Source organism: Streptomyces sp. NPDC007917 (assembly GCF_042959105.1).
In the GTDB taxonomy this organism is placed as follows: Bacteria; Actinomycetota; Actinomycetes; order Streptomycetales; family Streptomycetaceae; genus Streptomyces.
The window spans coordinates 53,888-111,558 of the sequence record NZ_JBIBKK010000033.1; the positions used below are offsets into that span (position 1 = coordinate 53,888).

The following is a 57,671-nucleotide window of genomic DNA, read 5'->3' on the forward strand; positions in this document are numbered from 1 at the left end:
GGCGAGAGACCGGGCCGGCGGGAGCGCGAACAGCTTCGGCACCACCGACCACAGCTTGGCCAGCAGGACGGGGATGAGCGTGATGCCGAGCGTGACATGGACGCCCTGGGTGAGCCGGTACAGCCAGGGCGGATCGGTCGGCCAGGCGAACAAATAGAAGCCGAGCAGTCCCTTGTCCGGGGTCTTGTCGTTGACCGGTGACAGGTCTGGGTTGTAGGCGGCGTACGACAGCAATCCCGTCACGAAGAGCACGGTGATCCCGCCGAGCAGCAGGACGCCGAGGACCGAGGTGAACCACGGACCGCGCAGCGGACTGCGCCAGAAACCGGGGGAGGTGGGCGAGGCGGGCGAGGTGGGTGGGGCGGGCAACCGTGACATGCGCCGACCGTAGGCCGGAACAACAGGGGAGAGGGGCCTTGGACACATGACGAAACGCTGACGTCCGCACGCGCAGCGGCATCGGCACGGTCCCCGCGGCCTAGCGTTTCCCCGTGACCCGTGATCTTCTCCGAGACCTTTACGCGGCCGTGGCCGCCGCGCTGTTCGTCGCGGCGGCCGCACTGGTCGGCACCGCGATCGAGCGGGAGCACGGCACCCTGCACGTGGGCTGGCCTCCGCTGTATGCCAACTGGGGGCCTCATGTCGGCCCCGGCACCCCTGCGGCGCTCGTCGTCGCGGTCGCCGTCGTGGCGTACGGCCCGCGAGTGGCCTCCCGGCTGCCGTGGCGGATGCTGCTCGCCACCGCCTGGGGCACGGCGATGGCGTGGACGTGGTCACTGGCGCTGATCGACGGCTGGCGGCGCGGGATCGCGGTGCGGCTCACGACCAGATACGAGTACCTACAGGTCATCGACCGCTTCCAGGACATCCCCGCGACGCTGCGGGACTTCACCCACCACATCCTGCTCCACTCCCCCGACCACTGGCCCGCACATGTGGCGGGCCACCCACCGGCGGCGACGGTCACATTCGTCCTGCTCGACCGGGCCGGGCTCGGCGGCGGGGGCTGGGCCGGAATCTGGTGCATCACCGTCGGCGCGGCGGCGTGCGTGGCCGTACTGGTCACCGTGCGGGCGCTCGCGGACGAGGCCCTCGCGCGCCGGGCGGCCCCGTTCCTGGTGCTGACGCCGGCCGCGGTATGGATGGGGACGTCCGCGGACGGCTACTTCGCGGCGGTCGCCGCCTGGGCCATCGCGTTCCTCGCCCTCGCGGTGACCGGACACCGGCCGCGGCTCACCGGTTTCGCCTCGGGGCTCCTCCTCGGCCTCACCTGCTACCTCTCCTACGGACTCACCCTCTTCGCCGTGATCGCGGGCGCCGTCCTGCTGCTCGGCCCCGGACGAACCCGTTCCCTGCCCTACGTCCTCGCCGGAGCCACCGTCGTGCCGCTCGTGTTCACCCTTATGGGCTTCAACTGGTGGGAGGCGTACCGACTGCTCGTCGACCGCTACTACCAAGGGGCCGGCGGTATCCGGCCCTACGGCTACTGGGTGTGGGCCAACCTCGCCTGCACGGTCCTGATCGTGGGCCCGGCAACGGTGGCGGCTCTGCGGCGCGCCGGCGCCACTCTCCTCCGTCCTCTCCTCGACACTCCCCTGCGTGTCCCGACACCCGACCGTCACGGCGCTTCCGTAAACGTCGGCTCCTCCCACCGCCGGCGTGTCCTGCCCCGGAAGGGCACTCTCAGCGCCTCCCCCGAACTGCGCCTCGCGCTGCTCGTCGCCGCCGCGTTCGCCGCTCTGCTCATCGCCGACCTGTCCGGGATGAGCAAAGCGGAGACCGAGCGCATCTGGCTCCCGTTCGCGATGTGGCTACCGGCCGCGTGCGCGTTCCTGACCCGCCCCCGTACCTGGCTCGCCACGCAGGCCGCGCTCGCCCTGCTTCTCAATCACTTGCTGCTGACCGGCTGGTGACGCGGCCGCACAGCGGGAGGGCCTCCGGGGGACGGTGGTCTGCGCGTCATGGCGCCACAGGGGCGGGATGAAGCATCACCGCCACGGCACACTGTCCCCATCTTTCTACGGCGGACACGGTGGCCCTCGAACATGTCGGTGCGGCCTGCCCCGGTGGCGGCCATCCGCGCACCCGGCCGGGCCGCCAGCACCCACGACGAGCTCACAAGGCTGGTGACCAGCACGGCTCCGGGATGGTCCTGAGTAGGATCCTGCGGAGCAACCTGGCAGCCTCGATGGTGGTCGTCCTCGCCTCCTGCAGCCGCTAGCTGTGCGATGCCGCCGCCTCCGACGGCGCGCAGAAGACCGGCGACCTCATCCTCGACGCCCGGCTCCTCACCTCAGCCGCGGCCCAGCTGGCCGCCACCGCGACAGTCGTCATCACCCTGCACCCGGTGTTGCCGCCCCTGCTGATCGCCTCGATCATCCCGTGCGCATGGGGCGCCCTGCGCGGGGCCCGGATCGAGCACACCGCCCACCACCGCAACCTCGCCGGCTCCCGGCTGCGCAGCATCTTCCGCGCCTACACCACCGAACGCGACACCGCCGACGAGGTCCGCGCCGGCACCATGGCCGACCGCACTTGCACTCCTCGTGGCCACCGGGCAGATGGAGCTCGCCGCCGCAGAGACCGCCGCCCTGGCCGTACGGACCTCCGGCACGGCGCTGGCCACCACAGTGCGAGCCGGGGCCCGCCTGTTCCGCACCTCGCTGTCCCTGGACGACTGGGCCCGCTTCCTCCCTCTGGCCAAGCGGTGAACCTGCCGCCGGGGCACCGCCCAGATCCCCGAGGGCGGGCCGCAGGTGATCAGGGCGGAAAACATCTCCTTCACCTGCCCCGGCGCACATGCACCCGCGCTGGCTCGGCCGGCTCCACTCCGACCGCGTCATGCGTCGGCCGACACCGCCGCAGGGGCTAACGGCACCGACACCCAGGCGAGGCCCTCGCGCACCTCGTCCTCGGCAAGCCGAACACACACCTCTACATCCACCATCCGCCCCCGGTGCCCGTGTAACCGACCTTGATCGCAGGACAGTTACACGGGCACTGGAGTACGAACGGACACGCACGGCGAGGTCGAGATCAGGCGGCTTGTCCGAGTCGGCCGAGTACACCACGCTGAACCCCGAGCACGAGGGCTACCGGCGAGCCCAGATCACGCACCGATGAGTTTCCCGCGCCGCGCTGGTCTATACGCCGGACACCCACGGACGGAAGGCTGAGCCATGCGGAAACTGATCTACGGCATGAACCTGACCCTGGACGGCTACATCGCCGCGGCCGGCGACGACATCGGCTGGAGCGGACCGCCGAGCGACGAGCTGTTCCAGTGGTGGCTCGACCACGAGCAGGCGAGTGGCCTGTCGCTGTACGGGCGCAAGCTGTGGGAGACGATGAGCTCCTACTGGCCGACCGGCGACCAGCAGCCCAACGCCACCCCGGCGGAGATCGAGTTCGCGCGGAACTGGCGGGACACGCCGAAGGTGGTCTTCTCCTCGACGATCGACAAGGTCGACTGGAACACCCACCTGGTCACCGGCGACGCGATCGCCGAGATCACCCGGCTCAAGGCCGAGGACGGCGGCCCCATGAACATCGGCGGCGCAACGCTCGCCGGGGCGGCCATGCGCGCCGGGCTGATCGACGAGTACGCGATCGCCGCCCACCCGGTCCTGGTGGGCAGCGGCACGCCGTTCTTCACCGCGCTGGACAGCTGGGTGAACCTGAACCTGGTGGAGACGCGGACGTTTCCCGGCGGCGTGGTCCTGACCAGGTACGAGACGAGGCGCTGAGCAACCACGCACCCCAAACCCCACAGGCGACCGCTGTGGAGCCAAGGTGCCAGGCACCCGCCCTGGGTGACCCGGACTACCGCCTGAGCCACCCAACCGAGTGAAGCCCCTGAACTGCTGTCCTGTCGCGGTGCTGCTGCTCCATAGGGGCTCGTTGACCTGCATGAATGCCAGGTAGTTCGAGACTGCCGATGGCTGCCGATCTCAAACAGCCTGGCTTCGCGGAAGTCCCGCTCGCCGTGGAGACAGAGGTCCTGGCGATCGTCGGCCCCGTGACGACATTTGTACAAGACCGAGGGCCGGCAGCCCAGGCATCCTCCCGGGTATGGGTATCTACGACGGTAAGCATGTACACGGGATGCACGTGGTCCACGACGGCCCGCGGGAGGCGCCGCCGCTGGTGCTCATCCACGGATCGGGGGCCTCGGGCAGCTCCTGGGGCCCGGTAGTGCCGGCACTGGCCAGCCGGTACCACGTCATCCGGATCGACCTCCCGGGCCACGGTCAGTCCCCGCCCGCGCCGTCGTACGACGTCCCTGAACAGGCAGCAAGCCTGGCCGAGGCGCTCGATAAGCTCGGCCTTCGTCCGGTCACCGTGGCCGGGCACTCCAGCGGCGGATACATCGCCACCGCCCTCGCCGAACAGCGCCCGGACCTGGTGGGTTCGCTCGCACTGATCAGCAGTGGCCCGAGTCCCGACGCGCTCCTTCCGCAGCCCGTCCTCCTTCGGGTCCTGATCAACCCGCCGCTCGGCCCGCTTCTATGGAGAGTCCGTTCCGACGCGATGCTCCGCCGGGGGGTGACCGCGGTGTGCAACCGCCCGGTGGACGTCCCGGACGACCTGGTGGCCGAGGTACGGGGCATTGGCTACCGCACGTTCAGGACGGTGCTGCGCCAAAACGGCGCGTACATCGCCGAGAGGAGCGTACCCGCGCGCCTGACCGCACTCGACGTCCCGGTTCTGGTGATCTTCGGCGCTGCCGACCCCCGCTGGGATCCGTCTTCGGCGCACCACTACGACACGGTGCCGAACGCGCGAGTCGAGCAGCTGCCCGACGTCGGGCACTTCCCCATGCTCGAAGCGCCGGAGGCAACGGGGCAGTTGCTGCTGCGCTTCGCAGCGAGGGGCCGCTGACACCCATCGCCTAGCCTGGTGCTGTGAAGTGCACCGAATCACCACCTGACTGGGCGTCGGTGGAGGTCGCCGTGCCCCGGCAGCCGGGCCGGCTGCCGGGAGTCAGCATGGCCGGGTTCCGCCAACCTGCTCCGGCGCGCATGGATATCGCCATGGTCGCGCACCCCTCGGTCACTCTGTTCGTGGACCTGAGCGACGGAGACGGCCTTGTCTACGACGCTAACGGCCGGCGCGAATGCGGCAGCACGGTCGTTGGACTGGTACCGGGCGACCTTCGGCTCGGAGGCCGGGCGGCCGGGGGGATCGAGTGCCTCCAGATCCGGTTGTCACCGGTCCTTTCGGTTGCGGTGCTCGGCGCATCGACCGACATCAGCGGGACCGTGGTCTCCCTGGAGGATGTCTGGGGCCGCGACGCCGGGCGAGCCGAGGAAAGGCTGCGGGCCGCCGCGTCGTGGGACGAGCGGTTCACGATCGCAGCGGATGCCCTTGGCCGACGGATGAGCGCCCGCCCGTCGCTTGATCCAGAGGTGGCCGCTGCCTGGTGGCTGATGCTCACCAGCAGGGGACGGGTGCGCGTCGACAGCCTGGCGCACGAGGTGGGATGGAGCCGTAAGCGCCTGTGGTCCCGCTTCCGGTCCCAGATTGGCCTCACCCCCAAGCACGCCGCCCGGCTGGTGCGTTTTGACCACGCCGCCCATTTCCTCGCGGCGGGTAACGCCGCCGCCCAGGTGGCGGCCACAAGCGGCTACGTCGACCAGGCCCACCTCCACCGCGAGGTCAAAGCGTTCACCGGGGTGACACCCACCGCCGTAGCCACTGCGCCCTGGCTCGCCATCGATGACATCGCGTGGCCGACCTCGTTCGCGGACCTGACACCGTCGACGTCTCCGATGCGTCAGGTTCCGGCGAAGTGAGCTGAGGTCCCACGAGAGACGAGGCAGCGTCTCTCAGCACGTGCCCGGATGAGAAGCGGACAGCACGAACGAGAATGGATGGGAATCCGACAGGTTCAACGCGACAGGACAACTGCGAGTCTCATGGCAGTGGCATTACTGTCATCCATCTGCCAACTGCCGTGAGATTCTGCCAAGGCTTTTGAGACCCTACAACGCTGGTAGACCCCGGGGGGGCTGGGAGGTAGCCATGCGCCCCCTATGGAGCGGAGCCGTCTTCGGTCCGACGCCGACGCCGAACACGCCCGGCAGCTGCAGAACGAGCAGCACCGCCAGCATCCGGGCCGCGTTCGCCTTGCCCCCGGTCGCCGAAAAAGCATCCGAGGAGACCCTGGTCACCGCGGCGTCATCGGTGGAGGTCGTGCCGTTCATCCCGCCCGATGGCACGCTCGACGTCACGGGAAACCGCGGCGGCTGGTCGCCCCTACGACCGAGCGGTACGAGGCGGTCCAGCAGAGGCTGTCCGCAGGGATGTCGCTGGCCGCGATCCGCGGCGAGCTACCGCTGGGCCACTCGACCGTGCGGCGCTTCGCCCGCGCCCGAATCGTGCGCTGGATCATGACGCCCCCTGGGCACCTCGTCGACACCAACATGCCTGGCGATCTCGCACGCACGCTCCAGCATGGCTGGTGCCCAGTCCAGGTCGAGGCAGTCAACCGTCGGTGGGTCCCACTGGTGATCACCGTCGAAGGACCCCTCGGCGCGTGTCCGGCAGGCGGCGAGATACTCCGCAGAGAGTCGGGCCAGCTGCTGGGTGACGGCCATGACAACCAGTATCCCGGGGGCGTCCATCCCTCTTTCGAGCACCCAGTCCGTCACAACATCTTCGACAGAGCCGAATTACGTGCCCGCCGACAGCTGCCACGTCCGTGAGGGTGACTGCGGATGTCCCTCGCTGCGTGAAGAATCGAGCCGCTGCGTCGCGGATCTCTCGTCTCATCAACTCTTGCCGGGTCGCCACAGGCGGGAGGTCGCAGGCTGTTCATCAGGGGGGCCTCACTCACCCGAGGCCCCACGACAGGATCAGACGGTGAGGACGAGCTTGCCCTGGAGGTGACCGCCCTCGAGCAGCCGGTGCGCGTCGGCGACGCGCTCAAACGGGAACGTCTCCTGCACGTGGACCCGGAGCCTGCCCTGTTCGACGAGTTCGACGAGACCTCGCAGGCCGACCGGATCGGGATCGACCGCGATGCCGCTGAAGCGCATGCCGGCCGCCTCGTACTTGGCGATGAGCTCCGAATCCTCCTCGGCGACCGCCGTCACCAGGTGACCGCCCGGGCGGAGCACTTCGAGCGACCGCTCGACGGTGTCGCCGCCGATCGTGTCGAGCACGACGTCGACATCGCGGACCACCTCGGTGAAGTCCACCGCCGTGTAGTCGATCACCTCGTCGGCGCCGAACCCCTCGACGAACTTCCGCTTGCTCTCGCCGGCGGTCGTGATCACGTGTGCGCCGAACGCTTTCGCGATCTGGATCGCGACGTGGCCGACCCCGCCACCACCGCCGTGGACCAGGACGCGGTCGCCCTCAGTCACGCCGCCGAGATCGACGAGGCCCTGCCATGCCGTCAGCCCGACGAGCGGCAGCGCCGCCGCCTCAACGTGCGAGAGTGACGCCGGCTTGCGTACCAGGTGCACCGCCGGCGCCGACACTACCTCGGCGTACGCGCTCGCCGCCCGCGGGAACAGCGGCATCCCAAACACCTCATCGCCGGGCCTCAACCGCCACGTCTGCGGCCCCTCCTCGACCACGCCGCTGATGTCCCAGCCGAGGACGAACGGCGGCCGGCCGATCAGCGGGAACTCGCCGGCGCGTAGGCGTGCCTCCAGCGGGTTCAGCCCGATCGCCTTGACTCGGACGAGAACCTCGGTCGGGAGGGGCTGGGGCTCGGGTGCGTCCACGATGGTGAGCACCTCGGGACCGCCGAGCGTCTCCTGGGTAATGACTCGCATGACTCTCCTGGCTTTTTGGGAGGGGAGAAGAGAACCCAGGCTATGAATTTGATAGGAACCAGCAGGTACCTTTGGCGCCATGAGCGGTTTCGGTCCCGGTGATCCCTTCCTCGCCGACTGTCCGGGGCGTCTGGCGGTCGAACTCATCGCCGACAAGTGGACGGTGGTCGTGCTCTACGGCCTCAGTAAGGGCCCGGTACGCCATGGCGAGCTGATCGAACTGATCGGCGGCATCTCCCGCAAGATGCTCACCCAGACGCTTCGACGGCTCCAGGCGCACGGACTCGTCCGCCGCCACGCCTACGCCGAGGTGCCGCCCCGCGTCGAGTACGAACTCACCCCGCTCGGGTCGACGCTGATCGATCCGATCCACATGCTGACCGAGTGGGCGAGGGCAAACGGCGACGCGGTGCTCGATGCGCTCGACGCCGACCCCGAGCCGGTCCCCCATAGCGACTGAGGCCCTGCTAGGGCACTGAGTGCCCTCTCCGCCGCTACTCGGTAGCCGACGAGGTCTTCGTACTCCTGGAACCGCCCCTCACCGGTTACGCCGTGCGCGAGGCCGCATAAGCCCCCATGCTCCACGGCCGACCATCCCACGCTCCCGGCGCGATGCGCGGCGACCAGGGCAGGCGATACCCGCGGACGTTTCATAGGTGACCGCTCGTGAAACAGGCGATCACCCGGCTGTCTACCTGCGGCGATCATGTTTCATGAGTTGTTGCGAACGGCTGGACGCCTGAAACACCCTCATGAAACGCCCTGGGATCGTGAGCGACGACTTCAAGCGTGTGGAATCGCACGACTGCCCGATGTTCACCTGCCGCCGCCCCGGCGGGCTCCCCGCCTTCCGCTGGCGCACCGCAGGCATCTGCCGGCGTGGGCGACCCGCGGGTCGCCCACGGTGTCCTGCTGCTGAAGGCCGCCGGCGTGGCCTCCGCGGAACTGGTCGCGCACCGGGATACCTGGGAGTGACTCGCTACCCCTGGCCGTCGACCACAGCCACTTCCGCACCCCGCCTGCTGTCGAGGACATCAAGGTGAGCCGCGTCCAGACCGTCCTGACCGGACGCTCCCTCATCGCCCTGCTGATCGAGCTGTGGCACACCCGCTCCACCGCCACCCCACTAGAGGGTGGCTGGGCACTGGCCATGACCTCCTACAACCGCATCGCGGCCGAACTCGCCAACGTCGCCAGGCAAGGTGAAACCATCCACATCGTCCTGGACGACGGCCTCCCTCACAGGGCCGGCAACTGACGAGCAGTGCACGCCGATGAACGGACGACGGCCGCCCCGGATCGATCCGGGGCGGCCGTTCCCTGAGCGCCGGAAGGTCGCAAGGGATGCGGTCGCTGGGCATCGTGCGCGGCGGTCAGTTCACCTTCTCTCAAGGACCCTGAGGAAGGGGGCAAGGATACGCTCACAGTCATGGTGTTCCTTTGCGGGGTCCTCGAAATGCATGGGGTCTTTCGACTCCGCGTACTCCCCGCCCCAGCGGAGACGTGCGGTGACGAATGCGGCTACCAGCGGGAGAGGCAAGGTGAAGAGGCCTCTGGTGCACCATGTGAAGAGGATTTTGCTCCCATGGGCCTGCGCGTTCGCAGCGCCTTTACTGCCCTGCTCGGAGCCCACTGCGAGGGCAAGTCGGTCCCAGAGCAGGAACCCCTCTCCCCGGAGCTGCTCCGTCGCCTCGTTTCTGACGTCCGGGTCGAGGGCGGGATTGCCGATGATCGATTCAAGGCGTCGCCGTTCATCGATGGTGTCGCAGAGAAATTGCCGCAGCACTTCGGTCATCTTCACGATGCGGGAGTAGGAGAGCGAGGTTTCCTCGGGTGTACTGTCCTGAAGATGCTTGACGTCCACGGTCAGGGCCGACCCAGTAAATCGTAGCTGTCCGGAGGGGACCTGGGGGTCAATGAGTTCCGGGTCGTTCAAGAAGTCCAAAATAGCGTCCGCTGCTCGCGCAGTGGCGCCTTTAATGATCGGGTTGGTGGCACTTCGGATGTCGACGGCACGCCCAAGCATATGATTTGTGAACTTGTCGGGCCTGCCGACTCTCCCGGCCCGAGCACGCCACTCGAAGCTGCCGACGGTAACCGCTGTTAGCTGTTTATACTGACCTTCCTGGCGAAGCGTCCGCAGCTCGGCCCGGAAGTTTCTATCGACTTCTTTGAGTCGATCGCAAAACTCCCGAGCGACGAGAACCGGACTCCCCAGGAAAGTCCACTGCTGCAGGTTGAGCAGTGTGATCAGAGGTTCGGTGACTGCTTGCAGCATGAGCGGTCGGAACTTCTGGTACCGGTCGACGTCCCGGATCTCGTCCTTGACCGGCTGGGGCAGCTGTGAGAATTCCAGCTCGCAACCTCGTCTGTAAAGGGTGTACAGCTCTGAGACCTCCGCGTCCCAGAACTTCGGGTCATTCAGCAGTTGCAGGTATTTGTTCCGCACATAAGTGCGTGCCTGTTCCACGGTAAGACCGCACTGGATCGCCTGCCAGAGACTGTCTCTGTCCGACCAACCGAGGAAACGCACGACGCGGGTCAGCAGATCCTGGTTGTACAAATCCTGGCAGGTGGTCGGGGCCATGTCGGTGGCCTATGGCTGGTCGCGTAGCTCGATGCGGGCCGGCGGCGTCGCCGAGGTCTCGACTTCCACGTTCACGGAGCCTCGCTCGGTGCGGTTGTCCACCGTGATGGTCGGAACCGCCTGCCCATTGGCGATCAGTTGGTTCTCCAGGCGGAGCCGCTCATTTTCCAGTTGCCGTCGCTCCAGGTCCAGTTGGCGCTGAACCTCGATGTAGTCCTCCGCTCCCGAGCAGGCGCCGAGGGCGAGATCGGCGTAGAGCCCGTGGGTCGGGACAATGGTGGGCCACGGGTCTCCCTTCTGCCCGATGTTATCGCGAACCGCGGCGAGGTTGTTCGTGATGTCCTGCACGAGAGCGGAAGCGGCATCCTGGAGGCTGCCTGAGCCCTGACCATGGATGGTTTTGTTCAGGAAAGGGCCAGGAATGAGAATCGCGGTGTTCTGTGCGACTGACGGAGGTGCGCTGTCTCCGGTGCTCAGCGCAGCCGCACGCAGTTGGTGCGGCGGAATTCGGACGTAGCTCGGCTGGACTGCTTGGGCATAGCGGTAGGCTACTGCGGTGTACGCGCTGGAGCGGTCAGTACCGTTCGCTTCGGCGAGCGCGACAAGTTGCTGGGCGCTGTTCGGCAGGAAACTGTAGAGGAACTCCAGCGCCTCACTCTCGCGCTCGGGGTAGATCTCGTACCCCCAGCGGAGGGCGCCGGCCTCATCTGGTTCGATCCATCCCGGGGAGGGGCGAACGAAACGCAGTAAGGTGGAACGGAACTGCTCCCGTTGTTCCGACGTGATACGGGTCCCCGGGTTCAGGAAGTCGCCGTCGACCAGCGCCCCGTCGTACAGCGGTTTGGCCCAGGCCTGCCGTAGAACCTTGATGGGACTGAAACCGTTGAGGTCGATGAAACTGCTGATCCAGTCCTCGGAGCGGGAGTAGCGGATCAGGTAGCCGAGTGTGAGAGTCTTTCCGGGGTCGACGTTGGCGTACGGCAGCACGGTGGACAGCTCCACCTCGGCACCCAGCAGTAGGAGCGAGGCGTCGTAAAGGTTGAGCGTGTGTTTGAACTGCTGGATGATCTCGTAGTAGCTAGCCGTCAGTGTGTGCGCTTGGTTGACGTTCCGGATGCGTCGGGTCGTCTTGGACTCTCTGCCCTCCTCACGTGAGACGGACACACGCACTTTATGCGATGACCGATGCTCTTGTGCCGTCTGCTGCGAGCGGTCCTGCGTCTGCTTGGCGATAGCGTTCTGCATCGTGTCGACATCTTGCGACCAATTGGTCTCGACCGAGGCGGAGAACCCGAACCCCCCGTAACCCGCCTTCGCGTCGACCGATTCGTGTTCCTTGGACTCGGAGCGGTTCGTCACCTCGCTCGAGATGGAGCTGGTGTTCTTGATGTCGGATGAATTCCGCTGCTCTGTCTGGTCTTCCTGGTCCTGCTGCACTCGCGAGGTCTCCCAGGTTTTCACCTCAAGGGTGAGTTCCTCATTCGGCATCAGAGAGACGGACAAGGCCAAGTCACCCACACCGTAGCCATCAAGAACAATGTCCTGGCGGTACCTCAGCATGAGGAAGAGGTCCCAGGTGAACACCTTCGGAGGCGGCGGTGGAGGGAATCCGGGGGCCGGCGGTGCGCCCGGGGGACGCGGCGGGTTCGGCGCGGGACCTGGTCCCGGCGAGATCGGTCCGGGTTCCGGGACGCCCCCGCCTGTGGTTGGCGGCAGCCGTACCAGGGCCGTCCCCTCGCCCGGGATGGCGGCTGCGCGCGTCCAGTCCGACCCGCCGGCCAGACTTGGGCCGGGGTGATCCGGCTCGGACGAGAACGTGACGGAGGCGGGCAGCGAAGCGTCGGGAAACTTGACAAGCTGCCTACTGTAGACGCTTTCGTTAGCCTGCAGGGTTGCCAGCTGGAAGACCGACACGTCCAGCCGCGGTACGCACTTGCCACGATCGATGCTCCACGGAGTGAAGACCCCGCCATTCGCGCCATCCGGTTCCGCTGTCCCGGTGGACTCCTCCACTGCATCAGTCATGCCACTCCGCCACTCTAAGTTCCGCGCGCTGGTCCCTGTAGCGGCGTGGCATCCACCGCCAGCCGTGCGTCCAGCCTGCTGCCAGGAGTTCGGCGGCGCACGCCGAGCGGGCTGAGATTGCGCCTTTCCGGTTAGTGGGCAAGCCAGGGCTGATGCGTTCGCAGGTGCCGAGGTGGGCGCCCTGTCCTGAGTTGGTGGGTCTTGGGCGGGTGATCCGATTGGAAACGAGGGGCACGACCCAGATGATCAAGGTAGCTGAGAAGTCGCGTCGATGAGTGAAGAGAAGATGGGCCACACCCACGGCGCGAGGTGGGCCAGCCCGTGCCGGGCGGCGGGGAGGGCCGGGCGGCGCAGTGCGTACAACGACATGGCCACTCATCCCGATCCCTGCCGACCCCGGAGACCGTGAGCGGCGAATCCCTGGCGGACCGCCAGAGTTGCAGCGAGCAATGGCTCTGCCCCTGTGGGATGGGTCCGCCGAAGTGTCGATCGCGGACGCCGACTACACACGCCGCTGCCTCATGCGGTGAAGTGAACTGTGAGCGGGAGCCGCGGCGGCCAGGAGGAGCACGGTCAGCGCAGCGGCCGCCAGGCCGCGCGAGAGAGGGTTCACTCCCACATTGAAAAGCCACCGCACCGTTCACAGGGGCGCTGAGGGACAGAACTACACGATCGGGGTGCTGTACAGCCTCATCCCCAGGTAGTACCGGTCATGCGGTGCGCTCAACCGCAGGCCTGACGACTGAGCCACTCAGTCGCACACAGGTGTCCACATGGCAGTCAGCGGCCTCATCGACCTGTCGGGATGGCATAGGCGTGGGCGATGAGCAGGCCGCCGATCGCCGCGCCCGCCACACCCCTACCCCGGTTCCTCGTATCTCCTGACGATCCCCCCACCATCGGGGGTGGGGACGACATACCAGCCCAGCGGCGGGAAGTCCTCCATGGCCTCCAGGTCTCTCACCCGTACTCCGTCGAAGGAGGTGTTGCCTGTGAACGTAGTGCCATCGAAGTAGACGCCGCCGGCGAAGGTCGCGCCATCGAAGTCGACGCCGGCGGCGAAGGTCGTGGGGCCGAAGAAGGGGTGGCCGCCGAAGTTGGCGTCGCCGGTGAAAGTCGCGTCGCCGAAGAAGGCGTAGTTCGTGAAGACGGCGCCGAGGAAGGAGGCTTTGCCGTTGAAGGTCGCGTCGCCGAAGAAGGCGTAGTCCGTGAAGGTCGCGCCATCGAAGGTTGCCTCGGCGACGTGCCAGTTGCGGAAGTCCGAGTCGGAGAGGGTGGCGTTGGAGAGGTCGATCCGGATGCCCTCCCAGAATCGGGGGTCCGGTGCGGTAGTCTCCCGCTGATCTGCATGGCGGGAGACCGCGAGGTGGGCAGTGAGAATGCGTTGGGCGGTCAGACGTACCTGGAGTTCCTGGCGCCGCTGGTTGTCCGTCTCATCCGCATGGGCTACTGCCTGCGGCGGTAGCTCGGTTGCTGGAGCGGTCCTCTCGGGCGGGGCGTAGGGCATGCGCAAGTATGCGCAGATGACGTCCACGATGGTCTGGCGGTGGCCGGGAGCGGTCTGTCCCAGCCGCTCCAGCGCGTACAGCCCGCCCAGACGCACCGGGGCCTGCTCGCCGCCGAGCTGCTCGACGGCCTTGGTGTACAGCTCGGTGATACGCCGCTCGGCTGCGTCGTGTTCAGTCTCCTCAGTGGCCTTCTCGTGGTGGAACTGCCGACGAAAGGCCAGCAGCACCGTGAGCGCGGCACCCGCGCCGGCACCCGCGGCCAAACCGGTACGCACGACCTCGATCCGTAGTTTCGTCCGTTCGCCGACCGACTGCGTATGGGTGGTCTGGGACAGCAGCAAGGCGGTGGTGGCCCACACCGCAACCAGTACGGCGGCGGACGCCAGCAGAACCCACCACCAGCGGATGGGCGGGACAAAGCGCCCCGAGTGCAGCCGCGTTCGCCGGTACAGCTCGCCGGCTGCCACGGCACAGGCCAGAGAAGCAAGCACGAGGACAAGCGGGACCGGCGGGATGCGGCCGGCCAGGTCGACCAGCCGGTCCCAGGAAAATACGGCCACAACCAGCAGAACGCCCGAGACCACGGCCAAGCCATACGCGGCCACCCGCGCGACCCACACCGCCATTGCACATCCTCCGGCTGACCCAGCGCCTTCGGTCTCGAAGGACACCGTCCGTGACATCGCCCGCCTCGGACCGCACCGACTCGCCGTCACCCAGTGCGACCACCCGAGCAGGTCAGTGCTGAGACAGGAGCGCGGGAAGCCCGCCGGGCAGAAGAGAACTTCGAGGAGAGCACCCGGCACTGGCCCGCTCCCGCCACGCCTCCACACGATCCCTGGAGAGGTACGTGCGTCCCGGACTCGACGCCATCGCTCAGCATTCGACATCATCTCATAGCCCCTTTTGCCCTACTTCGGCGATCTCCCAGGAGAGGTTCGAGCGGGTCACACAGGCCAACACGGCCTCCGACATGACCGCGATCGACGCACAAACCCTGCCGTCGCCGGGCGTACGGAGCAGTGCATTCACTCTAAAGAGGGCATGTCATCGGATCCCGAGGCCAGCTACGACCGCTCAAGCCGGAACGAGTCACAGCCGTTCGGGCAGCGCCCGTCTCAGCCTGCCGCCTCTCATTCGAGGGCGTGTGCTGCGGCCTGAACGGCTTGGGCCGCCGAGGCGGCGGCCGTGACCTGGGGCCGTCAGGGCATCCGAGTGAACGGCATCACCCCCGGCGGCACCGCCACGGAGATGATCGACGCGTGGGAGGCGGTGTCCCCGGGCATCATCGAGCGCAATAAGGCGGCGACCCCACTCGGCCGCATGGCCGAGCCCCGCGAGGTGGCCGAGGTGGCCGCGTGGCTGCTCCTGGTCTGGTTGAGCAGATCCGTGCTGTCTGCCCACTGGTCCACGCTTCCCACGAGCGCCAACGTCTGAAGGTCTGGGTCCGTGACCGTCTCCGCAAGCGCCTGCGAGAAACGCTCGGCGCGCAGAACCTGGAACGGGCGCGAGTGGTAGGGCCGCCATGCGATCCACCCCCTAGTTGGGGGGTGACTCGTCGGCGAGTTGGTTGCTGCGGTCGATCTCCGGCATGTGCGTCTCGGCCCAGACCCGCAGGGCGGAGAGCGGTATTTCGAGGGACAGGCCGAGCTCGGTGAGCCGGTAGTGGACGGCGGGCGGCACGGTGGGTTCGACGCGGCGCGCGACCAGGCCATCGCGGACCAGACTCTGCAGGGTGACGGACAGCATCTTCTGTGAGATGCCCGGGATACGGCGCCGCAGTTCCGCGAAACGGAGCTCGTCCGGAGCCTCCTCGGCCAGCACCTTGACCGCCATCGACGTCCACTTGGTGCCGATACGGTCGAGCAACTGGCGGGTCGGGCAGCGCGGATCCAGCAGGTCACCGCGCTCACCGGGCCGCCGGCTGGGTTCGCCGGGCCTCGATGTGGTCACCCGGGGCTCACCACCTGAGGGGAAAGTGCCGTCTTGGACGGACCAGGTTAGTTCCCTAGCGTGACCTTGTCACTATTCCTCACCATTCCTGGAGTCCCTCCATGCCCGAGCTGCGACGCGTCCTCGCCAACGGTGTCGAACTGAACGTCGCCCTCTCCGGATCGGGCCCGGCCGTCCTGCTGCTGCACGGCTTCCCGCACACCTGGGAGCTGTGGACGGACGTCATGGCCGACCTGTCCACCCGCTACCGCGTCATCGCGCCGGACCTGCGCGGATTCGGCGCGAGCAGCCGGACTGCCTCCGGATACGACGCGGGCACCCTGGCCGAGGACGCCGCGGCGCTTCTCACCACGCTCGGCGTGTCCTCAGCCGCGGTCGTGGGCATCGACGCCGGCACGGCGCCGGCCTTCCTCCTCGCCCTGCGCCGCCCCGGTCTCGTCCGGCGCCTGGTCGTCATGGAGTCCCTGCTGGGCAGGCTGCCCGGCGCCGAGGACTTCCTCGCCGACGGGCCGCCGTGGTGGTTCGGCTTCCATTCCGCCGCGCCCAGCCTCGCCGAGACCGTGCTGGAGGGCCACGAGGCCGCCTACGTCGACTGGTTTCTGAACGCCGGCACGCTCGGCGACGGGGTGCGCCCCGCCCTCCGGGACGCCTTCGCCCGCGCATACACCGGCCGCCAGGCATTGAGCTGCGCGTTCTCGTACTACCGGGCCCTGCCCGAGAGCGCGGTACAGATCGAGCAGGCGGTCGCCACTGCCCGCCTGACGGTGCCCACGATGGCGCTGGGCTCCCGGCCCGTCGGTGCTGCCCTGGAACGCCAGCTCCGCCCGGTCACCGACGATCTCACCGGCCACGTCATCGAAGACTGCGGCCACATCATCCCGCTGCACCGGCCGCGCGCCCTGCTCACGCTGCTGCATCCATTCCTGGCCGATGAGGACGCGAAAGCAGCGTGACCGGGGTGGGGGCTGACACTCGATACACGCCCTAGTACTGCAACGGTGTCTATCGTGACTGCTGGCCAGGTGCGTCGTTGGTGTGGTTACGGGTGGGGATCTTGCTGATGTGCGTGTGTGGACATGTGAGTTGGAAGCGGTGCACGGGCGGTTCGTGCACCGGTTCAGCCGGTCGGAGCCGCGGGAGTCGGCGTTGGCCTATATGCGGGGCCCGATCGCTCCGTTGCAGCGCAAGAACGGCTGGACGCTGGCCGAGGAGGCGGGCCATGGCGGGCCGGACCGTATCCAGCGGATGCTGAACCGGATCGAGTGGGACGCCGACGAGGCCCTCGACGACGTGCGCCGCTACGTGGTCGACAACCTTGGTGACCGGGAGGCGGTGCTCATCGTCGACGACAAAACGGATCCTCCCAGCTCATCCAGCTGAGCCTCGCCGAGATCCGACGCCTGATCACCCGCCTCACCGGCCGCCGCCCCACCTCGATCGACCACATCCTGCACTGGTCGACATGGCGCCGACGACGCCGGCACCAAGCCCGAGTCAGTCACTGCAAGCGACGCGGACACAGCCCCTGAAAACTGCCCAGCACTCAGAACGGACACCGTTGCAGTACTGAGCCAGTTGAGACGATCTCTTAAGGGTCAGTGGTCGTAGGCGGTCAGCCCGCCCACGCGACCCGCCCTCTTGCGCGCCTTGCTTTTCCTGACCAACCTCGAAATCCACCGCTGACAGACGACCTACTCCGCGGACTGCCACCGACCACCAGCGCGTACACCCCGAGAACCGGTCACACCAGCCCCTTGACCTGCGACTTCAAGTCAGCGGAGACTCAGTGACCGTCGCGTCTCTGTCTATGCTGTCGACGATGTCAAGGATGAAGGCCGAAACGACGGTTGAACCAGAGGGTATGAAAGCACTGCTGGAATTGCGTGAGGTGGCACGGTCCTACAGCGGGTTCCGGGTGTTGCGGGGGGTGAGCCTGACAGTGGCACCGGGGCAGTGTGTCGCTCTCACCGGCAGTAACGGATCGGGCAAGTCGACCCTTCTCCGTCTGGCTGCGGGGCGCGAGCGGCCCACCTCCGGTACCGTCCTCTTCGATGGCGCTGTGATGAACGGCGACGAGCCGGCCGTACGGGCGGCGGTCGCCACGGTGATGGATGTCGACGCCTTCTATCCCGATCTGACGGTCCGCGAACACCTCATGCTCGTAGCGCTGGCGCATGGCCTGGGTGCGATGGCGCGCGACGCCGTGGCCGAGGTCCTGGCCGGTCACCACCTGGCGGACCACGCGGATCTGCTGCCGTCCGCACTGTCTTCCGGGCTGAGGCAGCAGATGCTGCTGGCCACGGCCTTCGTTCGCCCGCACGACCTGCTCATCGTCGACGAGCCGGAACAGCGGCTGGACGCCAGTGCGCGGCGGGAACTCGCAGACCGGTTGGCCCGGCACAAGGCACAGGGGGTGGCCATCCTCATGGCCACCCATCACGACCGACTCGTCGAGGCGGTCGCAGACCGTGTGATGAGATTGGCGGACGGGCAGCAGATTGAATCGGCGGGAGACGGGCGTGAGCGCGGAAACGCCTTCTGACGTGCGGTCGCCTCTCGCGCGGCCCGACGGCACCGCCGAGGTACTGCGATTCCTGCGGGCCGCGCGCAGTGAGCACCGGACGCAGCGGCGCAAGAGCGCTCTCTTCCTGGCTTATGTGCTCGTGCTGTTCGGCGGGGTGTGGGTCGTGCCCGCCTTGCTGACCGTGGCACGGGTCGGGCAGTCGAGTCGGCTCGAGGGCTCGGAACCGCTCCTGCAGGCTCTGCCCCTGTGGCTGCCGACCGTCCTCGCCTTGGCGTCGCTGCTCGTCGTGCGCAGCGCGGTGTGGCGGGGGCCGGTCGTCGCGGACAGTGCGACAGTGTCCTGGCTGCTGCCGCACCCCATCGCGCGCGGACCGCTCCTGCTGCCGAGGCTGGCGTCCTCGGCCACCGTGAGCGCGTTGCTGGGCGTGGTGAGCGGTGGTGTGCTCGGCTTCCTCATCGCCAACGTGTCGGGAGCCGCCTGGCTTTCTGTCACTGTTGCGGGCGTTTGGGCCGGGCTGGGCACCGGGCTGGCCGGAACCGGCCTCGGCGTCCTGATCGTGCGCCACGAAGGGCGATGGGAACGGCGGCAGCGCATGCTCTTCCGGGTTGCATGGTGCGGGGTCGCTCTACTGGGCCTGCTGTCCGTCATCGCCCTGGCCCGTGGGCTGCCCACGTGGGCGTCCACCGCCGTCTTGTGGCTGCTGCCCTGGGGATGGGCGGCCCAGCCCTTGACGGCGGCGGCGCTGGGTACGGCGCCGGGCTGGGCCCTGGCCATGCCGATGTGGGCGGGCAGCATCGCCGTGTCGGCTCTGCTGGCGGTGCGGGCCGTACCGGACATTCCCGCAGGGGCCCTGAGGCTGCGTGCCACAGTCGCCGACCGCATGGGTGCCTCGCTGTTCTCCTTGGACCTACGCCGGGCACGCTCCGCGATGCGCGTGCGGCAGCGGCGAGGGGCACGTCCCGCGTCGTGGGTCCGGCCGCCGCGCCGACCATGGCTGGTGCTTCCCTGGCGTGACCTGCTCTGCCTCGTGAGAGCGCCCGGTCGACTCGGCTGGGGCTGTGTGTGGTCCGCTCTGTCCACCGCCGCCCTCGCCTTCGCGTCCTCCCGGACCGGAGCGATCGCCACGCTGTCGTCCTGCGCCGCCGTATGGTTCCTGTATCTCGCGGCCGCACAGTTCGTCGCGCCGGCCCGGCTGGACAGCGACGACATGCGTCGCACCGCTCTGCTGCCCTACCGTGCGGGGACGCTGGCGCTGTGGCACGCGGTGGTGCCCGGACTGCTGCTGGCCGCTGCCACGGGGCTCGGCATTGCGGTGTGCGTTGTCGGGGGTTGGTGGACGCCCGCGCTGGCGGCGGTGCCGGTGGCGGCTCCGGCGAGCGTGGGAGCGGCACTCGTCGGCGCCTACCGGGGGCCGGTCCCGTTCCACCTGTTGGTGGGCGCCGAGACGCCGATGGGCAACACCGGGCCGATCCAGACGGCCGTCTGGTATTTGCGAGGGCTACTGGCGCTGATGATGCTCACCGGCCCTCCAGTGGCTGCCGCGGCCGCAGACGGGGCCTGCGGGCCACAGGGGGCGGCGTGGCTGCTCCTGGTCAGCGTCGCGGGCCTGCTCTGGGCCCGCCGGACCGCTCGGCGCCTGCACGGCTGACTCCTGGAACGCGTTCGGTAACGAGGTTAAAGATCAAGCTAGTACTCCAGCAGGACTCCGTTGTGCCTTTCTGTCGGTCGTGTTCAGCGGCATGGTGAATGTGTGGACGCACATGAAGTGAGCCGTGTTCGGGCGAAATTGCTGCTCTTCGTGGCTGATGTGTTCGCATCAGTGCCGCAGAAGGACCAGCGGGCCAAGGGCGACTGCCCCCTGCAGAAACTGATAATGGACGGGCGCCGCAAGTACATCCAGGCCATGGCCTCGCGGCTGCCGGACAGCAACGAGCAGAACCCGCAGCAGTTCGTGAACCAGTCAACGTGGGATCCGGTGCCGGTGCGTCAGCGGATCGCCGAGCGGATGGTGCTGTAGATCGGCCCGGACGCCTGGGCGGTCGACGACGTGTCGTTCCCCGCCGGTCGTGGTGGCGGATGCCGGCTATGGCCAGAACGCGGACTTCCGCGTCGGCCTGGCCGAGCGGGGACACGCGTACGTGGTCGGCATCCGCGGCGATATCACCGTCCAGCCGCACGACACGGTCCCCACGGCCCCCGCCTGGTCCGGCAACGGCCGCAGGCCCCAGTGACAGCGGTCGCCGGACAGGAAGCCTTCAGCGAGGTGGCCTGGCGGGAAGGCTCCCGCGCCCCGATGACCTCGCGCTTCCTCGCGACGCGGGTCCGGCCGGCCGGGGTGCGCTCGCGTCGGCCGGCCCAGGCAGCCGCGGTGGCCGGGCACGGCCGGTGGGACGGTGTCCTGCCCCAGGTGCGACTGCTGGCCCAACGGCCCGACGGCGAGGATGAACCGACTCGGTTCTGGCTGTCCGACCTGCCCGACGACACCCCGAGCGCCGACCTGGTCCGCCTGGCAAAGATCCGCCGGCGCATCGAGCACGACTACGCGAACTCAAGCACGGCCTGGGCCTGAACCACTTCGAAGGCTGCTCCTGGAGGGGCTGGCACCACCACGCCACCCTGGTCACCGCCGCCCACGCCTTCCTCACCGAACAGCGACTGGCCCCACAAGCCGACACACCCAACTCACCCTCTACCAGACCCTCGACGCCCTCCAGGACCTGCTGAACTGCTGGACCGGCACCTGCACCACCTGCCACCAACCCCTGCCCAGCAGAACCACACCAAGATCAAGACAGACCTAACGGAGTCCTACGAGTGCGTCGCCTGCGGCGACGTAACCGCTCTGGAGGGCCTCCTGCAGCAGGCCACCATCCGTTTCGAGTCGGCTGATGGACGGTGTTGTGACCGCGGGACGGATAGACACCACCGCGGGACCGCCGGGCGAGGCTGAGCCGTCGCCGTAGGAGGTCAGCAGCCGGTCGTCGTCGGCGAGTCGGCCGGGGCGCGTCAGGAAGGTCTCCCGCAACTGCGCGTTCCGGCGGAAAGCCACCGCTGCGATCAGCCAGGAGCCGAGTGACGGTGTGGCCGGGACGACAGGAGTGTCGGGAGCGAGGGATCTGCTCCTGAGGACGAGAACGTGCGTGGCTCCGTCGCTCAGAGCTCGTCGGTACGGGATCGACTCGGACAGACCGGCATCGTAGAATCGGCGGTTGCCAACCGTGACGGGGCGGCCGGCCAAAACCGGCAGTGCCGCACTGGCGCGCAACGCCATTCTCAGCGTGGACTCGTCAGTCAACTCACTGTGCAGGTCAACAGATTGCCCGGTTTCCAGATCCGTGGCCAGGGGGTGCAGCTCGATCCGGCTGGCGAGGACCGAGGAATAGTCGAGAGGAAACTGACTGATATACACCTCCTCGATCAAGGTCTCCACGTCGACCATCGGGCGTCCGCGCAGAAGATTACGCTTCCGGATCAGGGCCCTGGCAAAGCGCGGATCGACCCAACCGCGCAACCCCTCGGGCCGCGAACTGACCAGCCAGGCCGTCGAGATGGCGCCGGCCGACGCGCCGTAGACCGCGTCGAAGGCGTCCAGCAGCCCCAGTTCGTGCACGGCCAGGGCCATACCGGCCGACACAGTGCCCCGCATCCCGCCACCCTCGATGGCCAGCGCGACGTGATGGGGATCGGTTCGTGCCCCTGGGCGGCTCCCAACAGCCCGGCGTTCGAAAAGGACCTTCGTCAGTCGGCCAAGAGCCGAAGTGTCCTGCAACGGCTCCGTCACGTGCCCTCTCCTGGGGTGCGATACAAGTTCATCGTCAAAGGCTTCCACGACCGCGGCCCTGGTCACAGGTGAGTGGTCGCCAATGATTTACTAGATTCCGCCAGGCCGACATCCACTCGTTGACAACCCCCGATCGAAGGACGCGCTCATGGCCTACTGGGACGCACCTCGCGCACCCACCAGTGCCGCGCTTCTCGTCCGGATGGGCGCCGAGCGCGGAGTTCCTGTCGATACCTGCCTTCGTGGGACCTCGTTGCGACCAGATCATTTGGACGATCCACACAAGGAGGTCAGCGCCACGCAGGAACTGGCAGTCATCGGCAATCTCCTCAAAGCCCTCGACTACCCGCCCGGGCTGGGACTGGAAGTTGGGGCCCGATACCACCTGACCACGTACGGCATCTGGGGCTTCGCCCTGATCAGCAGCCCTACGCCTCGCAGCGCTCTCGACCTCGCCAGCCGGTTTCTGAGTCTGACCTTCGCCTTCTGTCATATCAGGGTCCGGGAACGCGAAGGAGAGATGCAGTTGGTCCTCAAAGGCTGCGACGTCCCACCCGCGTTGCAGCGTTTCGTAGTTGAACGAGATGCCACCGCTTTTCGCACCCTCCAGCGAGAGGTGTACGGCTCCCCGGTCCCCGGCAGCCGGATGAGTTTCACCTACCCGGCGCCCAATGACATCGACGCGATCACCGACATCATCGGGATTACCCCCTCGTTCAACGCCACGGAGAACGTCGTGGCATGTGACTCCGCGGTCTTGGACACTCTTTTGCCCCAGGCCAACGCGCATACCGCCGCCCTTGCGCAGGAGCAGTGCCGAGAACTACTGCAGAAGAGACTGGCCCGCACCGGACTGGCCGGCCAGGTACGTGACGCTCTGCTCATCCGACCCGCCGGCCCACCGACAGCAGACGAGGTCGCGGCGAGCCTGCACATAAGCGGGCGCACGATGCAACGCAAACTGGCTGAGGAGGGAACGTCCTTCCGCAACCTGATGAACGAGGTTCGCGAACGGCTCGCCGAGGAACTCCTCGCCAGCGGCCTGCCCGTCACGGAGGTCGCACGCCGCTTGGGGTATGCCGAGCTATCCAGCTTCTCCCAGGCGTTCCGGCGCTGGAAGGGCATGAGCGTCCGTACCTTTCGCACACAACAGGGCACCAGACGTGCGTGAAATGCGGAATGGGCTTCCGCTGGCGAGCCAGCCGGCCGAGGCCCGTCCGTCGATGATGCCACCCTTTCAGGGTGCGCCGAGAACCATCCGCTGGGATGTCATCGACGCGGAGTCCCGGATCGTGTGGTCTTCGCTCACATCGTGCTCGCGCTGGTCCACGGCTGCGGGGATGAGCGCATCACCACTCCGGACGCTCCGACCGGACCATCCGGCGGCGTGTCAGACAGTCGGCTGAACTGGGAGTGTCCGAGAAGGTGCACGCTCTCGCGCGCTCGAGGCGTACGACCGGATGATCGGCCTGGGGTTGAGCGAGCTTTCGGTGGACGGCTGCGTCACCAAGGCCCCGTCGGGGGGTGAGAAGGCCGGGCGGTCGCCGGTCGACCGGGGCAAGCAGGGGTTTGAAACGCTCGGTCGCCTCCGATGCCTGTGGTGTCCCGCTCAGGATCGTCTCCGACGGCGCCAACCGGCACGACTCAGCCCTGTCCCGGCCGACCCTGGAAGCCGCGAAGGAGCAGGTCGGCGCGGTGCCGGAGGCTGTGAACGTCAACCTCGACCGCGCGTACGACAGTGCAAAGTACCGTTCTTTGACAGCTGGGTTGGGGTTCACCTCCGAGATCGCCCGCAAAGGCATACCGGCCCCGATCCAGACCGGCAGGCGCTGGGTGGTCGAACGCGCACACTCCTGGATGAACGACTACGGCGAGCTCCGCCGTTGTCCGGAGAAGAGCGGGAAGGCCGTGGACTTCTCCCTCTACCTCGCCGCCACACTCGTCACCCTCCGCATGCTGATCCGCCGGGCAACGAACCGCTACCGCTGGGACGGCCGCCCCACCACCCGACGTCTCAAGTGATCCACTTGCCGGTCGTTCTCAGCCGTCCTCTACCACCTCCACGCGCGGTGTTCGCAGGTTTCTCGGGTCGACGCGCAGCGCGCGGCGGTCCGCGTTCCGCATCGCGATGAGGTCCTCGTCCCACCGTGCTTCGCGCAGTTCGGTGTCGGTGAGCAGCAGGTCCGCATCGTCTCGCCCGGTGGCGGCCAGGTGGCCGACGAAGCCGAACGGCAGCCGCTCAACGCGCCATCCCGGCCAGGCGGCGGCCGTGCGTGCTGTGAGTCGCGGAGGTACGGGCTCCGTGGTCCAATAGCGCAGTCGGCGCGCGGGGAGGTCGACGACCACGCCGGCATTGACGGTCCCTTCCATCGGCATGGGGTACGGGGCATGGGCAGGCAGCGTCTCGGTGAGGGACTCGCCGTGCCGGGCCAGCCACGGCACGACCTCGCGGATGGCCAGCTGGTGGTCCAACACGGTGTGATCGGCCCTGATGAGGCTCACCACCGCTTCGGCTGGCGCGACGAGGTCCGCGATGATCTCGCTGTGGAGCACCGAGATCCGCCACTCGACGGGGTTCCAGCCGACGAACCAGTCCTCCCGTGAGGTCAGCGGCACCGCGTCGGGCAGCGCCAGGCCCGTCTCGACCTCGGTGAAGACCGGCTCCCCCGCCACCATGTCGGCGAAATCCTCGCGTCCGCCCCAGGCGTACTCCACGTCCCAACCGTCCCAGTCCGATGCCATCGCCCGTCGCCGCACGTCACAGTCGAGGTAGTGGACGCCCGGCGGGTCACACCTGTAGTAGGTGTATCGGCGGGCGACCAGATCGAGGCCGACACCGCAACAGAAGCCCCCGTCCAGAAGACCGCGGGCACGGCCGTCGCCCACACGCGTGCCACCGCGAAGCACCGCCTCGACGAGGCGCACACGGTCGGTCGCGTCGGCAAGATCCCACAAGCCCCACTTCTCCCCCAGGACCCAACTCGTGCCGTCCTCAGCCCGCAGGGCATACACCGTCCAGCACCCCATGCCAGCACGATAGAGGAATGGGCAGGCCGTGCCTCCACCAGGCGAGCACCAAATGAGATGACCTCTCAGCCGACTCGGTGGCCTCCGAACTGGTTGTGCTCGATGGGCCTGCCCAGCACGGTCACCCGCCGCGCCTTCGTCGGATCGTGGCCCGCCTGAAGGCCCTCGCGCTCGATCCGGTCGGAGTCCGGGTGCCGGCCCTCCCACAGGAGCAGTTCGGCCTGCCGCTCGGTCACCACGTCCCCGGCCGCCGGACCTGCCGCGGCCAATCCCCGGCCCGTCCAGAACCCGAGCGGGACACCGGCTTCGTCCTGGACGGCCCGCAGCGGCTTGCCCGCGGGGCGGCGACCGTCGCCGACCATCACGCCGTGGCAGCAGTACGGCCACCCTCCCGGGCCGATCTTCTTTTTGCTGAGCATCCAGTCATGGAACCCCCGCGAGTGACCTGTACAAAAGCGCGATCCGGCGTGCTTCCCGCCGGGCGAAGGCCATCACCAGGTCTTTACCGCCCACGCCCGCCAGGCGGGCCGTCCCCGCCAGCCATGGAACGAGCCCTCTGCGGCCAGAGCTGATGAGCCGTGCGCATGCTGCGCGCCCGAAGGTGGGGGCAGCTCATTCGTCGAGGGTGAGCTTGCGGTTGGCGCGGGACCGGCCGACAGCCAGGTCGAGGAGCGAGCGCGAATTTCCGGGCTGGGCCGGTGAACACCCAGGAGGCGAGGAAGACGGTGACGCCTGCCGATGGCATCCCCCTCTTTGTCCGGCACTGCGAAAGGGGCCTGCCAGACAATCCCCGGCCCAGAAAACTCAAGGTCAGGCGAGGAACGGCCGACCCAGAAAGCCGGACGTCCGCGCCGTCGTACACGCCTTGGCCCGCGACATCACCATGCGCTGGTCAGCCAACGGAAGGAACGACACCCGTGCACATCCACATCCGGCTCCTCGGCGCCACCGCCCTCGGCGTTGTGCTCCTGCCGCTCGGCGTCGCCACGGATGCCGCCGGCGAATCAGCCTCGAGCGAACCGATCGCAGCATCGGCATGGCTGTCGACGTCCGCCACCGCATCGGGGAAGTTCCGAGACAAGCAACTGTCCCAGCTGCGGCGCCTGACCTCTGCCGACCGTCGTGGCCGTGAGGCGTGGAGCGTTGCCTGGCAGCGTTCTCTCCAGGGGGTGAACCCTTACCGGTTCGACTGGTCAACCGACTACTGCTCTGGCTCTCCTGACAAGCCCGGCGGATTCAACTTCAAAGGTCCGTGCCAGCGCCACGACTTCGGATACCGCACCTACAAGAAGCTCAATGCGTTCACCCGCGCGCACAAGGAACGCATCGACCTGGCGTTCCTCCAGGACATGCGGCGCATCTGCGACGTGCAGCCGGGATTCTACGAGCGACAGCGTGCTGGCTGCCGGAGGACCGCGAACACGTACTACAACACCGTGCGGCTCGCCGGAAAGCTATGAGCTTCCCATGACAACTCGACCTGCTCAAAGCGTCGACGCTGGCACGCTGCCGAAGGTGAAGCAGCGTTGTGCACGAAGTGGACGTGACGGCCGATCGTGCAATATTCGTTGAGCCGACCGTTCATTTGAAGGCACCGCGGGCCCGGGGTCTGTCATCCCGGGCCCGCAGCTCGGCCGGCTCTCCCACGACCAGGTCGAGGTCGGGCTTCGGGCAGATCAGCACGATGACCGCGCCACGTGTTGCGAAGCCACCACCGGCAGCGTGGCTACCGGGTTTTCCTCGCACCGCCGTTGACATTGAGGACTTGCCCCGTGATGTGGCGGGCGGCCGACGAGGCGAGGAAGGCGACCGCGCCCGCGATGTCGGCCGGGGTTCCGGGACGACCAGTGGAGGTGGCGGCGATCAGAGTGGCGCGGCGTTCGTCGGAGAGCTGGTCGCGGAAGAACTCGGTGTCGGTGATGTAGCCGGGCGCGACCACGTTGGCGGTGATGTCTCGAGGCCCGAGAGCGTCGGCGAGACTCAGGTTCCAGGTGGCAAGGCCCGCCTTGGACGCTCCGTAGGAGTCGGCTCCCTGGTCGGCCGCTATGGAGCCGATGTGTATGACCGCACCGCCCGGGGCGAGGCGGTCGTCGAGGGCCCGGGTCGTGAGGGCGGCACTGATGAGGTTCGCATCGAGATTGGCGCGGAAGTCGCGGGCATAGGCGGCGAGATCGGTCTTGCCGTCGGCATCGAAGACGATGTTGCCGCCCGCGTTGTTGACCAGCACATCGACACGCCCGGGGAGTTCGGTCACGAGCCGAAGGAGGGCCTTGGGGTCGGTGTGGTCGCAGACCAGGGGGCGGACGCCGGTTTCGGCCGCAAGGTCGTCGAGGGGACCGGGACGACGGCCGGTGACGATGACAGTCTCGTTCTGGGCGGAGAAATGGCGGGCGATGGCGCGGCCGATGCCTGTGCCGCCACCGGTGACCAGGATCGTGCGTGACATACGATGAGCCTCCAGATTCAGGCCTAAATTTAGACCTAAACATAACACGGGAGAGGATCGGCATGGCAAGTGATCCCACCACGCCAAAGAGCATGAGCTACCCGACGGACGGCGCCTCCACGTACCCCGTGCAGGACATCGCTGCCGCCTGGGAGCGCGAGCGGCCCGGCACGCCCGTTACGTCGATCGGGATCGTCACGCCCATCTGGCGGCTGGCGAAGCTGTTGGGCGACGACCGGCGGCGGGTCCTCGCGCAGGCCGGAGTCGACGCCGCGACCCTCGACCTGCTGAGTGTTCTGCGACGGAGCGGCGAGCCGTACACGCTGAGCACACGCGAACTCAGCCGGCGGTCGCTGGTCACCGCGGGCGCCATCTCGCAGCGCGTCGCCCGTGCGGAAAGCGACGGGCTCGTCACCCGCCGGCCCGGGCAAGGGCGGCCTCGCGCGGTCCTGGTCTCGCTGACCCAGGCCGGACACGACCTGGTCGAGACCACCGTCGACCACGTTCTAGGCCGGGAGGCCGAGCTGATCGGCGGTCTGACGTCCGAGCAGCAGGGCCACCTCACCGAACTGCTCCGGGTACTGCTCCAGCAAGTTCAGCACCGACTCGGCGACGACCGCATTTCCCATGTCGGCGATGAATGAGAGGCGTGTCGTCGGGCGGCGAAGTCCCGCGGGCGCCGATACGCCCAGCACGACGTGCACTGCGCCCCTTCACAGCGCCGCCGTGGTCGCCGCCTCATAAAGAAGCGGTGATTACCGCCGACCGGCAGCAACCACGGGCCGGTGTTCGTCACCCACCGCCGTCCTGGCCCGGGCAAGGTCATCAGCCAACGCGACGTATGCCAGTACTCCTGGCGCTCGCCGTCGGACGTCATCTCGGAGACGTACGCGGCGAGCCCGGCCGAGCTCGCCGCGCTCCAGCTGGCGTCCCCCAGCGCCGGCCGTTCACACACCAACGAACAGACGAAGGCCGCCCGGATCGATCCAGGCGGCCTTCGCGGCAAGAACGGGTTGGAGGGCGTCATCCGGGGACTACGGCGCCGCACCACCGTCCCCGAGCCGGCCTCCGCCAGGCCGCCGGATCTGGTCAACCGTCCGAAAGCGGCCTGATCCGCTACACGACCGGTTTCGTGCCTCCTGAGCCGAAGGCCGCCCCGCACCGGGTTTCGGATCAAGCCGCGCACGGAGGCTTGAGTGGCCACGGGCATGTCCAGATGACCGACGCCCAGGCCTCACTCGCCGAACCGTTGTACTCGCAGGCATACGCGGAGATCCTGCCCTTCGCACGCTGGACCCTTGCCGATTCATCGCATTTGCGGCAGGCGGTCTGTTGGTCGCCGCCGAAATGCCCCCATGGGACAGATCCGGGTTGAGGGCGCGACGACGAGCAGTAGGCGAGTAATCCCCCATCACCGCTGCTCACGGTGTGGGTGGCTTGGGCGGCGGCGATCGCTGTCGGTGAAGCTGTGAGGCTGGCGAAAGCAAGCCCGACTGCTGCCGCGCCCGCAGCGAATGGGGTGCAACGCGTGAAGGGCCGGAGGCGCGGGCTCAGTGATCTGCGCAAACTCATAACGCTCCTTCGGTAAAGACGTCGCGGCAGGTGAAATCGGTCTGCCGCTCGGGCCGTTTCTGTCTGGAATTCCGGGCACTTCAGGTGTAGCGGCCCAAGCATTGTTCGCCTTCGGAAGACTGGTACCGAAAAAACAACTCCTGAAAAATATGAGCACTGTGGCACAGCGGAATGCTGGCCGCGCCACGAACGGTCGCAGAAGTCACGTGATCGCGGACCTGGAATGAGTGCCCCAGGTCGAGCAGGACCCGACCGCCCTGTATGACGTGTTGGGGCTCGGGTCGCACGTCCGGGTACGTCCGGGGCGTCGGCTGTCCGCGGACAACTGGCATTGTCCGCCTTCGGTGCCGTGACTTCGTCGCCGACCTGGACGACATCCGACGGAGCTTTCACGGGGGTCCACGTGAGCTCTCGTAGGTGGACCAGCCCCTCGATTCCGTTGGCGACCTGGACGAAGACGGCAAGGCGGCCGAAGCGCGCCTCGGCGATGCCCGGTTCCTCCTCGACGAGCGGATGGCCGGCCCAATATCCTGCGCGAAGTATGGACTGGAGGTTCCGGTCGGCGGCGGAGGCCCAACACTAATGATCACCGGAGTCACCAGGGAGCCCGCAGCGTGATCGGCACCACGGAGGCCCTTAGCGGGGCGGCTGCAGTCGACAGTGCAGCACGAAGTGTCACGCGCCCGTTCTACGTATACGCCGTGCTCGCCAACACGCTGTTCCAGCGCGGCGTATTCGTCCTCTTCCTTCAGCAGCGAGGCTTCTCGGCCGGGCAAGTGGCCCTACTGCAGACACTGCTCTACCTGGTCAGCGGGCTTGCGGAGTTGCCGACGGGAGTCATCGCGGACCGAATCGGCAGGCGTGCCAGCATCGTGATCGGCCAGATGCTGATAGCTGGATGTCTGCTCGGCCAGGGGACGTTCTCCACCTACTGGGTGTTCCTGGCGCTGTTCATCGGGCAGGGCGTGGGCATGGCATGTGTGTCCGGCTCGGACACCGCCCTGCTGTACGACCTGCTCGTGCGTCGTGGTACAACGGCCAACTACGTCAAGATCAAGTCCCGGTTCACCATGCTCGGGACGGTCACCTCGGGAGCCGCCATCGTCCTCGGCGGCCAACTGCAGCAGATCTCCTGGGGAGTCGTCTACGTCGGTTCGGCGGCGTGCCTCGTCCTGGCCGTGGTGGTGCTGATGTCACGGGTGCCCGAGATCCGCGGCGCGGACGCGGTGGACGAGCAGGACGGAGCCGAGGAGCACAGCGACGCCACAGCATGGCGGGCGATGCTTCGGGTCGCCACGCCGGCGCTCGTGACGCTTGTCGTGGTGTCCGGATTGATGCATGCGACTTTGACGCCGTACATCATCTTTGCGCAGAAGACCCTCTCCGATCAGGGAGCGGGCACCGCGTTGGTCAGCGTGGTCATATCGGCGGGATTCTTCGCCGGCGGGCTCACTCCGCTGCTGTCGGACCGCGCGGACCGGCGCATCGGGTATCGGGTCATAGTCCCGGTGTCCCTCCTGACGCTCGCCGCGGCACTCGGCCTGAGCGGCCTCGGCCTTGTCTGGGTCACCATCGCCGCGTTCCTGGCCCTGGTCGGGATTCCCGAGATCACCGCCGTGATCGTGGACAACGTGTTCAACGAGGCCGTGCCGTCGCGCCACCGGGCGAGCCTGCTGTCGATGATCGCATTCGTGGAGTCGGCGCTCATCGGCATCGGGTATCTCGTCCTCGGCGCGCTCATGGACGGGCTGGGCTCCAGTGTGGGCATGGCCACCTACGCCGCGGTCCCCCTGCTGGCATGTCTCCTGTGGCTCCCGGTGATCTTCCGAGGGGCACGGGTGACCACCGAGATCGAGAAGCCCGCGGGCCAAAAGGCATCCTGAAACAGACCATCTCGAGCAACGCCCTGCCCGATGGCAGAGGCGCGGCGCGGATCGTCCATGGTGAACGTGGCGAAGCCGTGCTCCACCAGTTCCCGCCAGGCGGCTTCGAGCAGGGCGGCTTCCAGTACCGCTCCGCGATGATCTTCATGAAAGCGGGTTGATTCACACATCCATGGTCGGATCGGTCGCGACGAGCCCGGTGGTGGATCGCCGGCGCCTCAACACGCCCCGTGGGTCGCGTGTCCTGGGCACATTCGGCCTTGTGACAGGCCACCGCGGCAACCGGGATTCCCTGGGCTGATCACTTCCCTGGGTTCTCGGTGCCAGGTCGGGGCAGGAGGGCGGCAATGAGCTCGGCGAACTCGCCGGGCGAGACGATGCGGATGCCAAGTTCTTCGGCCTTGGCGCGTTTGGCGCCGGCGCCCTCTCCGGCGACCAGGAGGGAGGTGCGCTTGGAGACGCTGGAGGAAGACCTGCCGCCGGCCTGTTCAATGAGTTCGTTCATCTGGTTGCGGCCGAGCTGTTCCAGTGGACCGGTCATGGCGCCGGTGACGACCACCGTCATGCCATGGAGCGGGCCTGCCGCCTCGGCGGCAGGGGCCGCAGCGTTGCCGGCAGGTGGAGTGGCGCCGGGTTCGGTCGTGTTCACCCCGGCGGCGATGAGTTTGTCGATGACAGGTGCAAGCTGGGCCAGCTCGGCGACAATCACCGGTGCCTTCTCGATACCGATGCCCTCGACCTGCTGCATCGCATCCGCGTCAGCGGCCCGGACCGCCTCCATGGTGGCGAAGTGGCGCGCGATGCGGCGGGACATCGACCGGCCGGTGCCTCGCACGCCCAACGCGCACAGCACCCGCGACAGCGGCCGAGTCTTGGCCTGCTCGATCGCGGCCAGGAGGTTGTCGGCGCTGGTGGGGCCCATCCGCTCCAGCGTCAGCAGCGCATCGCGGGTGAGGGTGAACAGGTCGGCGAAGTCGCTGATGAGGCCCGCGTCAGTGAGCTGGACGACTCGGGTCAGGCCGAGGCCTTCGATGTCGAGCTGGTCTCGGCCGACCGCGTAGGAGACGGAGGCGACCAGGTGGCAGTCGCGTCCGCGTTCGCACCGCCAGCGCTGCTCGGAGGCATCGATGCCGGATCCGCACTGCGGGCAGGTCTCGGGGAACACGATGGGCTGCTCGGCCCCGGTGCGCAGGTGGGCGACGGGGGCTTCGATGCGCGGGATGATGTCGCCGGCCTTGTAGACCATGACCTGGTCGCCGATGCGCAGATCGCGGCGGGTGATGTCGGAGGGGTTGTGGAGCGTGGCGTAGGTGATGACGGAGCCGTCGATCTCGACCGGTTCCAAAACGGCGCGGGGAGCAATGATGCCGGTGCGGCCCACATTCCATTCCACGTCCAGCAGTCTGGTGATCTTCTCCACCGCGGGGAGTTTCCAGGCGATGGCCCAGCGAGGCGCCCGGCTTCCGGATCCGGCGGCCTGCCGGTCGGCGGCCAGGTCAGCCTTGATGACGATGCCGTCGATACCGAACGGCAGGTCGGCCCGCAGGCCCGCGAGCTCCTCGACGCGGTCCTGGACGGCCATTACGGAGGTGACGGTGCGGCCGGGCACGTCAGTGGCTGCCGCCGTTTGCACACCCCATCCGGCTATACAGGTCATCACCTCGCTGTGGGAGAAGCCGGTCAGACGCTCCGCGAGCCCAGTGTCCGTGGTGGACAGAGGCAGGCAGCCGTAGCCGAAGAACGTCATCTCCAGCCGGTACGCACGGTCCTTCGCCCGCAGCGTGCCCGCCGCAGCGTTGCGCGGGTTCGCGAACGGCTCCCCACCATGCTGAGCACGCAGCGCGAGGGCCGTCTCGAACTGGACCGCGGTCATCAGCACCTCGCCGCGGACCTCCACCGTGACCGGCTCGGCCAGCTGACCGGGCAGGCCATTGAGAGTGCCGATCGCATGCGAGACGTCCTCCCCGGCTGTCCCGTTGCCGCGGGTGATCAGCTGCACCAGCCGGCCGTCGCGATAGCGCGCGGCTACCGCGAGGCCATCCAGCTTCGGCTCCACGCTCCATGCCTGAACCGGCCGGCCGATTCTCCGCTCCAGCGAGACGGCCCAGGCGGCGAACTGCTCGAGGGAGAAGACGTTGTCCAGACTCAGCATGGGCTGGGTGTGCGGCACCTCCCCCTGCCCAACTCCTCCGGCCACCTTCCCCGTCGGCGACCCGGGCACAATCTGCTCCGGATGGTCCGTCTCCCAAGCGGTGATCGCTCGTATCAGCCGGTCGTAGGCGTCGTCGTCCAGCGCACTGTCGCCGCCCCCGTAGTAGGCGGCCGCGGCCTTCACCGCGGTTTCAACGGCCTGCACGTACCCAGCGTCATCGGCAATCACAGCATCAGTGATGGTCATGACCGCCATCGTGACTGCCACCACTGACAACGCTGTGAAATCCGCAGCCTAAATGGCCGCCACCAGCGACAACTACACAACCGCCGCACGACACGTACGGCAGACAGGCGAGGCCAGGGCTTCGGGCCGACACTCAAACGTCAACACCGGCGGGCGCCAGCCATGGACCCGGCCGGGGAACAACCTGCCGGACACGCCGGCAGCGCCGCGACGGGCCAACAGTGACAGCGTGGTATCCGTGGTGTCATTTTGGAAGAGGTCCGGCAGGCGCCTGCGAACGCCTGCCGGGATACGTCCTCGTGGGTGATCAGGCCGCGCGGCGTCCAGAAGTACGGGAGCAAGGGATGGCCGTCCCTCATCCAGTAACTCGGGCGGTGCCCGGCCGGGTCACACTCGGGTGAGTACGATCTTCTTACCGCCGGCCCGCCCGGTAACCACCCGGGCGAACGCAGCCGGTCCCTCGCTCAGCGGCAGGGGTTCCGGTGCGAGTTTCAAGGTTCCTGCGGCGGCCTGCTCCGCCAGCTGGACAAGCTGCCTGGCGTTCGGCTCGACGTAGAGGTCCCAACTCGTGATGCCTCGTTCCTCTGAAGGCGCGTCCGAGGTCAGGGAGCACAGTCGGCCGCCGTCCCGCACCAAAGGCAGGGCGGCGTCCGCCGTGCTGGTGGCGATGATGAGGGCGGCGTCGAACCCGCCACGTACCTTGGACGACCAGTTCGGGTCGTGGTAGTCGACAACCTCCATCGCTCCCAGACCGAGCAGGCGCTCTGCGGCGGCAGCAGAGGCGGTCGCGGTCACCTCGATGCCCTTGGCCGCAGCGAGCTGGATGGCCAGGGCTCCGGTGGCCCCACCTCCGTTGGTGATCAGGAGCCGCTGTCCTCGGCTGAGGTCCAGCTTCTCCAGAGCCTGCAACGCGGTGAGTCCGTTGACCGGCAGCGCCGCCGCGTGCACGGCGTCCAGCCCGGGTGGGCAGGCTGCCGTGTGATCCGCGTTGATCAGAACGCGTTCGGCCCAGAAGCCGCTCCCCCCGGGCAGCGGGGCCTCGTGTGCGAGCACCCGGTCGCCTACGGCAAACCCGGTGACACCCGCGCCGACGGCCAGCACCTTGCCCGCGCCCTCCACTCCCAGCGCCGCCGGGGGGCGCAGCCCCACGTCCCAACCAGCGCCGTTCAGCAGTTGGTCCCACGGGCCGACTCCTGCCGCCTCAACCGCCATCAGGATCTGACCGGGGCCGGGAGATGACGGTTCGGGCAACTCCAGGAGGGCGACTTCCTGCTCAGCCCCGGACACTCCGCACGCCTTCACAGCAGATCTTTGTCCTCTCACTCAGTTCGGCCGACCGGGAGGTACGGGCCGGAATCCCAAAGCAGGCACCAGTGTCGCCCTCGGGATCCCCTGCAGAGGTCGCTTGCGGTCTCAGCCGCATTGGTGTCGAGCCAATGCGGCTAGTGACCCGGACATGTGGTCCATTTGAAGTGTGACTAACTGGGCCAATCGTGGAATGTTAGGCAGCTGCCGCTCACGCTGTCGCCGAGCACTCGTTCGCCGAGGCTGTCACCTCAAAGTGGGGTCACGACAGCCGCTTTACGGCGGAAAGACGGAGGGGCCGTAACGCGGCGGGGCCGACAGGCACCGTACATCCGGCCTCCCGGCACTGGCAGCGTGAGCACCCGCGGCTTCATCGCGGCGCTGGGCACATGGATGCCCTCGATCGGAACAGCTCCTCTTGCGCCGCGCCACCGTGCTGGGACAGCCACCAGGCGCATACAGCAGTGGGGGCTCACTCGCCCTCGGCGTACAGCTCCCGCAGCAGCTCCTCGTCCGCCACGCCCCGCCCCGCAGTGGTGTCCTCTGCCGCCATCAGCGCCGCCCTTGGTCTGTAGCGTGGTGCGCCGACTCGCCGTGCCAGGAACGCCACAGACTGGCGTAGGCACCGTCGTAAACAGGCAGCTGAAAGGCCGCCAATCATGAACCTGATTCGCGTTGACGAACCCATCAGCTCTATCGAAGCGCTTCGACCTTTGCGTGCTCGGCGCGCGCAAGATCGATCACCGTGCGCTCGATCTCGCGCAGCAGCGCCGATATCTCCTCGGTGTCGAGGTATTCGTCGTCCGCTTCGAGCGAGAGGTTGAGCCGGTCCAGGTGGCGCCCCAGGTGGATCATCGCCTGGACCCGAAGCGGGCCGGCGCCGATGGCGCGTGAATCGTGGTATTCGAGGGGCGTCGGGGGCGCGTCCTCATCGTGGCGCAGGAACGCGTCGGCGAGTTCGGGGCGCGCCGTGCGCGGGCTGGGTGCGTCGGCGTGCGAGCGTACGTCGTTGAAGCTGATCCAGGAGTCGGCGCCTACCTGCTCGATCAGCGCCTGCATGACATCCGGGTCATACGGGGAACGGCGCGCGGCGGCGAAGATCGCCCGGTCCACGCCGCGGATCTCGGCCACCGCGTCCGCGGAGTCGCCCGCCACCGCGATATAGATCGGCTGGGAGCGGTGGCCCACATAGGCTTGGGTCGCGGGCGTCCACCGGTTCCCGCATTCGATCTTGAACACCGCGCGCGGCGCGTCCAGCACCCGGTGCACGGCCGTGGCCGCGGCGACCATCGTGATCGCGCCCGAGGTGAACAGGCCGAGCCTGCGCCCCAGGTAATCGTGCGCCGACTGGAAGGAGTCCGTGCTCAGATGCGCGCCCTGGACCATCGGGACCGCCGGCGCGTGGCGCGGGGTGCGTAGCGGATTGTCCGCCGCGGCCAGGATGGCCGGGCGCATCAGTTCCCGCGCCCGCTCGCTGTGGGCGCGGGCGAGCGCGCCGCTCTCCTCGGCGGCCGCGGCGATCGGATCGAACGCGACCGGCTCCGGCGTGCGCCCGGACACGATCCGCCGCAGGTCCTCAATCAGCGCCAGGGCGCCTGTTCCGTCCAGGCTCACGTGCGACACGACGATCCCGAACTCGTACGCGCTCGCGCCGCACACCCCGAGGATGAACCGGACCGGCAAGTCCAATTCGAGGTCGAAGCGCCGGGACGCCGAGGCGGCCAGGTGCGCTGATAGCGCCTGCTCGCACCGCTCCGGATCGTCCTCGGCGACGATGTCCACACCGATCCGCCCGCCCGCGTCGACGATCTGCTCCACGACACCGCCGGACGGGTCGAGCCGGAACCGGGTGCGCAACGCGACGTGCCGTTCGATCAGGGTGCGCATGAAGTCGAGCGCGTGCTGCACCGTCACCGGACCGTCCGCGCCAGCCGGAAGACGGTAACGGAACCGTAGGTTCCAGTCGTCCACCGGGCCGAACCGCTGAATCTCGCCCCTGATATGCCGCTGGCCCCAGGTCGCGGCGAACGTGCCGCCACGCTCCGCCTGGAAGACGAGCTCACGTCGCGTGACAGCAGACCTCTGGCTCACTCACGTACCTCCCGTTCCTCGATACACGGCACCCTCACCGAAGCTCGGCCAGCAAGCGCGGGTGATCGGTGTCGCGCACATCCAGCAACTGCGGATAGAAGCAGCCCACCCCGGCGGCCTCGGGTCGCTTCGGCGGTTGAAAGCGAAGTCGAACAGGGCTCGTCCGCTCTGTCCGCCCGGCCCGCGCGGCGGGCCGGGTTGAACCAGTCACTCGATCCACGCCTTGCGATCCCGCCTCGGTCCGCCACCGGTCGATCAGATCGTCGTAGGTGACGTCCTCGCCGAACTCCCGGCGGTGGTGCTCCAGGTGCGGGTGCCCAGATTCGGCGACGAACCCCTGGATCACGCGCCGCAACTCCTCCGGCGCCACCTGCTGATAAAACCAGTACCACTCGGCGAAGCCATAGAAGGAGTGCGCCGGGCGGGCGAAGGCGGGCACCGAGTACGGCCCCCGGGGTGACCATGACCCCGAACTTGGCCTCGCGCCACCACGCCGGGGCGGCACCGGTACCGTCAAGCTCGAAGGAGCCTCCGGACGACCCGTCGTCCCAATCGTGGCCAGTCGCACGATGACGCGCGCGCCCTCGGCCAGCGTCTGCCACATCGAGTACCCCTAATTCGACGGCGAAGCCGAGACGCAGCAACGCCCGTGCGGTCTCCAGTCCGAGACCGCGCTCCGCGCCGGTCACCAGGGCAGTTCGCAAGGCTCCCCCCTTCCGGGAAACAGGGTGTGGACGCCAACGCCAAATCATCGGATCACTCGAGAACTTTAGCCAACACGGCAATCGGCCTGTCAATAGCCAACACGGCAATTGCCTGTGAATAGCCAACACGGCAATCGGCCTGTTAAGTTGAAATTCGGCAGACCGGAACGGAGCCCTCCAGGCGTGCGGAGTCACTTTGCAGAACGCGTCGTTTTCGACCTTCAATGGTGAAGCTCCAAACCTTCTGTCGAGCGACTCTTCTTTCCGACTTTGTCCCTTTCCTTGCCCAGTAGCTGGAGCAAGGGGCCTGTCATGAAGGTCGTGACCAGCGCCGACTGCCGGGCATCCAGAACGTGCAGGCGGGCCACCCCGTAGGCGGGCGCGGTCTTGCCGACGACCGCAACCAGCAGAATCACACCCAGCACAGCCAGGCCGTCCGCGCCCAGCACCGGAACGTTCGGCGCGCCGTCCCGCCGTGGCATGGCCAGACCGGCGAGGAATCCCCCGAAAACGGCATGGGGTCCGAGGGACTCGGTGACCCACGCACTCCCCAGAGCGAGGACCAGTGCGACCGGCACGGGGTCGTTCATGACGGCGGCAGGCCGTTCCAGCCACCAGCGCAGCACCGGCCGTACAACGGCGAAGAGTGCCACGTCCAGGAAACCGGCCGCCGCGATCGCCACCGTTCCCGCCGGTGTGCCGGCGGCGCCGCGTTCGCGCACGATGGCCGCCAGCACGGGCAGAGCGGTGATCGAGACCGCCACCACCATGAACATCGCGAACGAGCCCTGGTCCGCGTGGCCGGGGTCCACAGCGGAGAAAAACCGTCCGCACCACTCGACGACCGCGACGGCCAGGCGCTTCGGCGGGGAACAGATAGGTGGACGGATCGCTCGGAAGTCGGCCGAGCAGGGTCGGCCCCGAGGCGTGTGCCCGCGGAGAGCTGGCCGATGACGGCGGGCTGCCCGAGACGCCGGGCGAGGCCGCCGCACAGCCAGGACACCAGTACGACGAGCGCCACGTCCCCGAGGACGGTCGCGATGAGATGGCTCATATGGACCTCCCCACATTCTGCTCGTCGGCCTCTGCGAGGAACTCCAGGGCGACGGCGGTCAGACCGTCTCCGGCTCTGAAGACGGAGAGGTGGTCACCGTGCGGCGCGACATGCATGCGCGACCGGGCAAGGGCGGTGGCCACCGCGTGTGACCCCGCCGGATGGGCTGTCTGATCGTCCTCGCTGGTGACGACGAGCGTCGGAGCCTTGACCGCAGGCAGGGCGTCACGGACGTCCTCTGCCATCAGGGCGCCGTTGAGAAGGGAGTAGCGGTAGAACGTCTCCGCGTCCCGAAAGGGATGGAGCACCAGACCGGCGAGGTCCGGCGGCAGCTCGGCGGTCGTGTTCCGGGGCACCGCCGCGTGCACCATCGCCGCGCTCTGCCTGCTCTCCGCGGCGATGTCCATGAGCGCGCGGAGATTGCGCTGATGGCTGGTCTTCGGGGCATCCGTACCGAGTTCGAAGTCTCCGTGCCACAAACTCATCGACGCCACACGGTCGGCGTGTTCCGCCGCCACGCGCAGCGCGAGAACCGCGCCACCGCACAGACCCATCAGGTGGGCACGCGGTATCCGGTGGTGGTCCAGGACCGCCAAGAGGTCGCCGGCCTGGTCCGCGGCCCCGTGCCCCATCCGGTCGAATGTCCCGGCGTCCTCGCCGGTGCCGTGCGGTCCGCCGAAGAGGCCGCGGGTCTCCCAGGTCAGGACATGGTGGTCACGTCCCAGCAGTCCCAGCCACGCATCGCACAGTGCGGCCGGCATTCCGCACGCCGACACGATGAGTACGGCAGGACGACCGGGGTCACCGGCCGACCTCACCCGCAGCATCACCCCGTCCTGCGTGGTCACGCGTGTCGTGCCGGTGGCGTTTCCCTCGTGGGCAGTCATGGTGTGGACCCTCGCCTCCAGGCGTCGGCGGATCTGGTCGGCCTTCGCCGATCGCGGGCTGACGGCCCGCCGGCTCCTCGGATGTACCGGTTCAGGCGCGGCGCTTGAAAGCGTGGCCGCGGGTGGTCTCCGTCGCCAGACGGTTGTGGCCGTAGCGGTCCTCTCCGCTGACCAGGACGGCTCCGTACCGCTCCAGGCTGACGCTGCCGCCGTACTCCTCCACCACGTCCGTGTCCGGATAGACCCGCACCGACGTGGGAACGTAACGGCCCGCGAAGCCGAGCCTCATCTCCTGTGTGCGGCCGGCGTGCGGGAGTGAGGCGTGCATCAGTGTGGACCAGAACAGGATGGCCTCGCCCGGACGCATCACCATCGAGACCGCCTGGGACTCGTCCGGTTCCCAGTCCGGGTCCTTCTGCAGTTCCCGATAGTCGTAACCGAAGAAGCCGCGGCGGATGCCCTTCTTCCTCTCGTGGTTGATGCGGTCCGGGTCGTAGTGCATCCGTTTCGTCTCGTCGTAGAACATGGTCTGATGCGTGCCGGGGATGAACTGCAGACAGCCGGTTTCCTCGTTGGCCTCGGTGAACGCCGTCCAGACCGTGATCGTGCCGCCGAAGTCCTCCGTGCCCTCGGGCCACAGGATCTGCGGCTTTCCCGAGGCGTTTGCGAACGTGTCCGCCTGGTGCCAGTCCGTTCCCTCGTCGCCCGGGTACTTGGGGAAGAACTCACTGCGCCAGCACAGGACGTCGGGGCCGAGCACGCTGCTGACCCGGTCCGCGATCTGCGGCCTGGTGATGTGGTCGGCGAGCACGACGGAATCCAGATGACGGTCGTAGTTGGAGATGTTCGTGTTGCCGGACTCCGCTGCGTGTCCCTGATATACCGCCATGCTGCGATCCATGAGCTGGATGCGCTCCCTGCGCCAGATCCGGCGCATCTCCTCGACCTCGTACACCTTGAAAGGGCCGATGAAGCCCTGCTCGTGGAACTGCTTCAGCTCCTCGGGGCTCAGGGCGAACGAACGGTCGGCGGTCGGTGTGACGCTCATGCGGATACTCCTTCTGTCGCCGGTGCGTGAGTGGTGACGGCAAGGGACTCGACGGCGGCGGCCAGCCGCCGGACTGACGCGGTGTCTCCGAGCGAGGCGAGGTCGACGCTCGCGCCGAACTCGCGCTGCGTCTCCGCGAGGATTCGCGCAAAGGCCAGGGATGTCGCGCCGGCCTCGAAGAGGTCCTGGTCCGGTCGGATGTCGGACCGTTCCAGCACCTTCTCGACGATGCGGGCGACCGCGGTCTCCGCCGCGTTCGCCCCGCCGGCCGGCTGGTCGTCCGTTGCGGCCACGAGGGGCGGTGCGCCCACGGGCTCGTCGAGCAGGTGGGCGTCGAGAGCTGTGCGGTCGGTCTTTCCCTGCGGAGTCAGTGGCACTTCGGCCAGCAGCCGGTACACGGCGGGCCTCAGGTACAGCGGCAGCGACGTCCGTGCGTGCTCGGCCAGGCGTCCCGTCAGCTGTGCCACATCGGCGGTCGGTGCGGGCAGCACATAGGCGGCCAGTCGCACGTCCCCCTCGTAGTCGCGCGCGACGACCACCGCCGAGGACACCTCCGGGTGACCGGCGAGGCAGTGTTCCACCTCACCGGGCTCTATGCGGTAGCCGCGTACCTTGATCTGGTCGTCGGCCCTTCCGAGATAGAGCAGTTCTCCGTCGGCGCTCAGGGCCGCTCTGTCCCCGGATCGGTACCAGCGGCGCCCTGCCTCCTCCACGAACCGCTCGGCGGTCAGCTCGGGGCGGTTGAGATAGCCGCGCGTCACCCCGGGACCGCTGACCTGTATCTCACCGGGAGTTCCGGTCCCGACGACCCGGCCTTCTTCGTCCACCAGCCTCACGCGCATGTCCGGCAGCGGGACGCCGATCGGACTGACCTCCGGCTGCCGCAGGTCGGCCGCGCGAATGCGCCGTGCCGTCACATGCACTGACGTCTCCGTGATGCCGTACATGTTGACCAGCTCGGGACGGTCGTCGCCATGTCGCTCGATCCAGGGGCGCAGCGCGGAGACGTCCAGCCGTTCGCCGCCGAACACCACCAGCCGCAGGGCGAGCCTCGCCGTGTCGGGCCTCGACCCCTCGGCCGCGATCAGGGCCCGGAAGGCGGAAGGCGTCTGACTGAGGACGGTGACGCCCTCGGCCTCCAGGAGTTCCAGCAGCCGCTCCGGCGTCCGGACGGCCTCCTGCGAGACGATCACCAGGCGCCCACCGTGCAGCAGCGCGCCCCAGATCTCCCAGACGGAGAAGTCGAAGCCCACCGAGTGGAAGAGCGTCCACACGTCGTCGGCCCCGAATGCGAAGCGGTCCGCGGTCGTCGTGAACAGCCGCACCACATTGCCATGCTCGACCACGACCCCTTTGGGGACCCCGGTGGATCCGGAGGTGTGGATCACATAGGCCGGTTCGTTCTCCTGGCCGTCGTCGGGGGTTTCACGGCGGGCTCCGGCCCTCTTCTCTTCGGCGACCGTCTTGTCGTCGACCGTCTCTTCGTCGACTCGGACGACGCGCACGTCTCGGTCCGCGAACCAGGATGCGGTCCGTGTGCCGGCCACGACCGTGCGCAGCCCCGTGTCCTCCATGAGCAGGTCGAGCCGGGCCGCGGGGTGATCCGGATCGAGCGGCACATAGGCCCCGCCCGCCTTGAGGATCCCCACGAGCCCCACGATCAGGTCGACGCCACGCTCCAGGCACAGGCCGACGAAGTCTCCCCCGCCCACGCCCTGCGCCCGGAGCCGGGCTGCCAGCAACTGTGCACGCGAGTCGAGTTCGCCGTAGGTGAGGGAGGTTCCGCCGGGCTCGGTGACCGCGACGCGATGCGGTGCGTGCCGGGCGATGTCATGGAATATTTCATGCAGCAGCCCGCTTTGCGGCGAGAACGGAGACATGGCTGGTGGCACTGGGAACATCCTTTCTTGGGACGGTCCGGCTTCAGGTGCGTCTTCAGGATCCGGCCCAGGCCGTAGGCGGCGCAGGCGCTGTGGCCGGCCACCCCGTCGGTCAGCCGCAGTCCGAACGCCTCGCCGAAGTGGTCCTTGTGGTAGTTGACAGAAGCGATGGCCTGCCGCGTGCTGTCCCCGACCTCAGCGATCAGTTCCCACTTGAGGTGTTCGGACCGCTGTGCCGAGGCCAGGTATTTCCCGGTCCGCCCGAAGAAGGGATCGTTGGCGAGGCACAGCTCAACCTCCAGCCCCAGCCTCCGCAGTGTTGTCTGCGCGGTGGCCAGCGCCTGGTCACGCCAGCAGTCGGTCGCGATCGCGGATCCGTAGCGGACGCTCGTGTGCACGGGAAGGGAGCGCCGATGAAGAATCCGGCCGCCGGTCTGGTGACATAGCCCACCTCCGCCGCGACCTGACAGAGGTGGCGAGCGGCTGACCGGCAGTCGGCCAGTCCCGTTTTCCTTCAGGAACCCGATGTCCATGGCGAGTTCATCGGGAATTCGATGAAAAACCAACCGCCGTGCCTCGTCCGCCACGACATCGAACGGCGCATCGAAGTCGTGGATCCGCGTTGCCATGACCACTTGCGACACGATCTGCTCGTTTTTCGAGCGTGCCGATACTCCCAGCGCCGACGCCAAATGGTGGCTCAGCGAGAAATCACAGCCTCCCTCATGGCCGGGTTCCGGGCAGGGCAGAGAATCCGTCGTCTCGCAGCGCTCGTGCTCCAGGGTCTGCGCCTGCGCGAGGGGCCTCGTCCATCGGCGCACCGCTACCATCTGCGACGACGGCAGTCCCAGTGCCGCGGCCGTGTTATCCAAGTCGAGCGGATCGAATGCGACGTTCTCGCCCGCTCCCGTACAGGGAAGCCCCAGGTCGAGAAGCACAGCCATGACCACATCTCGTGCCGGGGCTTTCATCGGTTCCTCCTCACTTGGACGCGTTATCCGTCGGTCGTGCGAGTCAGGCCATCGACGAGGAGTCGCTGCCGCACAGTTCGGCCACCGTGTTCCACAGCATTTCCGGGGTGGTGAAGAGTCCTGGGTCCAGCACGTCGTCGGGGATGGATATTCCGTACGTCTCCTCAATTCCCAGTACCAGTTGCACCATGGCCAGGGAATCCAGTCCGTAGTCGGCGTTACGCAGGTCGGGCAGGAGCGGCTCATCGGGCTCCAGCAGTCGCAACGCCGCACGCATCAGGGCTTCGAACCGGGGGTCCCAGGGGGAATTCATGTCTGCCTCGCCTCTCATCGGGCAGCAAGTGCCCGGTAGTCGATCTTTCCGTTGCGCATCACGGGCATCTCCCGCAATCTCATCCAGTGCGCGGGCAGGACCAGCGCGAGTCTGCTGTCGATGAACTTCTGGAGCGACTTCGCCGACACCTCCTCGGCGGCCACATAGTGGATCCGCAGACGCTGGGTCTCCTGTCCCACCTCGGCGGTCACCGCGCAGTGCACCAGGGCCGGGTGCTGCCTCAGCACCGCTTCGATCTCGTCCAGTTCGATCCGCATGCCCCTGACTTTGACCTGCCGGTCCGCCCTGCCGAGGCAATAGGCGAGGCCGTCCTCGACGCGTGCCAGATCGCCGGTGCGGTAGAGCCGCAGCGTGGGGGAGCCGGGATCGATCTCGTCGTAGAAGAAGACGGGTGGGCGTCCGTCCTGGGCCTCGACGTATCCCCCGCCGACCGGCAGCCCCCCGACGAACAGTTCTCCTGTCTCGCCGGGGCGGGCCGGGCGCCAGCTCTCTCCCTGCTCGACCAGAACGTGGAGCGCCGTGTTCGCGATGGGCCGCCCCACGGGCAGCCGCGAACGCCGGGTGTCCTCCCGTCGCACTACATGCTGAGCCACGTCGTCGGAGCATTCGCTCATTCCGTAGGCGTTCATGAGGCGGGCGTTCGCAAAGGCGTCGAGCACACGGGCCGCGAGGCGCGGACGCAGCTCCTCCCCCGTCGCGATCATCCAGCGCAGCTCTGGGAGCGGGTCGCCATGTCCCCGGCGACGGAGATCCTCGACGACGAGATCGATCATGGTGGGGACCAACTGGGCGACGGTGACGCGGTGTTCGCCGAGGGCCCGCAGCAGGAGTCGGGGATGCGTCGTGTCGAAGTCGTCGATGACGGCCACCGTCGCACCCACGGTGAGCGCCGCGAGCATCTGCCAGATCGACACGACATACGTCGGCGGCGCGCTGAAGGCGACCACGTCGCCGGAGGTGAGCGCCAGGGCCTCGCCCATGTGCCGGAGGTGATTGATCATGCCGCGGTGTTCGACGACCGCGCCCTTGGGTGTTCCCGAACTGCCCGAGGTGTAGATGACGTACCGGGCCTGGTGGTCTGTCCAGCGGGGCGGGGTCCATGGCAGCGGTGACGGTTCGTGCCCGGCTGCCTCCGCGGTCCACAGCAGTTCGACCCGTGTGCCGGCCGCGGCCTTGAGCGGCGCGGGCGCGAAGTCCTGAGGCTCCGCCTCGGAGCCCTCCTCCTGCCCGGCCTCGTGCGTCAGCACGTACGCGCACCTGGTCTGGGCGAAGATCTGGGACAGACGCTCTGCCGGCCACCGGTGATCCACCGGGACATACGTGGCACCGAGGCTCTCCAGGGCCAGGAACGCGACCGGATGATCCAGGCTGCGTGGTCCCGACACCGCGACACGATCGCCCGGGGCACAGCCCCGCTCCAACAGGATCGCCCGCAATCGCACTACTTTGTCTCGGAGTTGGCCGTACGTCGTCCTTCCGCCGCTGCCGGCAAAGGCCACACGGTCGGGGTCGTGGTCGGCCAGCTCGTTCACGGTGTCGCAGACCGACGCCGGCCCCGGCACGCCGTCGCGCTGTGTCAGGGCGAGTCCGGCCGCCTCCGCGAGCGCGTGGGGAGACATGCCGAGTCCTGGCAGGGCGGATTCCGGTGCGGGTTCGGTTCCCAGATGCCTTGGGCGCATCGAGATGGATCTCCCCTCTCAGGTCTGCTCAGTCGAGGACCGTCTCCGAAAGCGACGTGGCGTACGCGTCGAGAAAGGCGTCGATGAAAGCGGGGCTGTAGCGGTTCGCGTCGTACCCGATCCCGCCGGTCAGTCCCGCTCGCGTCAGGTGGAGGCGGAACTTGATCCCGGGGGCCGCGACGCCCGGCCGTTCGCGTTCGTTCTCCTGCGCCTCGGCGTGCGGTTCGAGGACGGCGTCCCCGAGGAAGATCCGTTCGTCGGCACGCGGTTCCTGGTCGAAAATGAACATGACGTCGACGGAGGCCGGCGAGAATCCGGTCTCCCGCCAGATCCGCTGAGCACAGATCTCCTGATGCTCGTAGGCGTCGAGGAGGGCGGAACGGACCACGCGCACGAGCGGCCCGGGCCCGTCGTCCGGCGGCACGGAGACGGCGATTACCGCGAAATTCAGGACACAGCCGACGAGTTCCGCGACTTCGGGGGCGCCCCGGCGGTTGAACAGGGTGATCACCGCGACATCCGGCCGCTGGGCACAGCGGCCCAGCAGTCTCATGAAAGCGGCCAAGGCGATCATGTGCGGAGTCGCCCGGAACTTCTTGGCCGATGCCATCAGGGCGGTACCCACGTCCTCGGGCAAGGTGAATCTGCGGGTGCACCGTCTGTGCGGCGGGGGCACCTCTCCCGTCGGCAGGTCGCCGGGGATCCCGACAGGACGTACCTCGCGCAGCACCGGGCGCCAGTACGCGATCTCCGCGGCCGCCTTCGGCCCGCAGGCGACCCGCTGTTCCCGCGCGACCCAGTCGCGCATCTGCGGGGGCGGCGCGTCCACCGGTTCCGGGCCGCCGCGCAGCACACGCGCGTACTCCCGTGCCAGGTCCCGCCACTGAACGTCCACCGACCAGCCATCCGCGACCATGTGGTGGAGGGTCAGCGCGAGAACGAAGTCGTTCTCCGCCCGTCGCACGACACCGAGCTGCATCAGCGGGTCGCGCGCGAGGTCGAGGGGACGGCCGTGCTCGCGCGCCAACACCTCACGCAGGGCGGCGGGCCGCTCGGGCTCCGGTACGTCGCTGATGTCCTGTGTCCAGACGACCGGTTCCCGGGGGCGGCTGTGGATGATCTGGACCGGCTTGCCCGCCACCCTGCCGAAGTTGGTCCGCAGCGACTCGTGGCGCTGGGCGACCGCTCTGGCCGCCGCACCGAGCGCCTCCGCATCGAGCCTGCCGCGAAGGCTCATCGCCGTGGGCATCACCAGAGCGGGATCCGCCGAGAGCCGTTCACTGGCCCACCAGTGCCGTTGCAGGTCCGACATGGGGGCGAGGATGTCGGTGTCCGTGGCGATCGGGTCCAAGGCGGCCACCCCTATCGTTCCTGGGCCGGCTGTGCGGGCTGGGCCGCACAGACCTGCGCCATGTCGCCTATGACCGGGTGGTCGAAGATCTGCCGCACGGAGAGTTCGAGGCCGAGGGTCCGCTGGACCTTGATGGACAGATGTGCCGCCTGCAGTGATCCGCCGCCGAGTTCGAAGAAGTCGTCGTCCGTCCCGATCCGCGCCTCGGGCACGTAGAGGATCTCGGAGAGCAGTCCGATGAGCGCTCTCGCCGTTCCGGTCTCGGTGGGCCCGGACGCACCCCGGCCGCCGTCCGGCGCTTCCTCAGGACGGGCCAGGAGCCCGATCCCGAGATCGTCGAACTCGCCGACTCGGGCTTGCGGATCCGTGACGATCCGGTCGAGCACCAGGGGAAGGGCGGACGCCAGCTTCTCCATCACGGCTTGTTCGAACAGGCTGCCGGCATAGGTGAGCCTGGTGGTCAGTTCGCCGTCGTCGCAGGAGGCCGTCAGCGCCAGCGGGTAGTGCGGGGTGTTCTCGCCTCCGGGGGTGATCCGCAGGCCGTGGTCGCGCTGACGTGGCCGCCGGGGCGTTCCGGGGAAGTTCTGGAACGCGTATCCCGTGTCGCACAGTTCCCGCAGTCCGCACAGCCGCTGGATGGCGCCCAGCCCCATGAACTCGTGCCGCACGAGCCGGGCCTGCTCGCGCTGCAGGCGTCCGCACAGGTGCCCCACGGTCTCGGCGGGGTCGAGGCGGGCTCTCGCCGGTACCGTGTTCGCGAACATTCCGATCATGCGGTCGCTGCCGGGGAGTTCGGCGGGCCGGCCACCGACCGTCCTGCCGATGACGATGTCGTCGCTGTCGCGGAGCCGGCCCAGCACCATCGTCCAGGCCGTCTGGACGAGCGTGTTGAGCGTCAAGGAGCCCTCACGTGTCCAGGCACGCAGCCGCTCGGTGGCATGCCGGTCCATCCGGCGCTTCAGGTGGCGGGCGTCGAGCGCCGTGTTGCCGACCGCCCCGGGCGCCAGACGGCCGACGGGGCGGTAGCCCGACAGGTGCTCGCGCCAGGCCAGCTCGGCCGCCGCCCGGTCCTGTCCCGCCAGCCACGAGCCGTACGCCCGGTAGGGGTTGGGCAGGGCGGTCACTTCCGCGGGAGTGAGGGATTGGCCGTACGCGTCGACGACCTCCTCCAGCAGCAAGGCGCCCGACCAGCCGTCCAGGAGGATGTGATGGTACGTCAGGGCCAGCACATGGCGTTCGGTCCCGAGCCTGACCAGCACGCAGCGCAACAAGGGCGGCTTGGCGAGCTCGTGCCGACGGCGCTGCTCACCGGCGAGCAGCACAGCCAGCTCGCTCTCGCGCCGCTCCTCGGCCACCCCGGTGAGGTCCACGGTGGTCACCGTCTGCGGCGCGGCTCTGCCCACGACCTGCACGAGCTGTCCCGTGCCCGGGCGCATCCAGAACCCTGAACGCAGCGCGGGATGCCGGGCGAACACGGCCGTCGCCGCGTCGGCCAGCCGGTCGGGGTCGAGAGCCCCCTCGAACTCCAGGGTGTCCTGGAGCACGTAGGAGCCCTCCTCCCCCTCTCGGTACAGCCACTCGAAGTAGAGCCCCTCCTGGAGGGGAGTGACGGGGAGGACGTCCTCGATGTCGGAATGGGACACGGCTACCCCCTCATCTCCGCGGCGATGTCGTCGAGTTCCTCCTGGCTCGGCGGCGTCATGTCCGCGGAAGGCTCCACGGCCGCAGGGGGCCCGGCCGCCCGGTTTCCGGCGGCCCGCGCCACAGCGGCCAGCTGGCCCACCGTTCCGGACTCGAAGACGTCCTCGATGCCGATCTCCAAGCCGGCCTCGCGGGCCCGGGTGACCAGGCGCAGCGTGGTGACGCTGTCCCCGCCCAGGGCGATGAAGCTGTCGTCGGGCCCGACGGACGCGATGCCCAGGATCTCGGCGAACAGCCGTCGCAGCGTTTGTGCTTCGGCGGAGTCTTCCTCCGGTACGAGGTTTTCTGCGCCCATCAGCGGCTCCCATGCTGTCGACGGATCACGAGGAAGAGACACCCGCGGAACGGCCGTGCCACGAGTTCCAGAGGCCGGCATACGCTCCGCCCGCGGCCACGAGCTCGTCATGGCTGCCGAGTTCGGTGAGCCGGCCGTCCTCCATCACCGCTACGCGGTCGGCGTCCTGGGCGGTGTGGAGGCGGTGGGCGACGGCGATGACCGTCCGTCCGTCCAGCACCGCCGCCAGGGTGCGCTCCGTACGCCGCGCGCTGCGCGGGTCGAGCATCGCCGTCGCTTCGTCGAGGATCAGTGTGTGCGGGTCGGCCAGGAGCACCCGGGCCAGGCTCAGTTGTTGTGCCTGCGCTCCGTCGAGGTGGTGCCCGCCGTCGCCGAGTTCCGTGTCCAGGCCGTCGGGCAGATGCGCTGCCCAGTCGCAGCCGACCACCGCGAGCGCCTCGGCGAGTTCGGCGTCCGTCGCCGTGGGCGCCGCCATGGACAGGTTGTCACGCAGGGTCCCTATGAACACGTGCTGTTCCTGAGTGACCAGGACGACCTGGCGGCGCAGCAGCTCCGGCGGCAGCGCGGACAGCGAGACCCCGCCGACGCGCACCGACCCGCTGTCCGGCACGTCGATGCCGGCGAGGAGTCTGCTCAAGGTGCTCTTGCCCGCTCCGGACGGCCCCACCAGGACAAGCCGTTCACCGGGCCGTACGGTCAGGTCGACGTCCCGTACGACGTCGTGCGCACCGTCGTAGGAATAGCGCACGCGCGTCAGCTCGATACGGTCGTCGACCGGCTCCGCGCCGGGCGCCGTGGGGGCGGTCTGCCCCTGGGCGTCGAGCAGCACGCCGATGCCCTCCACGCGGGCGAACGAGGCCTCGCTGCGCTGCAGGAGTTCCAGCCACTGCAGGAGTGTGTCCAGCGGCTGGGAGAGCTGGCGCAGCCACAGGACGGAGGCGGTCAGCGCGCCGAGGCTGACCATGTCGTGCTCGTACAGCACTCCGCCGACCAGGAGGACGCCGACCACCGGGATGACGTAGGAGACGTCGACGGCCGGGAAGAGGACCGAGCGCAGGTGCAGCGTCCGCATGCGCGTCCGGTAGCAGGTGTCGATCCGTTCGAGGCAGAGCGCGATCTGCTGTTGTTCCAGCCCGAACGCCTCGATGGTGCGTGTTCCGGCAGCGGCACCGGACAGATGTTCGGCCAGGGCCGAATTGGCCTCCCCCTCCGCCAGATAGGCGGGGTGGGCACGGCGCAGGTACCAGCGCACGGCAACGGCGATCCCGGCGAAACCGACGACCCCGCAGACCCCGAGCAGCGGGCTGGCCAGGAAGACCACGCCGAGGATGAGCGGTACCTGGATCGAGGCGATGAAGACGTCCGGCCCGGCGTCACGCATGGCCGTTCCGACCGCACCGATGTCGGCGGTACCGCGGACCGCCAGGTCGCCGGTGCCGACCCGCTCCACCACGGGGACGGGGAGGGCGAGGATCCGGTCGACGAACCGCTCACGCACGCGGGCCAGTGTGCGTTCGCCGAAGCGATATCCCACCCGGCGCGCGTAGCGGACGAGGAGCAGCTGGGCGAGCGAGGAGGCCAGGATCAGCGCTGCCAGCCGGTCCACCGTGCCGACTCCCGCGCCACCGCGCACCTCGTCGATGATCCGGCCGAGAAGCCATGGCCCGACCAGGCCCGCTCCTACCGCCAGCGCGTTGAGGAGCACCATGGCGACGAAGGCCGTTCGGTCCTGGCGTACGAGTTCGGCGGCGGCACGCAGAATCCGCGGCCGGCCGGCTACGAGAGGTTCTCGGTCGGTTGAGGTCGCCGCGTGGTTCATCGCACGTTCTCCTGTGCCGTGTGGCCGGGAGCGTCGCTCCCGGCGTCGTCGGCAGGCTCGTCAAGACCCCGGGAGACGAGGCGCCGGTAGTCGGGGTGTGTGGCCAAGAGCCGGCTGTGGGGACCGGTGGCGGCCAGCCGCCCGTCGACGAGGAAGCAGACGACGTCCGCCCGGTCGAGCAGCAGCGGTGAGGTGGTGGTCACCACTGTCGTACGCCCTGCCCGGTGGGCGTACAGCCGTGCCGCGACGGCCGCCTCGGTGTGCGCATCGACCGCGGAGGTGGGCTCCAGGGCCATCAGCACCTCCGGTTCGGCGAGCAGCGCGCGTGCCAGCCGGACGCGCTGGCGCTGGCCTCCTGAGAGATTGCGTCCCCCTGCCTGGACGAGGGAGTCGTATCCGTCGGGAAGTCCCTGCACGATGTCGCGGGCCATCGCGGAGTCGACCGCGCGGTCCACACGGTCGGGATCCCGCTCCGAGCGACCGCGAACGACGTCGTACAACGTGCCGGGGAACAGGGCGGCCTCGTTCTCGGCGACCAGGATGCGTTCGCGGACCTGGCGCAGCGCGATCCGCGCCAGAGGGACACCGCCCCAGGTGGCGTCCGACTCGGCGAAGCGGCCGAGACGTTCCACCACGGCCACGGAGTCCGCGGAACGCGCGCTGACCAGAGCGGTGAACTGCCCGGGCCTCACCTCCACACCCGAGGCGGGATCGTGCAGTGCGGCGTCCTCCCCGGGGGCGTCGAGTCCGGCTTCGGGATCGGCCGTGTACGGTTCCAGGGCCAGGAAGCGGATGAGCCGACGCCCCGCCACCACGCCGTGGTTCAGGTCGTGCGCCCCCTCAATGAAGAATGACACCGGGACCACGAGCACCGCCGCATAGCCGTAGACCGAGACGAGTTCGCCCGCGCTGATGCTGCCCTCGGCGACCAGCCGCGCCGCCACCCACGTCACCGCGGCGAGGAACACGGCGGGCAGTCCGACGCCGAGCGCTTGGACCCAGCTGGTCATGGCACCGACGCGGTAGCCCTCGGCCTGCAACGTCCGCGAGTGGCTGCGGTAGCGCTCGGCGTAGACGTCCTTGCCCCCGATGCCCTTGAGTACGCGCAGCCCTTCCGTCATGTCGATCAGGCGGGAGGTGAGTCGCCCGGAGTGCTCCCGGTAGGTCGACTCCGCTCCTCGCAGCCGGCCCAGCAGCGGGCCGACCAGGACGACCAGTACCGGCACTCCGAGCAGGACGAGCACGGCCAGCAGCGGGGAGATGGTGAACAGCAGGACGGCTACGACGGCGTAGGCGACCACGGCGCCGAAGCCCGGGCCGGTGATGGTGAGGACATTCGCGATCTGCGCGATGTCGCCGAAGCCGATGGTGAACACCTCGCCCGACGAGACGCGTCGGGGCAGCATGGCGCCGAGCCGGGTGACGTGCTCCGTCACGATGCGCACGGAACGGAACGCCGCGTCCATGCGGATCCTTGTCATCGTGCGGTGCCGCATGATGGCGAACCAGGCGTTCAGCAGGCCGACGGCCAGTATGGCGCCGCTCCAGTTGACGAGTGCCGTGGTGTCACCGGCGGTCAGTCCGTCGTCGATGGCCCGTGAGAGCAGGTAGGGCGGCAGCATCAGCCCGACCATCCAGCTGCTGCCCAGCAGCGCACCGCCCGCCACCCGCTTCGACTGGCTGGCAACCAGCCACCACATGTACCGCAGTGGCCCGCGGATGTCCGGAGTTCCCGGATGCGCCGCGGGGTCGGTCAGAGCGCCGGCCGCACCGGCGGGACGGCCAAGTGGCCGGGCCTGCGCCTTCGTTTCGGTCCTCAACCTCGGTCTTCCCCCTCGATCGAAATCTGCGAATAATGCTTGCCGTTCGATCTACGCACGCCGGCCTCAGTGCTGGCGCCGGGGAGAGAGGAGACATTGACATGACGCGAAGCAAGCGGTGTGTCTGCGTCGACTTCTGACGGTTCAAGGCCCCCGATGTCGCGGCGCGGATCGAGTCGCAGTCCGCGCAGCGACTCGGGGGGATTTTCCGCCAGGGTCATCAGCCCGCCCTCGATCGAGGCGGCCAGGACCGCCGGCAGGTTGCCGGGCAGGAATTCGGTGCTGCCGCCCACGCCGATGAAGAGCCCGCTCTCCACCGCCACGGCGAGATGGAAGTTGGGGCCGATCCGTTGCTTGGACGTGCGCCAGGCGACGGTGGTCCGCGCGGGAGAGTCGGCCGACGGTTCGCCGTCGCCCTGACCGAGAAAGTTGTAATGGGAGGAGAAGTAGGTCGGGTCCGTCTCCTGGTGCCCGTCCTCGTTCAGCTCGTCCCTGAGGACGTCCACATCGAAACAGCCGTGCAGATAGGCGTTCATACAGGCGTGGTACGTGGTGCGCAGGAACATGTCCGGTGACATGTCGTCGTCGATCCGTATCGGCAGCGGGACGCATTGGTTCAGCGAACTCACCAGCGATGCCCATGGTTCGTGGAGCCGGTTCGCGGTCATGAGCCCCAGCGTGATCCGCTCACGCTGTTTGAGCCTGGCGAGTGCGAGGCTGCCCACGGCGAGCAGTATCGACTGAACCGACACGCCGGTGCGCCGCGAGACGGCCTGGGCGGCGCTCAGCCCTTCCCTGCTGTAGATCGTGGCGCGCCGGCGTGTGCTGGTGTCCCCGTGGTGCCGGTCCGCCGGCTCGAAGGAGCCCCAGTTGCGGGCCCAGTGGCTCGCGGCACGCGCGATCTCGGTGTCGGTTCGCTGGGAGAGCGCCAGGTCCACGGGGCTCACCTGCGGCCCCAGAACGTCTCCGTCGACGAGTCGGCGGAACTGGTGCAACAGGACGTGCAGGGCGCCGTTGTCCGCGGCGATGTGATGGATGACGGTGACCAGGTACAGCGGAATCCCCTGGTGTACCGCCACGAAGGCGCGCCAGGGCGGTCCTTCGTGAATGTCGACCGGCTCCGCCGCCCATTCGGCGGCCACCGCCCTCGTGGCCGCCTCGGTCGCTTCCGCCACTTCGACCGAAGGGACGGGAACCGCGTGAGGCGCGCGGACCACTTGAACAGGCCTGCCGTTGTCCGTGACATACGTGGTGCGCAACGACTCGTGCAGGGCGACCAGGCGCTGCCAGGCGTCCACGACGTGCACCACTTCGGCGCCCGGCGGCACGTCCCACAGACTCACCAGGTTCGCGACCGCCTGGCCGGTGGGTCCGTACGACTCCAGGGAGCGCAGTACGGACAGTTGGCCGCAGGTGACCGGGCCGGTCCGTTCGACGTTCACGAGATGCCTCCTCCGGCCAGGGCGCGGCTCATGGCCTCCAACACCCCCGTCTGCTGGGTGGTCAGGAAGAAATGCCCGCCCTCGAAGACCTGGACGTCGCACGGGCCCGTGGTGAGATCCGCCCACCCCTTGAGGTGCTCCACATCGACCCGTGGGTCCGCGCTGCCCCCGAACACCATCACAGGGCAGGTCAGTGGATCGCTCGGACGGTGGACGTAGCTGGTGAAGAGCGAAAGGTCGGCCCGGAAGCCCTGTTCGTCGCGCAGCCGGCGGCACAGCTCCCAGCAGATGATGGCTCCCATGCTGTGCCCGAAGAAGGCGAAGGGCCGGTCCAGGAAGGGGAGCAGTCCGGGAACGAGCGCTGTCATGAGCCCGTCGAGATCGTCGACCGGCTGGTCTAGGAAACGGTCCTCGCGGCCCGGGAGCTGGACCGCCAGCGCCTCGACTCCTTCCGGCAGCCCCGGCCCCCAGCCGCGGAAGACCGTGGCGCCGGCTCCCGCGTAGGGAAAGCAGAACAGGCGCGCCCGGGCCGGAGCGGTTCGGCCGGGTACCGGACGTAACCAGGTTCGGCCGTCCTGCCGGGGAAATGACTGCATGTGATGTTCCGTTCTCACAAGGACAAGGACGGAGCCGAACGAGCCCCGGAGACAGCGAACTGTCCAAGCAGGGTCTGCTGAATCTGTGTGGTGCCCTCGATGATCTCCATCACCTTGGCATCCCGGTAGTGCCGCTGTACGGGCGACTCTGCACCGATGCCCTGGGCACCGTGGATCTGTACCGCGTCGGAGGCGGCTCGCACGGCTACCGTCGAGGCCCGGTACTTCGCCATGAGGGTGTGGTGAGCGGCGTTGGTGTCGGCCCGCTCCTTGCTCACTCCGGCGTGGTGGCACAGCAGACGGGCAGCCGTGACATTCGTGAGCATGTCGGCGAGCAGCCGTTGTACGAGTTGGTGGTTCCTGATCTCGGTGCCGTACTGAGTGCGCTGTCCGCTGTATTCGACGCAGGCATCCAGGCATGCCTGGGTGAGGCCGACGGACCCCCACGCGGTGCTGTACCGGCCCAGGTCCAAGGCGCTGGACGCGACGAAGGCCAGACCGAGTCCCGGCCCGGCCACGAGATGGTCGACGGGGACGCGGCACTCGTCGAAGGTGAGGGTCCCCAGCATCGAGCCCCGGAGTCCGAGCAGCCCGTCGATGGGTTCCACCTTGAGACCTTCGGTGTCCTTCTCGACGAGAAACGCCGTGTGCCGCCCGTCGAACTGCGCGAAGACCAGGAACAGATCAGCGAGCTGGGCGAAGCTGATCCACTTCTTGGTGCCACTGAGCACGAACTCCTTGCCGGCCTCGACCGCGACCGTCTCGACCGCGGCGGCGTCGCTGCCCACATGCGGCTCGGTCAGAGCGAAGGCCGCGACGGTCTCGCCGGCCATGACGGACCGCAGCCAGCGCTCCTTCTGCTGTGGCGTCCCCCAGCGTTCGATCGAGTGCACGACCATGTCCTGGACGGCCACGAAGTTGCGTATCGACTGGCAGGCCCTCCCCAGCTCCTCGGACAGCAGCCCATAGTCCACCGGCCCCAGTCCGCGGCCGCCGGACGCCTCCGGGACCGATGCCCCGATGTACCCCTGTCCGGCCAGCGACGACACCACGTCACCGGAAATGGCCTGCTCCGTGTCGAAGCGATGTGCGTGCGGCATCAGCTCGCGTTCCACATAAGAGCGGAACAACCGGTGATTTTCTCTCTGTCCCGGGGTGAGATGGTTCAGCATCATAAGAGCGCCTCTGTGTTCCGTGCGCGACCGGTCAAGTTGGCCGGCACCACCTGCTCCGCCGAAATTCGCTGCTCCCTCGCCTCGACGCGGAGCGCGGCGATGGTCGCCGCAGCCGAATAGCAGACGTCCGCCCCCTCGATGTCCAGGAGCATCCTTCGAGCTTCCTCCATCCCCCGCCGGCTTACGGACAAAATGCTGCCCCCAGTGGCATGCGCGATGTCTCGCATATACGGGTAGCTCGCCCGTCCGTCCCCCGGCAGAATGGCTCGCGCGAGTCCTCTGGGGCGACTTATGACATCGCGGTCGGTGAGTTCGGCGCGCCCGCCCTGCCAGGCTTTCGCCATGGGGGCGCACGTGTCCTGCTGCATCATCAAAAAGCGAGGCATCGAGCTGATCCTGCCGGTGGCGAGGTACTCCTTCGCCCCCTTGTGAGCGGCCATCATCCCCATTCCGCTACTGATGGCCTGCACGATGACGTCCGGTTCTTGCGGCATGGTGTCGAACGCTTCCAAGTAGGCGATTTTCACTCCTTCTCTGCGCGCCCAGTTGAAGAACCCTCCCTCCCAGACGATCTCGCGTTCCGCGGCGAACTTCTGGGCCTCCCTCCTGGCATCCGAGTAGCCGCCAACCACCGTGTTCAGGGTTCGTGGCACCCGTCGGCCGCCGCGACTCGTCCTTCAACCACAGACGGGGCAACCCGATCGCCGCACCCAGCTCAGGCGCCGGCCGACAGGGAGTGCGGACACTCAGACCAGAATCCAGGAAGCCGGGCGCGACGACCGGCAGAAAGTCCAAATACGCAATCTCCGGCTGATCACTGTCCCTGAGACGTGCATTCTTCAGGTCAATACTGCGCTCCAAGGCGCCCAGGCATTCCGGACATCTATGTCTAAATTCCGACCCACATCGCCAACCACAACAAACGCACGTGAGGTGAAATTTCGACGACAGATCCGCACCGATACCCAAGGCATGCAACCGCACTTCCTGTTCGCCGCCTTCCTCCTCCGCTCAGCACCACAAATGTCTGCGCGGCGCTCACCAGCAGGGAGTCCGTTGGATTCTCGGAACTGCGCAATTAGGTTTGGAGCGGATAGAAGTCAAGATGGCAGAACTTCGCCAACGGCACCTCACAGAAGAGAGGTTGTTCGTGATCTCGTCGACAAGTCGTTCGAAGCGCTTCGACTCGGAATGCTTGCACGACACCGAACAGGAGTCAATGGATAGCTGGTGCTCTGACCGGAGAGGTTCGCCGGGGTGTCGGCTGGAACGGTTGGATAGGCGGCAACGTCCCTTCCGACCGTTGGAGCTTGGGACTTCTGCTACAACAATCCATCTGGCAGAATCAACAGGCCTCTGGATGCAGCCGCCCTCTATGCGAGTTCGGCTGAACAGCCGAACGTACGGGAAGGAGCTGCACGTTGGCAGTTGCCGGGCCTGCCGAAACCCCGAACACCCTTTGCTGACTGCGGCCCGGGGCCCAGTCCAGGCATACCTGCTCATCTGACACTGTTTGTCTTCAGCCTCCGAGCCGCATCGGCCGCGTCCCGTGGCCTCCAGGAGAAGACCCCCACCTCGATCGGGCCTCCGTGCCGCGCCCATGCGCGCGGCCGGGGACAGCACCGCAGCAGACCTCCACGGCGGAGCGGCGCCCAGCCGCGCCCCGCCGTGGGAAAGGCCAACTCCGCACTCGACCCCGCGAGGCAGCTTCACACATGACGCCCACGCCCTCACCACCGCCTGGATTACCGCCGATGTCCCCCGAGCACACCGGACAGTCCTTGTCACCCGTAGTCTTAGCCGCACGTCTCACGGGTGAGCTGGATCTCGAAGGTTTCGACACGGCCCTGCGCGCCGCGATGGACCGTCACCTGGCGCACGCGGCACGGCTCAGCACCGCCGACGGACGCCTTGCGCAGATTCCGGCGACCGACCGCAGGGTGGCACTGGCGCGTCATGATCTGAGAGGGCTCGGCGACGCGGCCCGGGCACAGCGTCTCGGCACGCTGACCGAGCAGACCCTGGCCG

Annotated in this window: 46 protein-coding genes and 7 pseudogenes (2 of these 53 running past the window's edge); 21 read left to right on the top strand and 32 right to left on the bottom strand. The window is 68.1% G+C overall.

Going from position 1 to position 57,671, the window contains the following annotated elements; all coding sequences use genetic code 11:
• Nucleotides 1–378 carry the beginning of a molybdopterin-dependent oxidoreductase gene (locus ACFZDL_RS40615; protein ID WP_353595515.1) on the bottom strand. It extends 909 nt beyond the left edge of the window, so 378 of the gene's 1,287 nt are visible here — the first part of the coding sequence; its start codon is at nt 376–378; its stop codon lies off the left edge, out of view.
• A gap of 113 nt (nt 379–491) precedes the next feature.
• Here ACFZDL_RS40615 and ACFZDL_RS40620 point away from each other — a divergent pair, with 113 nt between their 5' ends.
• The 5 genes from ACFZDL_RS40620 to ACFZDL_RS40640 all read left to right on the top strand — a co-directional run bounded on the left by ACFZDL_RS40620 (nt 492) and on the right by ACFZDL_RS40640 (nt 5,795).
• Nucleotides 492–1,913: a hypothetical protein gene (locus ACFZDL_RS40620; protein WP_353595514.1), complete on the top strand. Its 1,422-nt coding sequence runs from the start codon at nt 492–494 to the stop codon at nt 1,911–1,913.
• Between the two features lie 633 nt (nt 1,914–2,546).
• On the top strand, nt 2,547–2,711 hold the full coding sequence (locus ACFZDL_RS40625) for a hypothetical protein (RefSeq protein ID WP_353595513.1): 165 nt from the start codon (nt 2,547–2,549) through the stop codon (nt 2,709–2,711).
• Between the two features lie 468 nt (nt 2,712–3,179).
• The gene (locus tag ACFZDL_RS40630) at nt 3,180–3,746 is read left to right on the top strand and encodes a dihydrofolate reductase family protein (protein WP_353595512.1); all 567 of its coding nucleotides are present in this window, start codon (nt 3,180–3,182) and stop codon (nt 3,744–3,746) included.
• Nucleotides 3,747–4,071: 325 nt separating this feature from the next.
• Complete coding sequence (locus ACFZDL_RS40635; protein WP_353595511.1) at nt 4,072–4,881, top strand: alpha/beta hydrolase; 810 nt, start codon at nt 4,072–4,074, stop codon at nt 4,879–4,881.
• A 107-nt stretch (nt 4,882–4,988) separates the two neighbouring features.
• Nucleotides 4,989–5,795, top strand: a complete 807-nt coding sequence (locus ACFZDL_RS40640) for a helix-turn-helix domain-containing protein (RefSeq protein ID WP_353595569.1) — start codon at nt 4,989–4,991, stop codon at nt 5,793–5,795.
• A 537-nt stretch (nt 5,796–6,332) separates the two neighbouring features.
• Here the strand turns inward: ACFZDL_RS40640 and ACFZDL_RS40645 are convergent.
• On the bottom strand, nt 6,333–6,599 hold the full coding sequence (locus ACFZDL_RS40645) for a hypothetical protein (protein ID WP_353595510.1): 267 nt from the start codon (nt 6,597–6,599) through the stop codon (nt 6,333–6,335).
• 258 nt (nt 6,600–6,857) lie between these two features.
• Nucleotides 6,858–7,787 (bottom strand): NADP-dependent oxidoreductase, encoded by a 930-nt coding sequence (locus ACFZDL_RS40650; RefSeq protein WP_353595568.1) that lies wholly within the window; start codon nt 7,785–7,787, stop codon nt 6,858–6,860.
• A gap of 79 nt (nt 7,788–7,866) precedes the next feature.
• Between ACFZDL_RS40650 and ACFZDL_RS40655 the strand changes: the two genes are divergently transcribed.
• Entirely contained in the window at nt 7,867–8,247 is a 381-nt protein-coding gene (locus ACFZDL_RS40655) for a helix-turn-helix domain-containing protein (RefSeq protein WP_353595509.1), read from the top strand.
• A 579-nt stretch (nt 8,248–8,826) separates the two neighbouring features.
• Complete coding sequence (locus ACFZDL_RS40660) at nt 8,827–9,045, top strand: hypothetical protein (protein WP_353595508.1); 219 nt, start codon at nt 8,827–8,829, stop codon at nt 9,043–9,045.
• 120 nt (nt 9,046–9,165) lie between these two features.
• Here the strand turns inward: ACFZDL_RS40660 and ACFZDL_RS40665 are convergent, their stop codons facing one another.
• From ACFZDL_RS40665 to ACFZDL_RS40675, 3 genes are all read right to left on the bottom strand, one after another.
• Entirely contained in the window at nt 9,166–10,374 is a 1,209-nt protein-coding gene (locus ACFZDL_RS40665) for a hypothetical protein (protein WP_353595507.1), read from the bottom strand.
• 9 nt (nt 10,375–10,383) lie between these two features.
• Nucleotides 10,384–12,399, bottom strand: coding sequence for a hypothetical protein (locus ACFZDL_RS40670; RefSeq protein ID WP_353595506.1), 2,016 nt, complete (start codon nt 12,397–12,399; stop codon nt 10,384–10,386).
• Nucleotides 12,400–13,258: 859 nt separating this feature from the next.
• A complete protein-coding gene (locus ACFZDL_RS40675; protein ID WP_353595505.1) occupies nt 13,259–14,578 on the bottom strand; it encodes a pentapeptide repeat-containing protein in 1,320 nt (439 codons plus the stop codon).
• 505 nt (nt 14,579–15,083) lie between these two features.
• On the opposite strand from ACFZDL_RS40675, the pseudogene ACFZDL_RS40680 reads away from it, so the two are divergent.
• Nucleotides 15,084–15,344, top strand: a pseudogene (locus ACFZDL_RS40680) (SDR family oxidoreductase); the annotation flags it as partial.
• A gap of 102 nt (nt 15,345–15,446) precedes the next feature.
• Here ACFZDL_RS40680 and ACFZDL_RS40685 read toward each other — a convergent pair.
• Entirely contained in the window at nt 15,447–15,860 is a 414-nt protein-coding gene (locus tag ACFZDL_RS40685; protein ID WP_353595504.1) for a helix-turn-helix domain-containing protein, read from the bottom strand.
• A 101-nt stretch (nt 15,861–15,961) separates the two neighbouring features.
• Here ACFZDL_RS40685 and ACFZDL_RS40690 point away from each other — a divergent pair, with 101 nt between their 5' ends.
• The 5 genes and pseudogenes from ACFZDL_RS40690 (at nt 15,962) to ACFZDL_RS40710 (ending at nt 21,108) form a co-directional block, all read left to right on the top strand.
• Nucleotides 15,962–16,813: an alpha/beta hydrolase gene (locus ACFZDL_RS40690; RefSeq protein WP_353595503.1), complete on the top strand. Its 852-nt coding sequence runs from the start codon at nt 15,962–15,964 to the stop codon at nt 16,811–16,813.
• Between the two features lie 82 nt (nt 16,814–16,895).
• Nucleotides 16,896–17,210: pseudogene (locus tag ACFZDL_RS40695) on the top strand (transposase); the annotation flags it as partial.
• A gap of 478 nt (nt 17,211–17,688) precedes the next feature.
• On the top strand, nt 17,689–18,402 hold the full coding sequence (locus ACFZDL_RS40700; protein WP_353595502.1) for an ABC transporter ATP-binding protein: 714 nt from the start codon (nt 17,689–17,691) through the stop codon (nt 18,400–18,402).
• Nucleotides 18,380–20,032: a DUF6297 family protein gene (locus ACFZDL_RS40705; protein ID WP_391193835.1), complete on the top strand. Its 1,653-nt coding sequence runs from the start codon at nt 18,380–18,382 to the stop codon at nt 20,030–20,032. Before ACFZDL_RS40700 ends, ACFZDL_RS40705 begins: the two co-directional genes overlap by 23 nt.
• Before the next feature lie 102 nt (nt 20,033–20,134).
• A pseudogene (locus tag ACFZDL_RS40710) lies at nt 20,135–21,108 on the top strand (IS701 family transposase).
• A 73-nt stretch (nt 21,109–21,181) separates the two neighbouring features.
• Here the strand turns inward: ACFZDL_RS40710 and ACFZDL_RS40715 are convergent.
• Nucleotides 21,182–22,165, bottom strand: coding sequence for a patatin-like phospholipase family protein (locus ACFZDL_RS40715; protein WP_353595500.1), 984 nt, complete (start codon nt 22,163–22,165; stop codon nt 21,182–21,184).
• 148 nt (nt 22,166–22,313) lie between these two features.
• Between ACFZDL_RS40715 and ACFZDL_RS40720 the strand changes: the two genes are divergently transcribed.
• Together ACFZDL_RS40720 and ACFZDL_RS40725 are read left to right on the top strand one after the other, a co-directional pair.
• On the top strand, nt 22,314–23,336 hold the full coding sequence (locus ACFZDL_RS40720; protein ID WP_353595499.1) for an AraC family transcriptional regulator: 1,023 nt from the start codon (nt 22,314–22,316) through the stop codon (nt 23,334–23,336).
• Nucleotides 23,337–23,417: 81 nt separating this feature from the next.
• Nucleotides 23,418–24,187 (top strand): annotated as a pseudogene (locus ACFZDL_RS40725) (IS5/IS1182 family transposase); the annotation flags it as partial.
• Nucleotides 24,188–24,205: 18 nt separating this feature from the next.
• Here the strand turns inward: ACFZDL_RS40725 and ACFZDL_RS40730 are convergent.
• Entirely contained in the window at nt 24,206–25,192 is a 987-nt protein-coding gene (locus ACFZDL_RS40730; RefSeq protein WP_353595498.1) for a hypothetical protein, read from the bottom strand.
• 89 nt (nt 25,193–25,281) lie between these two features.
• Nucleotides 25,282–25,554 (bottom strand): annotated as a pseudogene (locus ACFZDL_RS40735) (conjugal transfer protein TraA); the annotation flags it as partial.
• 555 nt (nt 25,555–26,109) lie between these two features.
• Here ACFZDL_RS40735 and ACFZDL_RS40740 point away from each other — a divergent pair.
• Entirely contained in the window at nt 26,110–26,652 is a 543-nt protein-coding gene (locus tag ACFZDL_RS40740; RefSeq protein WP_353595497.1) for a phospholipase, read from the top strand.
• Nucleotides 26,653–26,918: 266 nt separating this feature from the next.
• On the opposite strand, the gene ACFZDL_RS40745 is transcribed toward ACFZDL_RS40740, so the two are convergent.
• Nucleotides 26,919–27,638 (bottom strand): SDR family oxidoreductase, encoded by a 720-nt coding sequence (locus ACFZDL_RS40745; RefSeq protein WP_353595496.1) that lies wholly within the window; start codon nt 27,636–27,638, stop codon nt 26,919–26,921.
• Between the two features lie 92 nt (nt 27,639–27,730).
• Between ACFZDL_RS40745 and ACFZDL_RS40750 the strand changes: the two genes are divergently transcribed.
• Both ACFZDL_RS40750 and ACFZDL_RS40755 read left to right on the top strand, forming a co-directional pair.
• Nucleotides 27,731–28,282 carry a MarR family transcriptional regulator gene (locus ACFZDL_RS40750; protein ID WP_353595495.1) on the top strand — a complete coding sequence of 184 codons (552 nt, stop codon included), beginning with the start codon at nt 27,731–27,733 and terminating at the stop codon, nt 28,280–28,282.
• A 123-nt stretch (nt 28,283–28,405) separates the two neighbouring features.
• A pseudogene (locus ACFZDL_RS40755) lies at nt 28,406–28,483 on the top strand (site-specific integrase); the annotation flags it as partial.
• Nucleotides 28,484–29,558: 1,075 nt separating this feature from the next.
• On the opposite strand, the pseudogene ACFZDL_RS40760 reads toward ACFZDL_RS40755, so the two are convergent.
• A pseudogene (locus ACFZDL_RS40760) lies at nt 29,559–29,669 on the bottom strand (S1 RNA-binding domain-containing protein); the annotation flags it as partial.
• Here ACFZDL_RS40760 and ACFZDL_RS40765 point away from each other — a divergent pair.
• Complete coding sequence (locus ACFZDL_RS40765; RefSeq protein WP_353595494.1) at nt 29,628–29,828, top strand: hypothetical protein; 201 nt, start codon at nt 29,628–29,630, stop codon at nt 29,826–29,828. The pseudogene ACFZDL_RS40760 and the gene ACFZDL_RS40765 overlap by 42 nt on opposite strands.
• The gene (locus ACFZDL_RS40770) at nt 29,825–31,093 is read left to right on the top strand and encodes an MFS transporter (protein ID WP_353595493.1); all 1,269 of its coding nucleotides are present in this window, start codon (nt 29,825–29,827) and stop codon (nt 31,091–31,093) included. The genes ACFZDL_RS40765 and ACFZDL_RS40770 overlap by 4 nt, the downstream gene beginning before the upstream one ends.
• A 301-nt stretch (nt 31,094–31,394) precedes the next feature.
• Here ACFZDL_RS40770 and ligA read toward each other — a convergent pair whose 3' ends face one another.
• The 20 genes from ligA to ACFZDL_RS40870 all read right to left on the bottom strand — a co-directional run bounded on the left by ligA (nt 31,395) and on the right by ACFZDL_RS40870 (nt 56,275).
• Nucleotides 31,395–33,500, bottom strand: coding sequence for an NAD-dependent DNA ligase LigA (gene ligA, locus ACFZDL_RS40775; protein WP_391193838.1), 2,106 nt, complete (start codon nt 33,498–33,500; stop codon nt 31,395–31,397).
• A gap of 378 nt (nt 33,501–33,878) precedes the next feature.
• Nucleotides 33,879–34,778, bottom strand: coding sequence for an NADP-dependent oxidoreductase (locus ACFZDL_RS40780; protein WP_353595492.1), 900 nt, complete (start codon nt 34,776–34,778; stop codon nt 33,879–33,881).
• Nucleotides 34,779–35,268: 490 nt separating this feature from the next.
• The gene (locus ACFZDL_RS40785; RefSeq protein WP_353595491.1) at nt 35,269–35,406 is read right to left on the bottom strand and encodes a hypothetical protein; all 138 of its coding nucleotides are present in this window, start codon (nt 35,404–35,406) and stop codon (nt 35,269–35,271) included.
• Nucleotides 35,407–35,489: 83 nt separating this feature from the next.
• A complete protein-coding gene (locus tag ACFZDL_RS40790) occupies nt 35,490–36,887 on the bottom strand; it encodes a hypothetical protein (protein ID WP_353595490.1) in 1,398 nt (465 codons plus the stop codon).
• 34 nt (nt 36,888–36,921) lie between these two features.
• The gene (locus tag ACFZDL_RS40795) at nt 36,922–37,326 is read right to left on the bottom strand and encodes a hypothetical protein (RefSeq protein ID WP_353595489.1); all 405 of its coding nucleotides are present in this window, start codon (nt 37,324–37,326) and stop codon (nt 36,922–36,924) included.
• 486 nt (nt 37,327–37,812) lie between these two features.
• The gene (locus ACFZDL_RS40800) at nt 37,813–38,403 is read right to left on the bottom strand and encodes a hypothetical protein (protein ID WP_353595488.1); all 591 of its coding nucleotides are present in this window, start codon (nt 38,401–38,403) and stop codon (nt 37,813–37,815) included.
• A 238-nt stretch (nt 38,404–38,641) separates the two neighbouring features.
• The gene (locus tag ACFZDL_RS40805) at nt 38,642–39,532 is read right to left on the bottom strand and encodes an alpha/beta hydrolase (protein ID WP_353595487.1); all 891 of its coding nucleotides are present in this window, start codon (nt 39,530–39,532) and stop codon (nt 38,642–38,644) included.
• Nucleotides 39,533–39,623: 91 nt separating this feature from the next.
• Complete coding sequence (locus tag ACFZDL_RS40810; protein ID WP_353595486.1) at nt 39,624–40,580, bottom strand: chlorinating enzyme; 957 nt, start codon at nt 40,578–40,580, stop codon at nt 39,624–39,626.
• Nucleotides 40,577–42,481 carry an amino acid adenylation domain-containing protein gene (locus ACFZDL_RS40815; RefSeq protein ID WP_391193843.1) on the bottom strand — a complete coding sequence of 635 codons (1,905 nt, stop codon included), beginning with the start codon at nt 42,479–42,481 and terminating at the stop codon, nt 40,577–40,579. The genes ACFZDL_RS40810 and ACFZDL_RS40815 overlap by 4 nt, the downstream gene beginning before the upstream one ends.
• A 993-nt stretch (nt 42,482–43,474) precedes the next feature.
• Nucleotides 43,475–43,744, bottom strand: coding sequence for an acyl carrier protein (locus tag ACFZDL_RS40820; RefSeq protein WP_353595484.1), 270 nt, complete (start codon nt 43,742–43,744; stop codon nt 43,475–43,477).
• A 14-nt stretch (nt 43,745–43,758) separates the two neighbouring features.
• Entirely contained in the window at nt 43,759–45,384 is a 1,626-nt protein-coding gene (locus tag ACFZDL_RS40825) for an amino acid adenylation domain-containing protein (protein WP_353595483.1), read from the bottom strand.
• 88 nt (nt 45,385–45,472) lie between these two features.
• A complete protein-coding gene (locus ACFZDL_RS40830; protein ID WP_353595482.1) occupies nt 45,473–46,804 on the bottom strand; it encodes a condensation domain-containing protein in 1,332 nt (443 codons plus the stop codon).
• A 2-nt stretch (nt 46,805–46,806) separates the two neighbouring features.
• Nucleotides 46,807–48,438 carry a condensation domain-containing protein gene (locus ACFZDL_RS40835; protein WP_353595481.1) on the bottom strand — a complete coding sequence of 544 codons (1,632 nt, stop codon included), beginning with the start codon at nt 48,436–48,438 and terminating at the stop codon, nt 46,807–46,809.
• 2 nt (nt 48,439–48,440) lie between these two features.
• Nucleotides 48,441–48,791 (bottom strand): phosphopantetheine-binding protein, encoded by a 351-nt coding sequence (locus tag ACFZDL_RS40840; RefSeq protein WP_353595480.1) that lies wholly within the window; start codon nt 48,789–48,791, stop codon nt 48,441–48,443.
• A 25-nt stretch (nt 48,792–48,816) separates the two neighbouring features.
• Nucleotides 48,817–50,610 carry an ABC transporter ATP-binding protein gene (locus ACFZDL_RS40845; protein ID WP_353595479.1) on the bottom strand — a complete coding sequence of 598 codons (1,794 nt, stop codon included), beginning with the start codon at nt 50,608–50,610 and terminating at the stop codon, nt 48,817–48,819.
• Nucleotides 50,607–52,367 (bottom strand): ABC transporter transmembrane domain-containing protein, encoded by a 1,761-nt coding sequence (locus ACFZDL_RS40850; RefSeq protein ID WP_391193865.1) that lies wholly within the window; start codon nt 52,365–52,367, stop codon nt 50,607–50,609. The genes ACFZDL_RS40845 and ACFZDL_RS40850 overlap by 4 nt, the downstream gene beginning before the upstream one ends.
• 59 nt (nt 52,368–52,426) lie before the next feature.
• Complete coding sequence (locus tag ACFZDL_RS40855; protein WP_353595477.1) at nt 52,427–53,872, bottom strand: condensation domain-containing protein; 1,446 nt, start codon at nt 53,870–53,872, stop codon at nt 52,427–52,429.
• Entirely contained in the window at nt 53,869–54,468 is a 600-nt protein-coding gene (locus ACFZDL_RS40860) for a thioesterase domain-containing protein (protein ID WP_353595476.1), read from the bottom strand. The genes ACFZDL_RS40855 and ACFZDL_RS40860 overlap by 4 nt, the downstream gene beginning before the upstream one ends.
• 14 nt (nt 54,469–54,482) lie before the next feature.
• A complete protein-coding gene (locus tag ACFZDL_RS40865) occupies nt 54,483–55,643 on the bottom strand; it encodes an acyl-CoA dehydrogenase family protein (protein WP_391193849.1) in 1,161 nt (386 codons plus the stop codon).
• The gene (locus ACFZDL_RS40870) at nt 55,640–56,275 is read right to left on the bottom strand and encodes a pyridoxal-phosphate dependent enzyme (protein WP_353595475.1); all 636 of its coding nucleotides are present in this window, start codon (nt 56,273–56,275) and stop codon (nt 55,640–55,642) included. Before ACFZDL_RS40870 ends, ACFZDL_RS40865 begins: the two co-directional genes overlap by 4 nt.
• A gap of 1,122 nt (nt 56,276–57,397) precedes the next feature.
• On the opposite strand from ACFZDL_RS40870, the gene ACFZDL_RS40875 reads away from it, so the two are divergent.
• A protein-coding gene (locus tag ACFZDL_RS40875) for an amino acid adenylation domain-containing protein (RefSeq protein WP_353595474.1) crosses the window boundary here: on the top strand, nt 57,398–57,671 show its 5' end (the start). It continues 2,900 nt past the right edge of the window; the window shows 274 of its 3,174 coding nt (coding positions 1–274); its start codon is at nt 57,398–57,400; its stop codon lies off the right edge, out of view.

Bases quoted from the DNA above. Each gene is read 5' to 3' on its own strand.
- ACFZDL_RS40630 (WP_353595512.1), top strand. From the start codon at position 3,180: ATGCGGAAACTGATCTACGGCATGAACCTGACCCTGGACGGCTACATC.
- ACFZDL_RS40635 (WP_353595511.1), top strand. From the start codon at position 4,072: ATGGGTATCTACGACGGTAAGCATGTACACGGGATGCACGTGGTCCAC.
- ACFZDL_RS40640 (WP_353595569.1), top strand. From the start codon at position 4,989: ATGGCCGGGTTCCGCCAACCTGCTCCGGCGCGCATGGATATCGCCATG.
- ACFZDL_RS40645 (WP_353595510.1), bottom strand. From the start codon at position 6,599: ATGGCCGTCACCCAGCAGCTGGCCCGACTCTCTGCGGAGTATCTCGCC.
- ACFZDL_RS40650 (WP_353595568.1), bottom strand. From the start codon at position 7,787: ATGCGAGTCATTACCCAGGAGACGCTCGGCGGTCCCGAGGTGCTCACC.
- ACFZDL_RS40655 (WP_353595509.1), top strand. From the start codon at position 7,867: ATGAGCGGTTTCGGTCCCGGTGATCCCTTCCTCGCCGACTGTCCGGGG.
- ACFZDL_RS40665 (WP_353595507.1), bottom strand. From the start codon at position 10,374: ATGGCCCCGACCACCTGCCAGGATTTGTACAACCAGGATCTGCTGACC.
- ACFZDL_RS40670 (WP_353595506.1), bottom strand. From the start codon at position 12,399: ATGACTGATGCAGTGGAGGAGTCCACCGGGACAGCGGAACCGGATGGC.
- ACFZDL_RS40690 (WP_353595503.1), top strand. From the start codon at position 15,962: ATGCCCGAGCTGCGACGCGTCCTCGCCAACGGTGTCGAACTGAACGTC.
- ACFZDL_RS40700 (WP_353595502.1), top strand. From the start codon at position 17,689: ATGAAGGCCGAAACGACGGTTGAACCAGAGGGTATGAAAGCACTGCTG.
- ACFZDL_RS40720 (WP_353595499.1), top strand. From the start codon at position 22,314: ATGGCCTACTGGGACGCACCTCGCGCACCCACCAGTGCCGCGCTTCTC.
- ACFZDL_RS40730 (WP_353595498.1), bottom strand. From the start codon at position 25,192: ATGGGGTGCTGGACGGTGTATGCCCTGCGGGCTGAGGACGGCACGAGT.
- ACFZDL_RS40745 (WP_353595496.1), bottom strand. From the start codon at position 27,638: ATGTCACGCACGATCCTGGTCACCGGTGGCGGCACAGGCATCGGCCGC.
- ACFZDL_RS40750 (WP_353595495.1), top strand. From the start codon at position 27,731: ATGAGCTACCCGACGGACGGCGCCTCCACGTACCCCGTGCAGGACATC.
- ligA (WP_391193838.1), bottom strand. From the start codon at position 33,500: ATGGCGGTCATGACCATCACTGATGCTGTGATTGCCGATGACGCTGGG.
- ACFZDL_RS40805 (WP_353595487.1), bottom strand. From the start codon at position 39,532: ATGACTGCCCACGAGGGAAACGCCACCGGCACGACACGCGTGACCACG.
- ACFZDL_RS40810 (WP_353595486.1), bottom strand. From the start codon at position 40,580: ATGAGCGTCACACCGACCGCCGACCGTTCGTTCGCCCTGAGCCCCGAG.
- ACFZDL_RS40815 (WP_391193843.1), bottom strand. From the start codon at position 42,481: ATGTTCCCAGTGCCACCAGCCATGTCTCCGTTCTCGCCGCAAAGCGGG.
- ACFZDL_RS40820 (WP_353595484.1), bottom strand. From the start codon at position 43,744: ATGAATTCCCCCTGGGACCCCCGGTTCGAAGCCCTGATGCGTGCGGCG.
- ACFZDL_RS40825 (WP_353595483.1), bottom strand. From the start codon at position 45,384: ATGTCTCCCCACGCGCTCGCGGAGGCGGCCGGACTCGCCCTGACACAG.
- ACFZDL_RS40840 (WP_353595480.1), bottom strand. From the start codon at position 48,791: ATGGGCGCAGAAAACCTCGTACCGGAGGAAGACTCCGCCGAAGCACAA.
- ACFZDL_RS40845 (WP_353595479.1), bottom strand. From the start codon at position 50,610: ATGAACCACGCGGCGACCTCAACCGACCGAGAACCTCTCGTAGCCGGC.
- ACFZDL_RS40860 (WP_353595476.1), bottom strand. From the start codon at position 54,468: ATGCAGTCATTTCCCCGGCAGGACGGCCGAACCTGGTTACGTCCGGTA.
- ACFZDL_RS40865 (WP_391193849.1), bottom strand. From the start codon at position 55,643: ATGATGCTGAACCATCTCACCCCGGGACAGAGAGAAAATCACCGGTTG.